Origin of the sequence: Bradyrhizobium viridifuturi (genome assembly GCF_001238275.1) — a bacterium.
Lineage (GTDB): Bacteria > Pseudomonadota > Alphaproteobacteria > Rhizobiales > Xanthobacteraceae > Bradyrhizobium > Bradyrhizobium viridifuturi.
The window spans coordinates 1-57,671 of the sequence record NZ_LGTB01000036.1 but is presented as its reverse complement, the minus strand read 5'-3'; the positions used below and the strand labels follow the sequence as shown (position 1 = coordinate 57,671).

Genomic DNA, 57,671 nt, shown 5'->3' with positions numbered 1-57,671 from the left:
CACTTCCGTCGAGGTGATCGACGCCGAAGGCAAGCCGGCCGGCGTCGTCAAGAATGGGCAGCCACTTCGCATTCGGGTGTCGTGGTCGGGCTCCTCGGAGCACAAGCAGATCTTCGCAAGTCTGCGGATCGACACTGCGCGCCTTCAGGCGGTCACCGGAATTGACGGGTCCGACGGTGGCCTGTTTCTTGATGGGGACGATGGTCTGCCGGAGCGCGGAAGCGTCATCTACGAGGTGCCCGAACTCGCTCTTGGCGAAGGGCTATACTACGTTTCCGCCGCGATGTGCCGGCACATGCTGCCCAAGGGGGCGGAATCCATTCTGCACTACGTGGAGAAGGCGGCGCAGTTCTCGGTGTCGCGCAACTCTCTATGGCATTACAACTATCTCTATGATCCGAAATTCACCTGCACAATCGAGCGAAGCTGATGGCAACGATGACGGACGGTGATTGGCAGGAGAGGCTTGAGGCGTTCTTCGAGCTTCGTGCGCGGCAGATATCGGAGGAGCCAACGCTGGACGACCTCTGTTACGTCGCCGGCAGAAATCCGTTTCTCTGGACCGACCCGAGCCTGCTCGACGATCTCAAGTCGCACCTCCTCGATCTGATGCGACTTGATCAGAACTCTGCGGTGCTGGAAGTCGGATGCGCAGCGGGCCTGTTGGCGTCTCTCGTTGCGCCGAACGTGCGGAAATACACCGGGGTCGATCTTGCGGAGGCTCCTTTGCGGGTCGCGCAGCGGCTGAAGCTCGGTAACGCCGAGTTCCGCAAGGGAGACGGGCAGAAGCTGGAATTCGGCAACGGCGAGTTCGATGCCGCTTTTTGCTACGATGTGTTCTCCAATTTTCCGAAGTTCGAGACAGGTGAGAAGATCATTCGGGACATGCTGCGCACCGTGCGAAGCGGCGGCCGCGTGCTGATTGGCTCTGTCCCGGATCGAAATGAAATTGAGCGAACCCAGCAGATCGCAACGCGCCTGGCGGCCGGGTTCGGGGCCCAGACAAACCGTCCGCCCATCGAAACCATGGTCAAGGCCGGGAAAGCGGGTCCTCTGTCGAAATTCTCGCGCTATCTGGGATTGAGCGCCAAGAACGCCGTGCGCGAGATCAAGCCGGAGATCGTGTCGCACTGGTTCTCCAGGGACGACTTCATTCAGCTCGGCAGGCGCCTTCGGGTCGAAACTCAAATTACCGACATTCACGCCAACAATCCGTATGTCGGCACGCGCTTCAACGCCATATTCATTGCGAAATGAAGATCGTCGGATTCCACGAGCTTGGGCCCGATCGCTGGAACCCGTTGGCGGCGTCCTCGCCTGAGGCGTGGCTGACCCACGATGCGGCATGGGTTGGGATCGAAGAGCGCTTCTTCGCGGCTACCAACCTGTCGTTCGGGCTCGTTGAAAACGGTGACGTTGTCGGAATCCAGCCGCTGTACTTGAACGAGAGCGGCGTATTCGGTGAGCGGTTGCTGCATTCGGGCATTCATCGCCATACGGGCCTCGCTATTCCTGAAGGGATCGATCGAAGCACGATGCGGGCTGTCCGTTCGGCGGCCATGAAGCAGATATTTGCGCTTGGTGAATTGTACGACGTCGATCGGATCCAGCTGAACAGCCACAATCTCGCGCCGGCAAATCGCTCGGCCTCGCGCGAGGAAATTCCCTTCTGGGTGAGAGACTTTGGATTCCACCTCGGGATCGCCTTCGGTCCGCATGGAATGACACCCTTTCCGGGCCTTTCGACCGTCAATGCCGATCAGTTGATCGACCTTGATCGGTCGGAGGACGAACTGTTCGCGAATTTGGATGACGGGTGTCGCCGGGCGGTTCGAAAGGCGATCAAGGCGGGCCTCGAATTCGAGCTTGCGACGGATCGATCGGCGCTGGACAGCTACCTGGAAATAGCCAGGGAATCGGCAGCACGGACGGGCGAGGTGCTGCCACCCGCCGACTACTACCAAGCCGTGCTGGAGAGTTTCTTTTCGCAGGGCCGCGCGCATCTGCTGTTTGCGCGAGCCCAGGAGATCCGCCTTGCAGGCCTGTTCCTGTTGAGTGACAAGGGCGCCGTGCATTTCATGGCCGGAGTTTCGCGACCCGACGAACTGAACTTCAGGCCGAACGACTTTCTCCATTGGAGTGCGATGCTGTGGGCGAAGCGCGCCGGCTTCCAGACTTACCGCCTGGGCCCATGGTTTCCTGAAGTGCCGCGGGACTGGCCGATATCCAAGGTATCGTATTTCAAGACCAAGTTCGGATCCAAGGCCAGACCGATCATCCAGGGCAGCATGTTCCGGCGCCCGGAAAAGTACATCCGGGAGCTTCCCGCGATACGGGATAGTTTCGAGTGCATCGGGCATCGCACGGCGCCGTCGTCTCTAACTGCACAAACCGGCAGCGAATTCGTCGCGCACCTGCTCCGGGTGTTTGGGCTTGCGCAGGCCTCGGCATCGTCCGATGGCACTCCCGTCGTGCTGTACCGTCCTCAGGGGACGGATGTGGACATGGCGCGCGCGGTCCTCGCGAGCGGCCGCGCGGTCGCGGCAGTGCTGCCGGCGGTCGAGTTTGCCGAAGCATTTGCCGTTGCGGCAGAGGCAAGAACCATCGGCTCCGCCCAAGCGCTGCGGGCCGAGACGGCAGGGACGAGGCCATGGAAGCGGCTGCGGACGCTGCATTCCTACATGCGCTTTGTCGCCCCGGACGGAGTGCCGATCGTATCCGACGATGAGGGGCGCGCAGCCTGGCTCTGCTTGAGCAATGCTGCGGGCGGCCCGATCATGTTCATCGGGACCGATTTCGTTTCCGACATTGTTCGCTATCGCCAGGGGGATCCCGCGGCGGCCGCGAAGCGTCCCGCGGAGGCAATGTGGGGCTTTGCCGGTGAGCGGCCGAACTATCTTTTCGAGGGCCAGCTTGCCGGAGAAAGTCTGCGTGAGCGGCCCGCCGACTGGTGGTGCGAGGCTCTGGCCGATGCATTGGCGCGGTATTGCGGGGTAAGCCGGTTGCCGATGCTGCCGAATGGGGCGGTGGGCGCTATCGTCGTGACGGGTGATGACGACCAGGCGGCGCTGAGTTGCTATGCGCAGCAGCGCGAGGCGCTCGGATCGACACCGGTCACCTACTTTCTTCATCCCCTCACAAAGCACACCGCGAGCACGCTCAAGCAGCTTAAATCGGGCAGGAAGGTCGAACTGGGCCTTCATCCCGATGCGCTCGAGCATCCCGATCGATACGCCGAACTGTTTGCCGATCAGGCAAAATGGTTCGAGCAATTGACCGGAGAAGGTGCGCGCACCGTACGCAATCACGGCTTTCTGAATGACGGCTATTGGAGGCACGCGACGGCCTGGAATGCTCACGGCGTGAAGGGCAGTTCCAATCTGCCGGGGCTCGACGGCTGCATCCTCAATGGTTCGCTGTTGCCGGCCAAGCTCTTGCTGGACGACAGGCTGACGGAACATTGGAGTGTCCTGACTGCGATCGGTGACGGGATCGTATTCGTGCATGGTTGGGATGACCAGCAGTCGGCCGACTGTATCCTTGGACTGGCCGAGCGAATTCGCAACGATGGCGTTCCCGGCGTGATCGTCGTCAATCTTCATCCCGAGAATATTGGCAAGACACAGGGGATGCACCAGGCTGTCCGCAAGCTTGTCGAGGACGGGTTTGTTCCGTGGACGATGAGCGAATGTTTTGAGTGGTTCGAACGGAGGCCCAGTCAAAGCGGGTCCGCGGCGCGTAGACGCTTCGCGCTGCCGTGGTCCTGAGATTGGCAAACAACTGATCATCTCGGCATGCGTCTCGGTATCCTGTCTGATGCCCACGGTAACGTGGAGGCTTTCGAGCTGGCGCTCCAGATCCTGACGGACGCGGGCGCCGACGAGATTTACTTTCTGGGCGACGCCGTCGGATATATCCCGGACAAGGGCGTCGTCAGCGCACTCATGGGCCGCAGCATTCGTTCCGTTCGCGGAAATCACGATGACATGCTGCTGCGACAGAGCGCGAATGACGCCAAGGATCTCGTTTATCGTCACCGGGAAACATTCGCGGCGCTCAGTCACGATGAGCGAGAGTTCATCAGCGGGTGGCCATCGCAATTGCGCTTGAACGGCGAGCACGGAACGATGCTGTTCGTCCATGGCAGTCCAAAGGATCCGCTCGCGGGATATGTCTATCCGGACAGCAGCCTGGCCGATCTCTCGGCTGTGAGCGCCGATGTCGTTTTCATGGGCCACACCCATCATCCGTTCGTGCGCGAGCACGGCGGAAAGCTGTTTGTCAACGTGGGCAGCTGTGGCCTTCCACGCGGTGACGACCTTCGTGGCGCGGTCTGCATATATGATCTTCGCGAACGTTCAGCGACGATCATCAGGTTCGATATCTCGGGCTGCTGCCGCCGAATCCTTTCGCGCCATTCGCTTTCGCCCACTGTGACATCCCTGCTGGAACGATGCTCAAACTACGAAGTGAGGAACGATCGTGAAGCGTAGGCGCGTCAAGGTGCTGCTGACCGGGATCGGCGGAGGCGGGCATGGCGAGCAAATCCTCAAGGCTCTTCGGCTGGGAGAACTCGAATACGACATCGTCGGCACCGACATGTCTGATGCCTGCGCGAACCGGCACCTGGTCGATAAGTTCGTGAGGTTGCCGCGGGCGACTGATCCTGCATATCTGGATGAGCTCCGGTCTCTGGCCCAATCAGAGAAGTGCGTCGCCATCTTTCATGGGTCGGAGCCCGAGATGGCCGTGATGAGCCGATCCAGAGCTGCGCTTGAGGCGGATGGCTTTTACGTTCCTGTCAATCCACCGTCGGTTCTGGATATCTGCCAGGACAAGACGAAAACCATGGCGCACCTGGCGTCGTGCGGCTTCGCGACGCCGAAGTTCAGGGAAGTCCGCGCGCTGTCGGATCTTGATGATTGGGCAGTCTTGCCGGCCATTCTGAAGCCTGCAGTAGGGGGTGGCGGATCGGCCAACGTGTTCATCGTTCAGTCGACCGAGGAACTCCTGACTTTCTCGCGCTATCTCCTCGGAGTTTGTCCGTCGTTTACGATCCAGGAGTACATCGGCAGTTCTGAAGACGAGTACACCGTCGGCGTGCTTTTCGGGGCGGACGGCGTCCTGATCAATTCGATTGCGATCAAGCGTGTCATCAACAACGCGCTAACGATCCGCACGCAGGTTCCAAACCGGACGGGGCGGCCGGAGTTCGGTGCGCGGCTCGTTGTGTCGACGGGCATCTCGCAAGGCCACGTCGCCGACTGGCCCTCGGTGCGGAGCGCGTGCGAGAAGATTGCCGAGTCACTGTCGCCAAAAGCGCCCGTGAACGTGCAGTGCCGCGTGGCGGATGGGGTCGTCATTCCATTTGAGATCAACCCGCGCTTTTCGGGAACGACCTCCTTGAGGGCAATGGCCGGATACAATGAGCCCGACGTTCTCATTCGGCGCGATGTTTTCGGGGAAACGATTCCGGAGCGATTCCCGTACAAGGAAATGATGATCTTGCGAGGCTTGGAAGAGCATCTCGTCGGCTAAGAAGCGACGTTCCACGATCAACAGAGAGCGACCACGATGAAAAAACAGTGCCCGGTGTGCGAGTCCGATCGTCTGCAGGACATCTATCCCTCGTTTTCAGGAACGTGCATCACCTCCGATATGATGGTCCTGCGTGACGCGTCGTTGGACAATCGGCTTTGTTCGCATTGCGGCCTCATATTCAATGCCGGCGGGACCAGGGGATGGAGCGAAGCCTTCTATAAGGAAAGCTACAGCCTGATGATGAAGAGTCAGGATGCGGCAATTCAGAGCTTCTCGGGTCCGGCGCCGATCTCCCAGGCGGAGCGCACGCACCAGATTCTGAGGGAGATGACCAGCCTGCCGGCTGATGGATCCATTCTGGAGATCGGTGCGGGAAAAGGCGATTTTCTCGGACATTTTCTCGAGGAATCCCGCGACTGGCGCGCGGCGGCCTTCGAACCGAGCTCGGCATTCGATGTGCTGCAGAAGAAGTTTCCTTCCGCCCGGCTTAGTCGCTGCGACTACAAGGAGTTCGAGGCCGAGGCGGGCAGCTTCGATCTGATCGTGGCGCTGGGCGTGCTCGAGCACGTCGACAACCCGCTCGACATGTTGAAATGGGCGCATCAACGCCTCAAGACGTCGGGCCTCTTCTACATTCGCGTCCCCAACTTCGCGAAGAATCCGAACGACCTGTTTTGCGCGGATCACCTGTCGAAGCTGACCCTGCATTCATTGGAATCGCTGGCTCACGCCGCAGGATTCGAGGTGGTGGCTTCCAAGGAAGCGGGCGTCCCGATCTTTATTCTGCTGAGGAAGGTCGATGGTCCGAAGCCGAAAGCGGCGAATGTCGTGGAGCTCAATCAGCGCATCGTTGATCAGAACGCGATGGTGGCCAAGAGCGCGATGGACGCGATCGACCGGTGCCGCAAGGCAGCCGATGCCGCCGGGGAGCCCTTTGCCATCTTTGGCCTGGGGTCGTCGGGCTTGTTTGCGCCGTTCTACCTCGGCTTCGACGTTGCGAAGATCGCGGCTTATCTCGACGAGAATCGTTCCACGTGGGGAAGCGGCCTGCACGGACGTTCGGTGGGCGGCCTCGACAAGATCAAGGAACTGGGGATCCGGCACGTCGCGCTGGCGATCAGCCCGGTCTATTTCGATCAGGTGAAAGCGAAGCTCGCGCCTTACGGCGTGGAGATCTATTCGGCTTAGGGCTGGGTCAAGGGCGCTCCCTGAATTTCGCGGTCGGATTTCGAAGCAGTTCGTTCTCGACGGAAGTTTCAGGAGCCTCGGGCATTGAAAGCATCGACCAAATGAACATCACAGAACCGAGTTTCGACGAAGCTGAAATTGCGTTGCTGCGGGAGTGCCTCGACTCGAAATGGGTTACGCAGGGGCCTTTCACGGAGCGCTTCGAGCGGCTGATTGCCGAGAAACATGGCGTCAAGCATGCCCTTGCGTGCACGTCCTGCACCGCCGCGCTGCATTTGGCGACCCTGGCCCTGAAACTTGGGCCGGGCGACGAGGTGATCGTCCCGGCCTTCACCTGGGTGACAAGCGCGCACTCCGCCGAATATGTCGGTGCGAAGCCCGTCTTCGCCGACATCGATCTGTCGACCTTCAATATCGATCCGGAACGGCTGGAGGCCGCGATCACGCCGCGCACGAAGGCGATCGTTGCGGTCCATCTGTTTGGTCTCGCCGCCCCGATGGACGAGATCAAGGCGATTGCAGAACCTCGAGGCATCGCCGTGATCGAGGACGCCGCGTGCGCGATCGGCACGACCTACAAGGGCAAGCCGATTGGCGCGATCGGCGACATCGGTTGCTTCTCGTTCCATCCGCGCAAGGCGGTCACGACTGGAGAGGGCGGCGCCGTAACCACCAACCGCGATGATCTTGCGGAACGCGTGCGATCGCAGCGCAACCATGGCTCCACCGGCGCTCCGGATGCATCGATCGAGCCTCACGGTCCCTGGACGATGGCGACGTTTGACAATCTCGGCTTCAACTTGCGCCTGTCCGACATTCAGGCAGCCGTCGGCGTGGCGCAAATGGGCAAGCTCGACCGGCTGCTCGCGGAGCGCAGGCGTCTCGGCCATCGCTATTCCGAATTGCTGGCAGGAAACAATTCAATCGTGCGACCGCTCGGCGGAGACGTCGACGGGCATGCGTTTCAGTCCTACGTTATTCGTTTCGTTGACGGAGATCGCGCCCGCCGCAACGCGGTGATGGCGACGCTGGCCGCCGCGGCAATTCAAACTCGGCCAGGCACGCATGCAGTGCACCGGCTCGGCTACTACAAGAATAAGTATGGCCTGCGGCCCGAGCAGTTTCCGAACGCGGCGCTCGCGGAGGACACGACGATCACGCTGCCGATCTTCCCGAACATGACGGAGGAGGATCAGCGCCGCGTGGTCGATTGCATCAACCGGGCCAGCGCCTGAGACGATTGCGGAACGGCATCGGTGTCTTCGAATCTCTTTCGGTCGGCGCGCAATCTGTTTGAGGGTACGCGTTTTCCCAACCTCGCGCGGTTCGCCCGAAAGAACCAGAAGTTCGAAGCGGCTGTTTCCGCACTTTCTCCTGCGCGTGGGAGAGGCCGCGTAGAACAGGCGATTGTTGGAAATGCGAACCGGGTTGCTGCCGAGGGGGACTACGCGCTGCTCACCACTCTGCTGGATGCGCTGCGGCCATTCCTCAATCCCGACCGATCTCGTGATGCGCGCGACTTCTGGGATGCTCTCATCGCCGATTGTCGCGTGATCACTGAGGATCGCTTGCGGAGCGGAGAGATGAATTCGCTCTGGGGGGTCACGCCGATCGTAAATCTGACTTCGGGCGTCGCCGCAGACCGTGCCTTGGGCGTCAATGCGCGCTCGCTGGTGTTTACGACGTACCATACGTCTTCGAATTTCGATTTCGTGTGCTCTGAAATTCAAGCGCGCCTCGTGGCTGAGCGGGGCGAGGACTGGTTCCTGTTTCGATGGCTCATGCTGATCTGGGCGATCGCCAACTTCGATTTTTTTCATCTGTACAACGATCGCGGCATCATCGAGCCGGCAGGTGGCTACGGCAGTCCCCGCTTCGGAATTGCGGTGCGCGAGATGGAAATCTATCGGCAGGCCGGGAAGCGGCTCTATACCTACGCATATGGCGCAGACCATAGAACGCGCGAAAAAAACATGGCGCTGGGAAAATGGAATTTCTGCTCGGAATGTCCTGATCCGGGCGTCTATTGTGTCTGCGACGATGCAGGCGGCGCTGCCATGCTGCAAGTTATCAGGGAGTACTCAACCGCTGTGGTTGCGCATGGGCTCGCCATGAAGCTCATTCCCGGCGCTCGAAATGTGCCGTACTTGACGGTCGATGTTGACAAGGTATCTCCCGGGCCACCCCGGAGTCGAAGGAACGGCAAGCTGGTCGTGGGTCACTTTCCGAACCACGGCTATTTCAAGGGGACGAAGTATCTGCAAGGCGCAATCGAGTCCCTGCAGGCTGAAGGTCATGAAGTCGAGCTTCTGCAACTGAGCGGAAGGCCGCACGATGAGATTCTGGCGGCGATGCAGACGATCGACGTTCTTGTCGACCAGCTTATCAGCGGGTCGTTCGGCTTGACGGCCGTTGAGGCAATGGCATCGGGCTGTCCCGTCATCTGCTATCTGCACGATGGGGTCGCGGTGGCCGAGCGGGAGGCCTGTCCGGTCATCGAGGCAAATCCGGACACGATAAAGCAGGTCCTGCATCAGCTGATCCTGGACCGCGCGCGGCTTTCCGACGCCGGCGCTGCCGGCCCTCACTATGTCCGTAGAAACTACTCGGTGGAGGCGCTGGGCAAGCATTTGGCAGATCTTTATCTGGCGACTGCGGATTTGCCGATGCCGCTGAAGGCAAGAGTTGGCGAAAGCGCCAGGCTGCTGAATTCGTGATGCCGTCAAAGCGATCCATGCCCGAAAATCCGAACTGGCTTTGCCGGCGCGTCGCTCATGCGCGGAGCGCCTGAACCAATGTCAGTTTCCTACGTCGAAGCGCGGCTCGAGAGCCCCTTGAGCCCAACCGACGCGACACGCGCGATCGAGGCTGAAAACGAACGCGCATTGCGTCTGGTCGACGACTTCCAGCGAAGAATGGGGCGACCGCTTCGGGTTCTTCACATCGGCAACATCGCCAACAATGCCTACAACAATGCCCGGATTCAGCGGCAGCTCGGCATCCAGGCGGACGTGCTCTGCTACAATTATTACCACATCATGGGCTGTCCCGAGTGGGAGGACGGTGCGCTGCAGGAAGGATCCTCGGCGCTGGGGCAGGATCATTTCAAGCCGGATTGGTGGGCGACCAGCTTGAAGGGATGGAAGCGGCCTCGCTGGTTTGTTCAAGGTCCATCCGCGCTTTGCATTGAATACCTTCGCGCCAAGAATGCAGGTTGGCAAACGACGGCATATCTGAAATGGCTGGAGCTGGAGTTGACGGCTCTTCAGGACGCCCGTTCCGGCGACGATGCGGGTTTCCTTGCCAAGTATGTTCCCCAGCATCTGAGATTCCTGCTCTGGCTCAGCGGACCCGGTCGGTCGTCGCAAGGGACCAGGCAGCCGCTTAGCCTGTACAGAATATGGCTGGGCACGTTCGTGGCAAACGGCGTGCTCGGACGCGAGGGCAAGACGGGCGAATTCGAAGCGAGCTGGCTGGACAAAATCTCGGCTGCCGCTTGGTTGTGGATTGCGCGCCGAGGTCCGCAGGCCGATGCGGAGGCTCGAGCCGCACTCGGGGCCCTGCGGGAAGATGTTCGCTGGCTGCGCACCGGCGGATTGCGGGAGCGATCGTCTTCGCTCGCCCGTTCGCTGACCCACAGCTTCCTGGCGCTGCTCGAGCGGGTCATGCTCAAGTTCGTCCCGGTCTCGGAATCCGGCTGCGTGGCGCGATCGATGTCCGAACCGGTGACGCGGGCGAAGGAAATCGAAACGCTGCTCGATGAAATCAGGAGGGATCCCGCCGAACTTGACGGTCAGTCACTTCGTTATCGCGAAGAGTATGTAACGATACATCCAAAGCCGTTCGAAGATGTCCTGCTGCACTATGACATCATCCAGGGATATGCGATCGACGGACTGATACCGATGATGAACGGCGTCAAGAACTTCAGCTGCTACGAGCACGGAACGCTGCGCGAAATCCCGTTCGAGAACAATCTGACCGGCTTGATCTGCCGGATCTCGTTTCAGCGCGCGCCCGCAGTCTTTGTAACCAATTCAGATGTCCTGCCGTCGGTCGAACGCCTGGGGCTGGCGAAGGACAAGGTCGTCTACCTTCCGCACGCGTTCGACAATCACAAGTTGCGCGCATTCCGCGAAGCGCACCCGGAGCTAAAGCCCCCGACGACCGGGCCGGTGATCTTCTTTAGTCCGTCCCGCCACCATTGGAAGCTGGGGAATTCATCCTGGCAGAAGGGCAATGATGTCATCATCCGGGCCGCGGCTGAAGTTGCGCGGGAGACGAGAAACTTCAAGCTCGTGTTCGTCGAATGGGGCCAGGAGGTCGCGGACAGCAAGGCGTTGATCGACGAACTGGGCCTGTCCGAGCTGGTTGAATGGGTTCCGACCATGTCGAAGCGGGAGCTGTGGCAGCGCTACTGCGTATCGCATGCGGTGGTTGATCAATTCGTCGTTCCGGCGCTCGGCGGCGTCGGGTTCGAGACGATGGCGTTGGGTGTCCGGCTTATCTCGGCCATCGACCGGCAACAGACCGCGTTGTTCTTCGGTCAGGAGCCGCCGCTGCTCGCGGCCGGCAACGTCGCCGACTGTGCCGGCCGGATGCGGGAAGTCATCCAGGATCCTCTCGATTCCCAGGGCCGGGGTGCAGCCGCTTCGCAATGGATGTCGACCTACCATTCCGCGGAAAGAATCGTTGCTCTCCAGTGCAAGGCGTACAGCAATTTGCTCGCGGGGCAGTGGTGATGGCGTTTCCCGCGACTCCGATGCTGATTTCCTAGAGTTGCCACAGAATGATGCTCAAGCAGATCTCATCTTTCATCAAGCAGTATCCTCCGCTTTTCCGCGCGCTGCGGCCTGTATTCTATTTCGGCTTTGGCCGGTGGAATGCGTTGGTCTCACAGCTCGTGGTCCGCCGCGCGCAGTTCATGCAGGCGCGAATCCCGAAGATGTCCGATGCGGCCGACGCGATATCGCGAAACAGACAGATCGGCAGATCTGCCTCTGGTCGCGAGGTGGTGATGCTCGTCGTCTCCGACCTGCGTGTGGATCCCCGGGTTGAAAGAGAAGCCCGCGCGCTCGGCGCCGCCGGATATGACGTCACGGTGATCTGTCCCGAGCCCACGAAGGGGGCAGGGGCGACCTTCAATCTTGATTGGGGACCGCGCGTCCATATTCGGCACGCCGATTGGACGGCAGCGACGTTCATGAGCGAGCAGCCGGGGTACATTGCGGAACAGCTCTACCTGGAAGCGGTGAAGAGGAAGCCATTTGCGTTCCATGCGCATGATCTCTCCACCGCCTATGCCGCGATGGCGGCCGCAAAGTACCGCGGCGCGCACCTCGTCGTCGACTTTCATGAGTGGTTTTCGGAGAATGTTCATTGGAGCACGAAGCAGTCCGCCTGGGCGCCGTATCCGCCGGAGTGGAAGCGGGCGCTTCAGGAGCTGGAAGTTCGTTGTCTCAACGAGGCGTCGGCCACCATCACGGTGTGTGACTCGATCGCGGATGCGATGAAGGCCGAACTCGGCGGCAGCCGTCCCGTCGTGGTCCGTAACATTCCGGATATCGCGGTCACGCCGTCGCGCGAGTATCCGCCGCTGAAGCAGCAACTGGGGCTGCCGGAATCGACCTTCGTGCTGCTATGGCAGGGAGGGACTGGCCCGACGCGCCTGATCGAACCGATCATTGAATCCCTTTCCTATGCACCCGAGTGTGTTTTCGTCATCCGGGGTCCTTCTCTGGATCTGTTCGGGCCCGATTATCTGGCATTGGCTCAGCGCGTCGGCGTGGAAGGCAGGGTGGTGCTTGCTCCGCCGGTGCCGTCGAAGGACGTTGTCGCGGCCGCCCGCGGGGCCGATGCCGGCATTTGGACATTGCCGGCGCTGTGCCGCAACTTCACCTTTGCGCTCCCCAACAAGATTTTCGAATACCTGGCCGCCGATCTTCCTGTCCTCGTTGCGCAATATGCGGAGGCGAAGCGTCTTGTCGAGGAGAACGCGGTTGGATTGACGTTCGATCCCTACAATCCCCGTTCCATCGCGGAATCGATCAACCGCATGGTCCAGGATAAGCAGCTCCGGGCCGCCTTCAGGGCGAGCACGCGGACGACCCTCGCAAAGCTCGATGCAAGGTCGGAGTGGCAGAAGGTCGTTTCGCTCTACGACAGCCTGTCTCCAAAAAAGCCGCCGCAACGCGGATCCGCGCAATGAAGGATCGACTAAGATCGCTCGCGCGGCGCGTGTTGCCGCGGAGCGTTCGAGTCTGGATGCTCACGACCTGGTCGATCGCGAGATCGCCGGGCCGGGGAGCCATGGTGCGCCGCAAATTGCAGGCGTTGCCGCTGAAGCTGCTCAGGCTGCTCGCCGCTGCAATTTCGATCGTCATTCTAAAGCTTGCGATCTACGCCGCTCCCATAGCCGGAGTCGCACGGCTGTGGCGCGGACGACCCAGGACCTTGTGGGGCGTGACGCCGATCCTGACCCTGGAGCTCAAAGCCAGGGCAGATCAGATGCTCGGCTTTCGATCGACCTCGCTCGTCTACGTAACCTACGTCATCACGTCGCGCTTCGATCTGGATCTACATCGCCCGTACAGTCTGGCATTTAGGTATGGTTTCGGATCCGCATTCCAGCGCGTGGTGCTCGCGTGGGCCCTGATGCGATATGACGTGTTTCACTTCTTCGCTGACCGCGGGCTGCTGGATTCGACGGAGCGTCTGCAGATCAGTTTTGAGGAGCTTGCCGCGCTGCGACGGGCTCGCAAGCGGGTCTATATCTATGCGTATGGCGCCGATGTTCGCACCCGGCAGGCGACCCTGGCGCTCGGCAAATGGAATTTCTGCGTCGATTGTACGGAACCGCCGAAATACTGCACGTGTCACGACGCAGAGGCTCGGCGCTACATTTCCGAAGTGGCCAGGAACGTGACGGCCCTGGTCTCTCTGGGTGACATGCTTACCTACATGCCGACGGCAAAGCATATCAACTATTGGCCGCTCGATCTGGATCGGTTGAATGCGGTTCTCCCGAACGTGCCATCCGGTCCGCTTCGCATCGCGCACGCGCCAAATCACACGCACTTCAAGGGCTCGAAATACCTGGAGCGAACGATCGACCGGCTGAAGCTGCAGGGATACGATATCGAATATTGCAAGATCCAGGGGGTGCCGAACAGCCAGGTGATCGAGCTTTTTGCGCAATCCGACATCGTGGCGGATCAGTTCATCGGCGGCGCCTACGGCTACACCGCGCTCGAAGCGATGGCGCTTGGCAAGCCGGTCCTGAGCTTCGTCAGAAGTCCGGATCTGGTCGAGGCACCGGAGGAATGCCCGATCATCAACGCAACCCCGGACGAGCTCGAGCAGGCATTGCTGTGGATCCTTCGCAATCGAGAGCGCCTTCGTAGGATCGGCGAGCAGGGACGGCGCTATGTCGAGCGGTGGCACGGCATCTCCGCCATCGCTGCACGACTTGGTCAGCTCTATCGAGAGACTGCGGACTTCCCTCCGATCGTGGTTGCCCGTATTCGGGTCGCCCAGGATCAGGAAGAAGCTCGCCGCAACGCCATTCCTGTCGCCGGGAATTGGGAACATCCGTTCCAGGTCACGAGGCAGTCTGCTCCGGACGATCTCGGCGCGCTGGCGAGGACGATTCCCTGATGACCGAACCGCAAGGGCGCTTCCGGTGACGTCGGTGGACGCCTCCGCCGCAATGATGTCTTCGCTACCGCCGCAGCCGCAAGGCGTCGATTGGCATCGGCGTTTTCAGCAAGAGCACGGGCGGGCTTTGCGCGTGCTGCACCTCGGCAACATTGCGAACAATGCGTTCAACAATGCCAGGATCCAACGCCAGCACGGCATCGATGCCTATGTCATCGCCTACGAAAATTATCACATCATGGCTTGCCCTGAATGGGAGGAGGCGGCATTCGAGGGGGACCTCGGAGATCCGTTCTTTCCTGAGTGGACCAAGGTCAATCTCGGGGGCTACCAGCGGCCGCGGTGGTTTGCCTCCGGGCCTCTGAAGCTGTGTTGCTCGATGATTGCCGCCGAGGTTGGCGGGCAGTCGGACCTGGCCGATGAAATTCGAAGCGCACTGGATCGCGCCCGGGAGTCCGTGAGCGGGCAGACGGTGGCCGCCCGCGCGACCCGTCTTGGCCAGAAGATAGCACGGCGGATTCGCAGGTCGCCTGCGATGGCCCGCGATCTCTTCCTGCGGCGCGTGTTGGCAAAGGATGATCCGGAGCAGATGCGGCTTGCGGCTGTGTGGCGGCAAGGCAGCGCGCCGGCTTCGCCGCCGAGCGCTGCCGATTTCGCCAGCTATCGGGCGCGGCTCGCGCCGCTCATCGGCCTGCTGGGTCAGTTTGACGTCGTCCAGGCCTACGCAACCGATGGTGCCTGGCCGCTGCTCGCCCGGCGCCCTTACTTTGGATATGAGCATGGAACGTTGCGGGCGCTTCCGTTTCAGGACGATAGCCTCGGGCGGCTGACCGCCACCGTGTTCCTCGGAGCCGACCACGTCTTCGTCACCAACATCGATTGCGTGCCTGCCGCGCGACGGCTTGGCGTGCCGCCGGATCGGATCACGCCGCTTCCGCATGCCTTCGACGATACGAAGCTGATTGAATTCGGGAAACAGAATAGCGCGATACGCCCTCCCGACGATGCTGTCGTTGTGTTTCACCCGACCCGCCATGATTGGCGCGACGCGGACCCCAGCCTGGTGAAGGGCAATGACCGGTTGATCCGCGCCTTTGCGAGCGTGGCGCAGCAGGCGCCGGCGCTGCAACTTGCGATGATCGCCTGGGGACGCGACCTCGACGCCTCACGGGAGCTGATACGGAGCCTGGATCTGGACAACAGGGTGGAGTGGCTTGCGCCGATGCGCAAACCGGAGCTTTGGAGAACATATCTTCGCAGCCACGCCGTGCTGGATCAGTTCGTCCTCCCGTCATTCGGTGGAATCACCTTCGAAGCGCTGGCGCTCGGAAGGCGCGTTATCACGAATGTGGATTCGGGCATGGCCAGGGATTTCTTCTCCGAAGCTCCGCCCATCCTTTCGGCATCGACGGAGAGTGAGATAGCGACGCGCTTCGCAGGATCGTGACCGATCGGGACGACCGGCATGGGATCGGCGCTGCCAGTGCAGAGTGGATCCGGCAGTATCACTCCGCGGCGAGAATCGTCGAGTTGCAATTGACTGCATATCAACGGCAGATCGAAGCCGCTGGTGGGCACCATGGTGATCGCCGAAGCTAACGGCGCAGCTCGGCATATTTGCGTAACAAGATGAAAATCCTTCACGGTCCCTTCAATATCGGCAATCAGCCCTGGTCACTCTCGCGTGCCGAGCGCAGGCGTGGAAACAGCAGCGACCTGGTCGTTCGCAGCGGGACCTGGTTTCGCTATCCGGCCGACAGGGTGCTGTATGACGACACCGCAACCGAATTTCAGAAAATGGCCAGAAGCGCGTGGTTCGGATTGTCCGCGCTGCTTCGCTACGACGTGCTCCACTACTATTTTGGAACGACGTTCCTGTATCCGGGCTACGCGTTCGAGGGCGTGGGCCGGATGGGGCCGCTGCTGAATCGGCTCGTGACGATCGATCTCCAGCTGGCCAGGGGGTTGGGCAAGAAGAGGTTCATGACCCTGCAGGGATGCGACGCACGGCTCGCGGGGGAGGGCAATCGACGAAATCGATGGACCATGTGCGCGAGCGGGCGTTGCTCAGCCTATGAAACCTGCGTCGCGTCGCTGGATGCGCGCCGGTCCCGCCTGATCGATCGTGTGCTGCCGCTGTTCGACCGCGTGTTCTATCTCAATCCGGAACTGGGGCACGTCGTTCCGGGCGGGCAGTTTCTCCCTTACGCCAATGTGGAGATCGGTCATTTCTCGCCCGAGTATCCCCGCGCCGAAGGCAGACCAAGGATCGTCCACGCGCCGAGTGATGCGAGTATCAAGGGCACCCAGATGATACTCGACGCACTGGAACGTCTGAAATCGCGGTTCGACTTTGAGCTGATCCTGGTCGAAAAGAAGACCCATGAAGAGGCGATGGCGATCTACAGGTCAGCCGATCTTGCCATTGACCAGGTGCTTGCGGGTTGGTACGGCGGCTTTGCCGTCGAGATGATGGCGATGGGAAAGCCGGTGGTTTGCTACGTCAGGGAAAGCGACCTGCAATTCATCCCGCCGGCCATGCGCGATGATCTTGCGATCCTGAACGTCGATCCCGCGCGGCTCACGGAAGATCTTGCGGCCATTCTTGAGCGCCGGGCCGAGTGGACCGAGCTGGGAAAGCGGTCTCGCCGTTATGTCGAGCGATGGCACGATCCTGACCACATTGCCGGGGCAATGATCGAGGCCTATCGCAGCCCCGACAGTACGTTTGTGCTGGCGCCGGCGGGCGTCGAGGTCGGGTAGATTCAGATGTGTGGCATTTCAGGCATCCTGCATTTTGGCTCTTGCCCGGACGCGGACGGTCGCATCCGCCGCATGACGGCCAGCATCGTGCACCGCGGTCCGGATGATGATGGCTACTATGCCTCGCCGGACGTCGTGTTGGGTTTCCGCCGGCTATCGATCGTCGACCTTGTCTCGGGCCATCAGCCGATGAGCAACGAGGACGGCACCGTATGGGTTGTCTTCAATGGCGAGATTTACAATCATCGCGAGCTCAGAAAGGAGCTCGAGGCGGCCGGCCATGTCTTTGCGACGGATCACTCGGACACCGAAGTTCTGGTCCACGGCTGGGAGCAGTGGAAGGACGGGTTGTTCAACAGGCTGAACGGCATGTTCGCCTGTGCCATCTGGGACGAACGGCAGCGCGAGCTGGTCATCGCCCGTGACCGATACGGCATCAAGCCGGTCTACGTTGCCGAGCTGCCCGGCAAAGGTCTCGTGTTCGGCTCGGAGGTGCGTGCGCTCTACGCCAGCGGATTGATCGACAAGCAGTTCGATGCGTCCGCAACCCTGGAGTACTTCACGCTGATGAACAATTGGGGCGGCCGCACGCCATTCCGCGGCATTCGTCTCCTCAAGCCGGGTAGCTTCGAACGATTTGCGGCGAGTGGAAGTTCGGGCAGTACCTATTGGTCGCCCTCCTATCATCGCAAATACGCGCCCGGCTTGGCCCAGGCCTCGGGCGAGTTCGGCGAGATATTGCAAGCCGCACTGCGCAGGCAGTTGGCTGCGGACGTTCCTGTCATGGCGTATCTGTCGGGCGGTATCGACAGTTCGGCGATCACGGCGGGTGCACATCAGATCGACCCGGTCGTTCGCGCTTATTCGTGCATCTTCGATCTCGATAATGTTGGTGTCGATAAGTTCGTCGACGAGCGCGAGTTCTCCAGGGAGGTCGCCAAGCAGCTCAACATCGAACGTGTCGAGCTGATGGTGCCGCAGGATGCGCTGGTCCGCCACCTCGACGCGACGGTCGGCGCGATAGAATATCCTCGCATGGGAATGGCCTATGTGAACTATCTGATCGCCCAACGGGTCGCCCAGGACGCAAAGGTCGTGCTATCGGGAACCGGCGGTGACGAAGTCACTGGAGGATATGTCGGCCGATATGCCATTGTGCCGCGGGCTGCGCCAGCATCCCTGATGCAGCGCGTGATACAGCGCCTTCGTGCCGGCGTCACAGATCAGGCAGCCTCACGTGATGCCTTTGCCCTCTACCGGGCAAGCCTCAACGTCCCGATCTCGGCGGATAGGATCAAGGATGCCTTTACGCCGGAGTTCTTGCGCGCCGCTGGAGGATTCGATCCGCTCGCTGCGATCGGCGACGCGATCGGCTCGGTTCCGTCGCGGGATCCCTGGGACGTCATCATGCACGTCGACATGACCACCTATCTTCCGGGTCTGCTGTCGCTGGAGGACAAGCTTTCGATGGCGCATTCTCTTGAGACCAGGGTGCCGCTGCTCGACAACGAGCTGGTCGACTATCTGCTCGGCGTGGACTGGGGCCTGCTGTCCGACGGCTCCACCGGCAAGATCCTGTTCCGCGAAGCCGTCCGGCCGCTGGTGCCCGATACGATCTACCGGAAGCCCAAGATGGGGTTTGGTCCTCCGGACGCATCTTGGTACAGAGGGATTCTGCGTTCATGGATCGAGGAGCAACTCTCGGAATCCCGTATCAAACAGCGAGGCGTGCTCCAGCACGACTTCGTACGTCGGATTCTGAATGAGCATTTCGAGGAGAAGGCGAACCATGTCGCGCTGATCTGGTGTTTGCTCAGCTTCGAGTCCTGGTGCAAGCAACACAGCGCCTATGGCGGTGCCCTCCATTAGTTGCAGTTGTAGGAGCTAGATTTATGCGAACCGTTGCGTCTTCACGTCTCCGTCCGAACGGAATGGAGCTTCAGCTCGAGGCTTTCACGCAACAGGACGGCCAGGTCATCGAAGGCGTCCTGCGGACACCCGATGCATCGCTGTGGTATCCGGTCCTGCAGGGAGTTCCGTGCTTCCTGAGTGGCCCGATGCAGCCTGACTTGAGCGATTTCTGCGCACGCTACGGCCTTCCGAAGCCGGCGACCGCGCAGAGCCGGCCGGAAGCCCATGAGCAGGCCAAGACGAACCAGACCTTCTCGGACAAGTGGCGCCGCTTCAAGCAATATGGGCTGCAACCCGAGCACAAGGAATTCCTGTTTGGTTGGTATTGCAAGAAGCTCGGGCTGCCCGATCTTGACGCCTTGAAGGCGTTCTACCGGTCCAAGCAGCGCGTGCTCGAAGTCGGTCCAGGGTCGGGCTTCAACACGAGGTTCATCGCCGAGAACTGCCCGGGCGAGGTGTTTGCGCTCGACGTCTCCGACGCGGCATTGACGACGTTCGAGAACACACGCGATCTTGAGAACTGCTCGGTCGTTCAGGCCGACCTGATGGAGGCGCCTTTCCCCGATGATACGTTCGACTTCATCATCGCGGACGGGGTGCTGCATCACACGCCGAACACCAGGGCGGCGGTAGAGGCCCTGTATCGAAAGGTCAGGCCCGGCGGACAGTTCTTCTTCTATGTCTATCGCAAGATGGGCGCCGTGCGTGTCTTCGCCGACGATCATGTCCGCCAGAATTTCATGCCGCTCTCCGCGGAGGAATGCTATGCGGCGTGCGAGGGGATCACGGAGCTGGGCCGGGAGCTGTCGCGGTTGAACGCCACGATCACGCTTGAGAAGCCGATTCCGGTGCTTGGAATTCCGGCCGGAACGCACAACGTCCAGCGATTGCTGTACTACAATTTCCTGAAATGCTTCTGGAACGAGGCATTCGACTATGAAACGAACAACATGGTCAACTTCGATTGGTATCATCCGCACAACGCCTGGCAGCATAGCGATGACGAGGTCGCGGGCTGGATGAAGGAGCTCGGGGTCAAGGACTATGCCTTCAATGACTCCAACCCGAACGGAATCTCCGTTCTGCTGACGAAGCCAACGGTCTGACACGCGCATGCGGATCTTATTGACGGGCTGCAGCGGTTTCGTGGGCTCTGCCCTCGGCCCCCGGCTGGTGGGCGAGGGGCACGAGCTCTTCTGCGTGTGCCGGCCGGAAACGTCGATCGCCTTCGGAACGAAGGTGGCTTGGGATGGAACGACACCGATCGAACAGGCCAGTTTCCCAAGGACGATCGACATTGTCGTTCATGCCGCTCAATCGCGCCGCTACCGCAGTTTTCCGGCTGACTCGCGCGAGATGTTCGACGTCAATGTGAACATGACGATGCGGCTGCTGGATTGGGCGGCTCAGGCCGCGGTCAAGCACTTCTGCCTGCTTTCGTCGGGAGCGGTTTACGAGCCGTTCACGGCAGTCCTGAGAGAGGATGCCGCCTTGGCGCCTTCCGGGTTCCTTGGCGCAAGCAAGCTTGCTTCCGAGATAGTCGCGAAGCCGTTCTCCAGCGTTTTTTCCTTGAGCATTCTGAGGTTGTTCTTCCCCTACGGTCCGGGGCAGTACGACCGGCTCATTCCGCAGCTGATACGCAGGATCCAGGACGGCGAGGCAATCCAGCTCTCCGGCGGCACGGAAGGGATTCGCCTCGCTCCGACCTTCATCGACGACATCGTCGAGGTCATTCGTGCAAGCATTGCTTCGTCCTGGACGGACACGCTGAACGTAGCAGCCCCGGAGATGCTATCGATCCGCCAGATCGCGAACGCGATCGGTCAGCAACTCGGCGTCGAACCGAAGTTCGAGCTTGTGAACACGAACACGCCTTCCGTCGACATCGCCCCTGATCTGAGCCGTCTTGCATCTCGTTTGGACTTGCAGCGCTTCGTGCAGTTCAAGGACGGGCTCCAAAGGACGATATCCGCAAATCCCCACGATGCGCCGGATCATCGTCCGGCCGAATCCCGACACCGTTCGTGAAGCCATGCCGCTGAAGATATTGACCATCGTTGGTGCCCGGCCGCAGTTCATCAAGGCCGCGGCCGTCAGCCGCGCGATCCGCGAGACCGACGGGCTCTCGGAAGTGATGGTGCACACCGGCCAGCATTTCGATCCGAACATGTCCGACGTCTTCTTCGAAGAGCTGGACATTCCGCGACCTCGGCATCATCTCGATATCCATGGCGGCGGCCATGGCGACATGACGGGACGCATGCTGATGGCGATCGAGCCGATCATGCTCGCCGAGAAGCCCGACTGGGTCGTGGTCTACGGCGACACCAATTCGACGCTGGCCGGCTCGCTCGCGGCGTCGAAGCTGCACATTCCGGTCGCGCATGTCGAGGCGGGGCTTCGATCATTCAACCGCCGCATGCCGGAGGAGATCAACCGGCTGGTAACGGACCATCTGTCCGCTCTGCATCTCTGTCCGACGGCAACTGCCGTCGCCAATCTTGCCGCCGAAGGCGTGACCGCCGGCGTCCATCACGTCGGTGACGTCATGTATGACGCGACCTTGTTCGTGACCGGCAAGGCAGAGAAGAGCTCGACGATATTGACCAGTCTTGGGCTCGCCCCGAAGGCCTATGCACTCGCGACGATCCATCGTGCCGAGAACACGGCTGATCGGCAGCAGCTTCTTGCGGTCGTGCAATTCCTGCAGGAGCGGGCGCGAAAATTTCCCGTCGTCCTCCCGCTGCACCCACGCACGCGACAGGCTGCCTCCGCTTTGGGGGTTGAGCTGGACGGCTTGAAGGTCATCGACCCGGTCGGTTACCTCGATATGGCGAAGCTTCTGCACAACGCCGTTGAAGTCTATACGGACTCGGGAGGGGTGCAGAAAGAGGCCTATTTCCATCGCGTCCCGTGCATCACATTGCGTGACGAGACCGAGTGGACGGAGACGGTCACGCACGGATGGAACCGGCTATGGAAGCAGCCGGGCAATGCCGTTCAGCGCGATATCGACGAGTACGGGACTGGTCGTGCCGCCTATGACGTCACGCGCTTGTTGAGCGCCGGCAGCGCACGGTAGCCCTGCCGACCGACGCTGCGTTGGAGCACCGCAAATAGCAAATGACAGTCCTGCCTGGCTTGGCCACGGCGCCCGGTGAGGCCTTCAGGATGGCTTCCGGGGTTGTGGCTTTGCAACTATGGCGCTATCAGAGGCCGAATTGGATGCTTTTCAGGCCGGTTATCCGTAACAACCCCGTACGAGTGATAAAATGAATTCCGAATTGATCGCGAAGCTCAACGAGAGAACGGCCAAGATCGGCATCGTCGGCTTGGGCTATGTCGGCCTTCCCTTGATGCTTCGCTATTGCGAAGTCGGCTACAAGGTGATCGGCTTTGATATCGACCAGACCAAGGTCGACGCGCTTCGCGCAGGCCGTTCGTACATTGAGCATATTACGAGCGCCAGCATTCGCAATGCCACGGAGCTCGGCTTCGAACCGACGACCGACTTCTCGCGGGCGCGCGAGGTCGATGCGCTCATTCTCTGCGTGCCGACGCCGCTCAACAAGTACCGCGAGCCCGATCTCAGCTTCGTGCTGGACACGACGGAGTCGCTGGTGCCGTACCTGCATCAGGGCATGGTGCTGTCGCTCGAGAGCACGACCTATCCCGGCACGACCGAGGAGGAATTGAAACCGCGTATCGAGAAGCGCGGCTTCACCGTCGGCGAGGATGTGTTTCTAGTGTTTTCGCCGGAACGCGAAGATCCCGGCAACCAGAATTTCTCGACCCGGTCGATCCCGAAGGTGTGCGGCGGCTGCACGCCGGCGTGTCTCGAGGCGGGCATCGCGCTGTATCGCCAGGTCATCGACAAGGTCGTTCCGGTGAGCTCGACACAGGCCGCCGAGCTGACCAAGCTGCTGGAGAACATCCATCGTTCGGTGAATATCGGTCTCGTCAACGAGATGAAGATGGTCGCCGACAAGATGGGGATCGACATTCACGAGGTGATCCGCGCAGCGGCCACCAAGCCGTTCGGATTTGTTCCGTACTATCCGGGTCCTGGCATCGGCGGGCACTGCATTCCGATCGACCCGTTCTATCTGACCTGGAAGGCGCGGGAATACGGCATGCATACGCGCTTTATCGAGCTCGCCGGCGAGATCAACTCCTCGATGCCGGACTACGTCGTGTCGAAGATCTCGCTCGCCCTCAATCAGCGGCACAAGTCGATCAGCGGCAGCTCGGTCCTGGTGCTCGGCATTGCCTACAAGAAGAATGTCGACGACGTTCGCGAGTCGCCTTCGGTGCTCTTGATGGAGAAGCTGCGCGACCTCGGTGCCAAGGTCGCCTACAGCGATCCGCACGTTCCCGCGTTCCCGAAGATGCGCGCGCATTCGTTCGACCTGTCGAGTGTCACGCTCACTGAGGACAATCTGCGCGGCTTCGATTGCGTCCTGCTTGCGACCGACCACGACAAGTTCGACTATCAGTTGCTCGGCAAGCATGCCCCGCTGCTGGTCGACTGCCGTGGCAAGTTTCCTCAGCCGGCCGACAACATCATTCGCGCGTAGACGATCTCGCAAGCGCTCCGGTGATCCCTTCCGCCTGGCCACCCCTGGCAACGGTGGCCGCTGGGGTTCGCAGCGCGCGTTAGCTGGTGCTTGTCGCCTGTGGGCTTTCGCTCACGGCGGCCTTCGGCGCCTGGTCGAAGGCTGACCGCGGGGTAATGTACCAGAGCAGGAACAGCAGCCCGGCGCCGTTCGTCAGCAATGCCGTCGAAAGCGGTACGTTGAGCAGCACCTGGGGTAGCAGTCCTGCGGATAGCAGCACAAATTGCGACGGCAAGCCGGCCGACAGGCGGTTGCCGAGAGCAATGATTAGCCCGCAGCCCAGCGCGGAGAGCGGCGCCAGCACGAGGCCGACCGAAGCGATCCCTTCGGTCGCGAACAGCGAAGCGTTGAAGGAGCCGAGATCATAGGACCTCGCCATGACGGCCCATATCGGCTCGCTGTAGGCGCATGGAATCACGAGCTTCAGCACGTTGATCTGGCAGAAGTGGGTCAGCGGGTGTGCTGAGAAGTAGTTGTTGTAGATTTCAAGGGCGAGCGATGGGATCGCAACCATCCTGGTGTTGACGGTGCCGAAATAGACCAGTCCGGGCGTGAGCGGAAACAGCTCGGCCTTGACGAGAACGAACAAGATGACGCCGATCAGGACAGGCAGGAAGAACGACAGGATCGTCGCGACCCTGGCCTCGACCACCAGCCTGCAGACGAGGGCGAGAAACAGCAGCCAGACCGGGGCAAACAGCGCCATCTTGGTCAGCATGATCGGGTAGAACAGCAGCATCAGGAGCAGTGCGATCCCTGCCTGCCAATTCCGCTTGCTGGTGACGAAGCAAGCGAAGGCAAGCGGCAGCAGGGCGTTCGAGACGATCCAGATGGCGTATTGCAGCAAGCCGGGCAGCGCCACCTCCGCGCGATACTTGTACATCTCGGAGAGATTGACCAGCTTGAGGTTGTAGAGCGAGCCGATACCGATGATCACGGCTGCGCCAACCAGGATGACGGAAGGCATCATGTAAAACGCGCGGGCCGGCATCACGACGGCCTGCCGCACTGGGCCGGTGATAAACAGCGCCGGGGCGAGGAATCCGAGGGCCGAGAGCACGATCGAGGCAAGCGCCAGGCGGTGATCGTAATCGAGCACCGAAAATTCGATGAGCCAGAGATATCCCAGCACCATCACGTAGAAGTAGAAGCCGACCAGATAGCCAAGGCTGAAACGTCCGAATGCGAACAGGATCACGACCGGGCTGAATGCGACGACGTTCAGGATTGCAGCCGCCAGGTGCGACTTGTCGAAACCGATGACACCCGGGAAGGAATTGGTGATCGTGATGCAGTACAGCGAAGCCGCGCAAACCACGATGTGCGCATAGGCGAGCAGGGCAAGTCTCGCCTGGCGCCAACCGAGACCGGGCTCCAGCTGCATAACGCGATCGTTCATTCTCATTTACCGCCGTGTCGGACTGTGCGTTTGGACCGTCTCGTGGTGGTTAACGTATTCGGCAGACTAAGCCCACGCGATTGCCAACCGATGTCGCCTTTTCGACCCAGGGACATGGCACGGCGCTGAGAGGACGACAAGAATGATGCCAAAATGGCATTCTATTGTTCCTGCCCAATAGCACAAGTTTCGCGTGGAGCGGCGGCGCGTCGAGCGTGGTCACCGAGCGAGGCTCAATTTCAGTGGTGTGGTCTCTCTGCCCGGATGCGATGGTTTCGGATGGTCCTGCTGCGGGTCCGGCGGCCGATTGGGGATCTGAACCCGAAGCTCCGCGGTCGTCATGACATAGCGAGGTGCGCGTCCCGGGCACGGGCGACCCCAATCCGTCAATCCTCGCCCGATCGCATGGCCTTGCGTTATCCCGAGTTTTCTGGGTAATGGAACGCTATCGTGCGGCTCGCAAGGCCGCTTGTTCCCTCGGCTGTTCGGCTGGCTGCAATGGTCGGCCGCGAGACAAGACAGGGCCTGTTGCATGATCAGATTTGGCCTGCTCGGGTGCGGGCGTATCGCCAAGCGTCATTCCGATCTCCTGGGTGGCAATCACATCGAGGGAGCAAGCCTGGTCGCGGTCTGCGATCCGATCCGCACGCGGGCGGATGCGATTGCCGGGAAGTTTGGCGTTCCGGCCCATTACGACATGGACGAATTCCTGGCGCGCAAGGATATCGACGCGGTTGCGGTGCTGACGCCGAGTGGGCTGCATCCCGCCCATGTGATTGCCTGCGCGAAGGCCGGCAAGCACATCGTGGTCGAGAAGCCGATGGCGCTGCGGTTGCAGGACGCCGACGACATGATCCGGGCCTGCGACCAGGCCGGCGTGAAGATGTTCATCGTCAAGCAGAACCGCTTCAACGTGCCGGTGGTCAAGGCGCGCGAGGCGCTCGACGCCGGTCGCTTCGGCAAGCTCATCCTGGGCACGGTCCGGGTACGCTGGTGCCGTGACCAGGCCTATTACGACCAGGACGATTGGCGCGGCACCTGGGCCTATGACGGCGGCGTGCTGACCAATCAGGCGAGCCACCATGTCGATATGCTGGAGTGGTTCTTCGGCGACGTGGTGAGCGTGCACGCGCGGGCGACGACGGCGCTGGCCAGGATCGAAACCGAGGACACCGCCGTCGCGACGCTCAAGTTCCGCAACGGCGCGCTCGGGATCATCGAGGCGACCACCGCGGCACGCCCGACCGATCTCGAGGGCTCGCTGTCGATCCTCGGCGAAAAGGGCACCGTCGAGATCTCCGGTTTCGCCGTCAACCAGATCCGGCACTGGCGCTTTGTCGACGAGCTGCCGTCGGACAAGGACGTCGTGGAGAAGTTTTCGGTCAACCCGCCCAACGTGTACGGCTTCGGCCACCAGGCTTACTATCATCACGTGGTCGACTGCCTGGAGAACCAGCGCGCCGCGCTGGTCGACGGACTCGAGGGCCGCAAGAGCCTGGAGCTGATCTCGGCGCTCTACGAGTCGATCGAGACCGGCGAGGAGGTCGCGCTGCGCTTCACGCCGCGGTTGAGCCGGCTGGGTGTCGTTTCGTGAATCGACCGGACGTGCATCAGGCCAGCGTTCGCGATGTCGCGTTCGGCGAGCGCGTCAAGATCGTCGAGCCCTGCAATCTCTACGGCTGTACGCTCGGCGACGACTGCTTCGTCGGGCCCTTCACCGAAATCCAGAAGGGCGTGGTGGTCGGGGCGCGCACCCGCGTACAGTCGCACGCGTTCATCTGCGAGCTTGTCACGATCGGCGAGGACTGTTTCGTCGGGCACGGCGTGATGTTCGTCAACGACACCTTCTCCACCGGCGGTCCGGCGCGCGGGCGCAAGGAGCTGTGGCGCGAGACAGTGATCGGCAACCGGGTGTCGATCGGCTCCAACGCGACGATCATGCCCGTCAGGATCGTCGACGACGTCGTCATCGGCGCTGGATCCGTGGTGACCAAGGACATCACGACACCAGGTACGTATGCCGGCAATCCGGCGCGCCGGCTGCTGGCGAGCCAATAGGGCAATAGGGGAATGTCGATGGCTGTGCCGTATGCCGACCTGCAACTGCAGTACCAGTCCATCAAAGGCGAGATCGATGCGGCAATCGCCGGCGTGATCCGCGACAACGCCTTCATCCGCGGCAGCTACGTCGACGCCTTCGAGCGCGAATTCGCCGCGGCCGCCGAGGTCGCGCACTGCGTCTCCTGCGCCAACGGCACCGATGCGCTTTACCTCGCGATGCGGGCGCTGAAAGTGAAGCCGGGTGACGAGGTGATCACCACGGCGCATTCCTGGATCTCGACCGCGGCGATGATCACGCATTCCGGCGCCACGGTCGTGTTCTGCGATACCGACGACGCGACGTTCACGATCGATCCGGCGGCGATCGAGGCCGCGATCACGCCGCGCACGGTCGGCATCATCCCGGTGCATCTTTACGGCCAGCCTGCCGACATGGATGCGATCATGGCGATCGCGCAGAAGCACAAGCTCTGGGTGATCGAGGATTGCGCCCAGGCTCATCTCGCGCGCTACAAGGGCCGCATGGTCGGCACGTTCGGCGAAGCCGCGACCTATTCGTTCTATCCCGGCAAGAATCTCGGCGCGATGGGCGACGCCGGCGCGGTCGTCACCAACGACAAGGCGCTCGCCGAGCAGATGGCCATGCTGGCGCGCCATGGCGGGCTGGTGAAGCACCAGCACCATATCGAGGGCATCAACAGCCGGCTCGACGGCATGCAGGCGGCGATCCTTTCAGCGAAGCTGCCGCATCTCGAAGCATGGACCGAGGCCCGTCAGGCTGCGGCCGAGGTCTATGATGCCGGCCTCAACCAGATCGAGGACGTCGTGGTCCCCGAGGTCGCGCCGGCGCGCAGCCATGTCTATCACCTCTACACGATCCGGCATCCGCGCCGCGACGCGCTCGCCGCGCATCTGAACGCCAATGGCGTGCAGACCGCGATCAACTACCCCACGGCGCTGCCGTTCCTGCCGGCCTACGCCCGGTTTGGTCACCGGCCGGAGCAGTTTCCCAACGCCCATCGCGATCAGGGCCGGATTCTCTCATTGCCGATGTTTGCCGAGATCACACGCGAGCAGCAGGACGAGGTGATCGACCTGGTCCGGAAATTCTGATCGCGATCGTGGCCTCGCGCCGTTGCGTGGGCTCAGCCTCGCTGCAGCAGGGGCTTTAGGAACAGCTCCAGATTGGGACCCGCGAACAGGTAGCCCTGCAGGCCCGCCGCGCGCGCGGCCTCCAGATCGGTCGGCTGGTCACCGACCAGAAAGCTTCGTTCGACATCGACGGGAAAACGTTCCAGCAGATCAGTGATCATGCCTGGCGAGGGTTTGCGGCGAGGGCTGACCTGCCGATACCGCTCCACCGTCCCTTCAGGATGAAACGGGCAGTATTCGAAGGCGTCGATATGGGCGCCGATCTTGCCGAGCTCGGCGGCCATCCAGTCGTGCAGCTGCTGCACGTGCGCCTCCTCATAGAGGCCCCGCGCAACGCCTGACTGATTGCTCACGACGAACGCAAAGTAGCCTATGTCGTTGACCGCCTTCACCGCCTCGCGCGCGCCGTCGGTCCAGATCAGCCTGTGGCTCTCGAACAGGAAGCCGATGTCCCGGTTCAGGACGCCGTCCCGATCGAAGAAAACCGCCGGCCTTCTCGGCTGATTTCCGGAAGCGCTGCTCATGAGGTGATAATCCCGTTGCGACGACGCATGAGCCAGCTCAATAGTTCACAATGCCGCGCGCGGCAAATGTGGGCTCGCGATATGGTCAGCGGGATACCCGGGCTCTCAAGGCTACCGTTCGTCCGCGATCACCTTGCCGTCGTTCGGCAGCGAGCCTGTGCCGACGAGCTCGACGGCGCCGCCGAGTTTTGTCACCGCGCGCAGCGTCGCCGCGACTTCGTCCAGCAAGGCATCGGCCGCTGAGGCACATTCCGCCCGCAGCGTCATCGCATCGGCCTCGCCGGCGCGCGTGACCACGAGGCGCAGCCGTCCGAGCTCGGGATGGCGCTTGCCGATTTCCGCGACCTGCTCAGGACGCACGAACATGCCCTTGACCTTGGTGGTCTGGTCGGCGCGGCCCATCCAGCCCTTGATGCGCATGTTGGTGCGACCGCACGGACTCACGCCGGGCAGGGCGGCGGTCAGGTCGCCGAGCGCGAGGCGAATCCAGGGATGATGCGGATCGAGCGAGGTCACCACGATCTCGCCGACCTCGCCCGGCGCAACGGGATCGCCGGTGCCGGGCCTGACGATCTCCAGGATCAGGTCCTCGTTGACTGTCATCCCGTCGCGCGCCGGGGTTTCGAATGCGATCAGGCCGAGATCGGCGGTTCCGAACGCCTGGTAGGCCTCGACGCCGCGCGACTTCATCTCCTCCTGCAACGATTTCGGAAATGCCGCGCCCGACACCAGCGCGCGCTTGATCGAAGATACGTCGCGGCCGGTGCTGGCTGCGGCGTCGAGCAGGATCTTCAGGAAGTCCGGGGTGCCGCTATAGCCGACCGGGCGATAGGCCTCGATCAGCTCGAATTGCTGCTCGGTATTGCCGGGGCCGGCCGGAATCACGGCACAGCCGAGCGCCCGCGCGGAGGCATCGAAGATGAAGCCGCCGGGGGTGAGGTGATAGCTGAAGGTGTTCAGCACCACGTCCCCCTCGCGGAAGCCCGCCGCGAACAGCGCCCGCGCCCCGCGCCAGGGGTCCGCCTGGCGGCCTTCGGGCTCGAAGATCGGTCCGGGCGAGGTGAACAGCCGGGCAAAGGAGCCGGGCTTGTCCGCCACGAAGCCGCCGAACGGTGGGGCGGCCTTGTGCAGGGCCGGGAGTTCCGATTTGCGCAGCACCGGCAGCTCCGCCAATGCCTCCCGGCTGGTGATGGACGTGGAATCAGTGCCCCGCAGCAAATTGGCGTAGGCAGGTGCCGCCATCGCCTTGCGCAGCACCTCCGGCAGCCGGGCGAACAGGGCGGTCTCGCGGGCGGCCGGATCGCGCGTTTCAAGGGCGTCGTAATGGTCGGTCATGGCGGGTCCTTGAGCGAGGATTTGCGCAGGTGGCGTGCCGGTCTGCCCGTGCTATCAGACGGTGAGCGCTGATATTGGGACGGTTCCAGGACGTACGATGGCTGAGGTAGAGAACGTGGCGGCGGACGGGGCCGCCGACGTCGTCGCGAGGTTGAAGCGCCGCATCATCGACCACGCCTTGCCGCTGTGGTCGACTGTGGGGTGGGACGGCACGGCCGGCGGTTTCGTGGACCGGCTGCATCAGGACGGCAGTCCCGATCGCGCTGCCCCGCGCCGGACCATGGTGCAGGCGCGCCAGATCTATTGCTACGCCAAGGCGGCGCAGATGGGCTGGTATCCGGAAGGGCGCGCGATCGCGCTGAAGGCGCTGGATTACGTGCTCGCCAAGGCCAAGGCGCCGGATGGCCGGCCGGGCTTCGTCTTCAGCCTGACGCCGGAAGGCGCCGTGCACGATCCGCTGCGCGACACTTACGGCCATGCCTTCGTGCTGCTCGCGCTGGCGACCGTCTATAGCCTCGACCAGGACGCCCAGGTTCGCGCCGAGATCGACGCGCTGCTCGCGTTCCTCGACACCGAGCTGCGTTCGCCGCATGGCGGTTTTCATGAGGGCCTGCCGCCGTCGATGCCGCGCCGGCAGAATCCGCAGATGCATCTGTTCGAGGCGATGATCGCCTGCTTCGACGCGACGCATGATCTGTCGTTCCAGAACCGCGCCGGCGATTTCTTCGCGCTGTTCCTGGCCAACCTCTACGACAAGCAGACGCGGACGCTCAGCGAATATTTCGAGGAGGACTGGTCGAGGATCCCGCCGGTCAGCGTCGAGCCCGGGCACCTCGCGGAATGGGTCTGGCTGCTGAAGGGTTTTGAGCGGATCACGGGCTGCCCAACGGGGCGTCCGCGCGGCGAGCTCTTGGCCTCTGCGTTGCGCTATCGCGACGCCACCGGCTGCCTGATCGACGAGGGCGACGCCGAGGGCAACATCCGCCGCCACACCAGGCGGCTGTGGCCGCAGAGCGAACTGGCGAAGGCCTGGATCGCGCAGGCCGAGTCGGGCGAAGCCGGTGCTGCGGACGAAGCGCGCGCGGCGCTGCTGCTGCTGGAGCGGCACTATCTCAGCCATCCCGTGGCGGGCGGCTGGTACGACCAGTTCGACCGCGACGGCAATTCGCTGATCGCCGCGATCCCGGCGTCGTCGTTCTACCATGTGCTCTGCGCGGTCACCGAAGCGGAGCAGGTGCTCAGCTAGGGCCGCCTTCCTGGTCTGACGCGCTTTCTGCACACGCAACTCCGCCGGAAAACGCTCGATATCCTCAGAGCCAGCGCTTGCGCCGCTTGAAGCTCTTCAAATTCTTGAAGCTCTTGCGCTGGTCGCCGGCGCCGCCGAGGTAGAATTCCTTGACGTCCTCGTTGTCGCGCAGCTCGTCGGCGGAGCCGTCGAGCACCACCTTGCCCTGTTCCATGATGTAGCCATGGCTCGCGACCGAGAGCGCGGCGCGCGCATTTTGCTCGACCAAGAGGATCGTGACGCCGAGATCGCGGTTGATCTCCTTGATGATCGCGAACACTTCCTTGACGAGCAGGGGTGACAGCCCCATCGACGGCTCGTCCATCAGGATCATCTTCGGGCGCGCCATCAGCGCGCGGCCGATCGCGAGCATCTGCTGCTCGCCGCCGGAGAGATAGCCGGCAAGGCCGGTGCGCTCCTTCAGGCGCGGGAAATATTTGTACACCATGTCGATGTCGGCCGAGACCTCGCCGTCGCGACGGGTGAAGGCGCCGAGCCGCAAATTCTCCAGCGAGGTCATGTCGGCGACGATGCGGCGGCCCTCCATCACCTGGAAGATGCCGCGGCGGACGATTTTGTCCGGATCGATGCCGTTGATGCGCTGGCCCTCGAACAGGATCTCGCCGCGGGTGACCTCACCGTCCTCGGTCTTTAGCAGGCCAGAGATCGCCTTCAGCGTGGTTGACTTGCCGGCGCCATTGGCACCGAGCAGCGCCACGATCGCGCCCTTCGGCACCTCGAGGCTGAGACCGCGCAGCACCAGGATGACGTCGTCATAGACGACCTCGATATTATTGATGCTGAGTAGCGGCGGCGGCGGGACCGCCGTCGGCCCCGTGCGGGTGGCTTCGAGGGTTTCGTTCATGGCTCTGGTTCACCCCTCGATGTCATTGCCGGGCTTGGCCCGGCAACCCATCGATCGGAAGACGTTTTGTCGTGATGGATGCGCGGGTCGAGCCCGCGCATGACGATTTGTGCGTGCGGTCGGATTGCGACCTCACCAGCCGAACCATTCCGGCTTGCGCGGCAGTTCGACGGTCTTCACCTTCTCGAGCTTGATCGTGCCCTTGGCCATCAGGTCGTTGATGTCGCCATCGGTCGCGCCGGAAACTTTGGCGCGATAGAGGTCGACCTTGGTCGTCGGGCGATGATCCTTCTCGGTCCAGTTGGAGGGATTGCAGACGCCGTCCATCCCGGCCGGCACCCAGTCCTTCTTCTGGTAGAAGCCCTTGGCGACGTTCTCGCCGGTAGCGCCGCCGTTCTTGGCGGCCCAATCCAGCGCTTCCTTCATGTAGAGCGCGCTGCACACCGCGGCGATGTAGTGCACCGGGCGATAGACCTTGCCCGACGGATCGGACATCTTCGAGATTTCCATCACCGTCTTCATGCCCGGCGCGTTGCCGCCCCAGCCGACCGCCGTGCGCAGCGGGAAGATCACGCCGTCGGCGGCATCGCCCGCGGTCTTGGCGGCGTTCTCATCCATGCCCCAGACGTTGCTGAGGAACTGGACGTCGACGCCGGCGGTCTTGCAGGCCTTCATGACCGAGATGTTGGAGGCCGCGGTATTGCCGAGATAGGCGTAGTTGGCGCCTGAGCTCTTCAGGCTGAGGCACTGCGCCGAGTAGTCGCCGGGCGACAGCGCGAACACCAGCGGCGGCAGCACTTCGAAGCCGAGCTCGGTCGCGAGCGCTTCGCCGGCAGCCTTTGGCGCGTTCGGATAGGGGTGGTTGGCACCCATGTGGACGAATTTGGGCTTGCCCGGCTTGCCCTTGGCCTTCCAGTCCTCGGCCGCCCAGGTCAGCTCGGCGCGCAGCGCGTCCGAGTAGCTCGGGCCGTAGAAGAAGTTGTAGGGCGCCGGCTTGGCCTTGCCGCTGGTGCCTTCGGGATCGGTCAGCGCGGCGGCATAGGAGCCCGACAGATCGGGGATCTTGTCCTGCGCGAGGAAGCCGGTCAGCGCCTCGGTGTCAGCCGTGCCCCAGCCCATGATCGCTGCGACCTTGCCATCCGGCGCCGACCACTTCTTGTACAGCGCGATCGCGCGCGGCACCTGGTAGCCGTAGTCGTTGCTGTCGACATTGAGCTGCTTGCCGCCGACGCCGCCGTTCTTGTTGACCCAGGCGAACGTGTCGGCGACGCCCTGGCCGTAGGGCGTACCGACGTCGGAGGTGCCGCCCGAGAGGTCCTGCAGATGGCCGATGGCGATCTGCGCCTGCGCGGTGCTGGCGGCGCTGCCGATCAGCAGCGCAAGGGAGACCGAGCTCAAAAGGGATCTAATCGTCATTCTTGTTTCCTCCTGCTTATTCGTTGAACCGAATTTGAATTTGCTCGATGCGTCAGTGCGAGAACGGGTAAAGCTTCCAGTAGGCCTTGATCTGCCGCCAGCGGTGCGCGAGGCCATCAGGCTCGAACATCAAAAAGCCGATGATGATCAGGCCGATCGCGATCTCGCGCAGGAAGGTGATGTTGTTGTTGAGCTGCAGCGCCTTGTCGACGGCGCCGCCCTTCAGCCAGGCGCTCAGCCATTCCATCGATTCCGGCAGCAGCACCACGAAGGCCGTGCCCATCAGGGTGCCCATCACCGAGCCGGTGCCGCCGATGATGACCATCGCGAGGAACAGCACCGAGCGTTCGATGCCGAAGCCTTCCTGGGAGACCACCAGCTGATAATGCGCGTAGAGCGCGCCGGCGATGCCGGCGAAGAAGGCGGCCAGCCCGAACGACAACGTCCGGTATTTGGTCAGGTTGATGCCCATGATCTCGGCGGAGAGATAGTGATCGCGGATCGCGACCAGCGCACGGCCGTCGCGGGTGCGCATCAAATTTGTAACCAGCAGATAGCTGATCACCATGTAGGCGAGCACGACGTAGAAATACTGCCGGTCGCCACGCAGCGTATAGCCGAAGATCGAGAACGGATTGGCGCTGGCCGGCACCGAGCCGCCCGAGAACCATTCGGCGCGCGAGAAGAAGTCGAGCAGGATGTACTGCGCGGCGAGCGTGGCGATGACGAGATAGAGCCCCTTCAGCCGCGCCGCCGGCACGCCGAAGATCAGGCCGACCAGCGCCGTGACCACGCCGGCCAGCGGAATCGCGAAGAATACCGGAATCGGCAGGTTGTTCGAGATGTAGGCCGAGGTGAAGGCGCCGAACAGGAAGAACGCGGCGTGGCCGATCGAGATCTGGCCGGTGAAGCCGACCAGGACGTTGAGGCCAAGGGCCGCGATCGCGAAGATGCCGATCTGGATCGCGATCGAGAGCAGGTAGTTGGACAGCAGCATCGGCGCAAAGCAGGCGAGAGCGATGCCGGCGATCGCGAAGTTGCGGCTGGTCGCGGTCGGGAAGATCGTGGTGTCGGCCGCGTAGCTGGTGCGGAAATCGCCTGACGGGATGAGTGTGCTTGTCGCCATTGATCAGACCCGCTCGATGTCCTTGGTGCCGAACAGCCCGTACGGCTTGATCATCAGGATGATGATCAGGACGTAGAACGGCGCGATCTCGTACAGATTGCCCCAGTGCAGATACTCGCTGTCGACATACTGGGCGACGTTTTCCAGGAGCCCGATGATGATGCCGCCGAGCACGGCGCCGCCGACCGAGTCGAGCCCGCCGAGGATCGCGGCCGGAAACACCTTGATGCCATAGGCGGAGAGACCGGACGACACGCCGTTGACGACCGCAACCACGACGCCGGCGACCGCCGAGACGGTGGCCGAGATCGCCCAGGCCATCGCGAACACGCTCTTCACGGAGATGCCGAGCGACTGCGCGACCTGCTGGTTGAAGGCGGTGGCGCGCATCGCAAGGCCGTATTTGGAGGCGCGGAAGAACCAGGCCATGCCGACCATCATGGCGAGCGAGACCACGAGGCTCATCACATAGACGGTCTGGATCTGCAGCCCGAACAGGCTGATCGACTGGCTCTGGAATATCTGCGGGAACGGCTGCGGGTTGACGCCGAAGATCCACTTCAGGGCGGCCTGGAACACGGTCGACAGGCCGATCGTCACCATGATCACGGAGATGATCGGCTCGCCGATCATCGGACGCAGGATCACGACCTGGATCGCGATGCCGAAGATGAACATGAACACCAGCGTGATCGGCATGCCGATCCAGAACGGCAATTGATACTTGGTCAGCAGTGCCCAGCACACCCAGGCGCCGACCAGCAGCAATTCGCCCTGCGCGAAATTCACGACCTGGGTCGCCTTGTAGATCAGCACGAACGACATCGCGACCACGCCATAGAGCGTGCCGACCACGAGGCCGTTGACGATCAGCTGGATCAGGAACTGCGTGTTCATGGGGTGTGGTCGCTCCGAACGGCGCCAGCACCCTCTCCCCCTGTGGGAGAGGGTGGCTTCGCAAAGCGAAGCCGGGTGAGGGGTTGTCTCCGCATTGCGATCGTGGAGAGAGGACCCCTCACCCAAGCGGGTCTTTGTCGACTGGCGGTGTTGCCCTCTCCCACAAGGGGAGAGGGCGCATTCATTGGCACCGCGCTCCGTTCTCGCAGCCCGCTCATTCCGCGGCCTCCGCGATCGCGGCGCGGCCGAGATCGACGACTTGCAACGTGGTGCGCACCCGCTGCGTCGTGCCGTCCTGGAAGCGGATCACGGTGTCGACCGGGATGCTGGCCTTGCCGCGGTAGATCGCCTCGATGATATCGGCATATTTCTCGTTGATCACGCCGCGACGGACCTTCCGGGTCCGGGTCAGTTCGCCGTCGTCGGCATCGAGCTCCTTGTACAGCAGCAGGAACCGCGAGATGCGCTGCGCGGGCGGCAAGGTGGCGTTGACGGTCTCGACCTCCTTCCTCAACAGCGCATAGACCTCGGGCCGCGACGAGAGGTCGGTATAGGTCGTGAACGAGAGGCGGTTCTTCTCCGCCCATTTCGAGATGATCGAGTAGCGGATGCAGATCATCGCCGCGAGCGTGTCGCGGCCGGCGCCGAGCACGACCGCCTCGGCGACATAGGGCGAGAATTTCAGCTTGTTCTCGATGTATTGCGGCGAGAAGCGTTCGCCGCGCGAGGTCTCGGCGAGGTCCTTGATGCGGTCGATCACCACGAGCTGCCGGTTGTCGTTGTAGTAGCCGGCGTCGCCTGAATGCATCCAGCCGTCCTTGATGTCGGCGACCGAGGCTTCGGGGTTTTTGTAGTAACCGTGGAACATGTTCGGGTGCCGCACCAAGATCTCGCCGACGCCGTTGACGTCGGCGTTGTCGATGCGGATCTCGATGTTGTCGGCCATCGGCACGCCTGTCGTGTCGGGATCGACCTTGCCTTCCGGATGCAGCGTGTAGGCGCCGAGCAGCTCGGTCTGGCCGTACAGCGTGCGCAGCGGCACGCCCATCGCCTGGAAGAACTTGAATGTATCCGGCCCGAGCGCCGCGCCGCCGGTCGCCGCCGATCGCAGCCGGGTAAAGCCGAGGCGGTCGCGCAGCGCGCGGAACAGGATCTGGTCGGCGAAGACAGAGTGCTTGCCCTCGGCGAGCGCTGCAAGGCCCGTCCTCATGCCTAGATCGTAGAGCCGCTGCTTGAACGGCGAGGCGTCCATGACGCCGGCGCGGACGTCGGCCGCGATCGATTCCCAGACCCGCGGTGCGAACAGCACGAAGGTCGGCGCGATCTCGCGGAAATCGTGCATCATGGTGTCCGGCTCTTCGACGAAGTTGATCTTCATCCGGGAGAGCAGCGCTTTGCCCAGCGCGTAGATCTGTTCCATGATCCAGGGCAGCGGCAGCACCGAGACGTACTCGTCGTCCGGTCCCTTCGGATCAAAGGCGAGATAGGTCGCGCAATGCCGCAGCACCCGCCCGGCCGACAGCATCGCGAGCTTCGGGTTGGCCGTCGTGCCCGAGGTCGTGCAGAGGATCGCGATGTCTTCGCCCTTGGTTTGGTCGACCAGCCGCTCATACAAGGTGGGCTCGCGCGCGGCGCGGTCGCGCCCCAACGCAACGAGCTTGCTCACCTCCATCAGGCGCGGATCGTCGTATTTGCGCATGCCGCGCGGATCGGAATAGACGATATGCTTGAGATTGGGCACCCGATCGGCAAGGCCAAGCAGCTTGTCGACCTGCTCCTCGTCCTCGGCGAAGACCAGCTTGGCCTCGCCATAGGTCAGGAGATAGGCGGCTTCCTCATCCAGCACGTCGCGGTAGAGGCCGAGGCTCATCGCGCCGATCGCGTGGGCCGCGATCTCGGCGGCGACCCAGTCCGGCCGGTTGTCGCCGATGATGCCGATGACGTCGCCGCGTCCAAGGCCGAGCTCGACCATGCCGATCGCGAAATCATGGGTGCGCCTCTGGTAGTCGTCCCAGGTGAATTCGCGCCACAGCCCGAGATCTTTCTCGCGCAGCGCAATCTCGCCGCCGTGCTCTCTGGCGTTCAGGCGCAGCATCTTGGGGAATGTGTCCGCCTGCGCGGCGCGACCGGCATAGTCCATCATGCCGCGCTCTCCCGCACCGCCGGCTTGTCGTCGGGATCGACCAGCACCTCGTCCTCTTCGCCGAGATAGGCGCGCTTGACGTGGGGATCGGCGAGCACCGTTGCCGGGTCGCCCTCGGCGATCTTGCGGCCGAAGTCGAGCACCATGACGCGGTGGGAGATGTCCATCACGACACCCATGTCGTGCTCGATCATCATCACCGTCATGCCGAACTCTTCGTTGAGATCGACGATGTAGCGCGCCATGTCCTCCTTCTCTTCGAAGTTCATGCCGGCCATCGGCTCGTCGAGCAGGATCAGCTGCGGCTCGAGCGCCATCGCACGGGCGAGCTCGACGCGCTTGCGCAGGCCATAGGGCAGGGTGCCGGCGGTTGCCTTGCGCACCGATTGCAGATCGAGGAAGTCGATGATCTCCTCGACCTTGCGCCGGTGCTCCAGCTCCTCGCGGCGCGCACCGGTGAGCCAGTACAGCGACCCCGTGATGAAGTTGTTCTTCAGCAGGTGATGGCGGCCGACCATGATGTTGTCGAGCACGCTCATATGGTGGAACAGCGCGAGGTTCTGGAAAGTCCGGCCGATGCCGAGGCGGGGCCGCGCGTTCGGGGTGAGGCCGGTGATGTCCTGGCCGCGATAGAACAGCTGGCCTTCGGTCGGCCGGTAGCGGCCGGAGATGCAGTTGACGATCGAGGTCTTGCCGGCGCCGTTCGGGCCGATGATCGAGAACAGCTCTCCCTCGTTGACGCTGAAGCTCACATCGGTCAGCGCGCGGACGCCGCCAAAGCGCAATGAGACTCCGCGCACCTCGAGACTGTTGGCCACCCTGTTCCCTCCAGATACGGGCGCTTTGGCGCGCTCTTTATCTTTCGTTTCGAGCTCGGTTCGATCTTACATGGGCCGCCGACGGAAACCACCCGACTAATGATGCCGGCGTCCGGGAGCATCGCTCGCCCCGATCGCCTGCGTCATGCGCGGTAACGCCGCACCCGCCTGCAAGCCCGCTCGCGCGTCGTCCGCCTTCAGCGATCCATCAAGGCGCTGCGCGCGGCGTTACGCGAGGTGGCTCTGAATACGAGAAAGCGATAGGTTGAATTGTCATGTGCCCGACATTTGGTCAGGAATTTTCGCTGGCATTCCAGGCCTCGGGTGACCTGGCTTTGCGCACGGCGTTGCTGCGGTGCAATATCTTGGATGGGATGCCGTCGCTAGAATGATTGCTGCTGATTACCTGAAGCGCATCGCGGCCTGGTCGCGCGAATTGAGCGAGCAAGAAATCGAAATCGCGCGCGCCGGCATTTCCGAGAAGTCCTACCGCGCTAACGAATTCATCTTCATGCGCGGCGACAATTTTCAGTACTGGACCGGCATCGTGACCGGGCTGGCGCGGATGGGCATCGTCTCGCGCGGCGGCAAGGCCGCGAGCTTTGCGGGCCTCACCGCCGGAGCCTGGTTCGGCGAGGGGACCGTGCTCAAGAACGAACTGCGACGCTACGACGTCGTCGCGCTGCGCGACACGCGCCTCGCGATGATGGACCGTCGGACCTTCGTCTGGCTGTTCGAGAACAGCGTCGGCTTCAACCGCTTCCTGGTGGGGTCGCTCAACGAACGGCTCGGCCAGTTCATCGCATTGCTCGAATATGGCCGGACGCTGGACGCGACGGCGCGGCTGGCGCGCTCGATCGCCTCGCTGTTCAACCCGATCCTCTATCCCGACCTCACCTTGCATCTGGAGATCACCCAGGAGGAGATCGGGGCGCTGTCCGGCATCTCCCGGCAGAATGCCAACCAGTGCCTGAAGCGGCTCGAGCGCGAGGGGCTGCTGCGGCTCGAATATGGCGGGGTGACCATCATCAACCTCGACCGGCTGCGCCACTACGGCGAATGAGCGGGCCCCAGACCGCATCGAACCGGGTTTTCAAGGCTTTAAGGCCCTGATTCCAAACGATTATGCCATTAGACTTGGAGGTGGCCGGATGCTACAGACCGGCCTCGTCGGGATCGCGCGGTCTCGCGCTCTCTGGAGATGATATGACGGCTCAGGACTCAAAGCGGCGCGTTGCGCTGATCACCGGCGTCACCGGGCAGGACGGCGCGTATCTCGCCGAATATCTGCTCGGGCTCGGCTACACCGTGCACGGGATCAAGCGCCGCTCGTCCTCGTTCAACACCGCGCGCGTCGATCATCTCTATCAGGACCCGCATGCCGGCAACGTGCCGTTCCTGATGCACTACGGCGACATGACCGATTCGACCAATCTGATCCGGCTGATGCAGCAGATCCGGCCGACCGAGATCTACAACCTCGCCGCCCAGAGCCACGTCCAGGTCAGTTTCGAAAGCCCGGAATACACCGCCAACGCCGACGCCATCGGCGTGCTGCGCCTGCTGGAGGCGATCCGCATCCTCGGCATGGAAAAGGAGACCCGGTTCTACCAGGCCTCGACCTCGGAGCTGTACGGGCTGGTGCAGGAGGTGCCGCAGAAGGAGACGACGCCGTTCTATCCGCGCTCGCCCTATGGCGTCGCCAAGCTCTACGGCTACTGGATCACGGTGAACTACCGCGAGGCCTACGGCATGTTCGCCAGCAACGGCATCCTGTTCAACCATGAGAGCCCGATCCGCGGCGAGACCTTCGTGACGCGCAAGATCACCCGCGCCGTCGCCCGCATCGAAGTCGGCCTCGAGAACAAGCTCTATCTCGGCAATCTCGATGCCAAGCGCGACTGGGGTCACGCCCGCGACTATGTCGAGGGCATGCACAAGATCCTGCAGGCGGATGAGCCCGGCGACTTCGTGCTCGCGACCGGCGAGACGCGCTCGGTGCGCGAGTTCGTCGAACTGGCGTTTGCCGAGGTCGGCCGCAGCATCGAATGGCGCGGCAAGGGCGTCGAGGAGATCGGCGTCGACAAGGCGTCCGGCACCACGCTGGTGCAGATCGACCCGGCCTATTTCCGCCCGACCGAGGTCGATCTTCTGATCGGCGACGCCAGCAAGGCGCGCGCCCAGCTCGGCTGGGCGCCGAAGACACCGTTCGCGCAGCTGGTGAAGGAAATGGTCGCCAGCGATCTCGTCGAGGCGAGGCAGGATGCGGCCCATGGCAAGCACGGCGTTTGAACTGAAGGGCAAGACGGTTTTCGTCGCCGGCCATCGCGGCATGGTCGGCTCGGCGCTGGTGCGCCGGCTGGCGCGCGAACAGGTCGATCTCCTGACCGTGTCGCGCGGCGAGGTCGATCTGCGCGACCAAGGGGCGGTCAACGCCTGGTTTGCCGCGAAGCGGCCGCAGGCGGTGTTCCTTGCCGCCGCCAAGGTCGGCGGCATCGTCGCCAACAACACGCTGCGGGCGGAATTCCTCTACGACAATCTGGCGATCTCGACCAATGTGATCCAGGCGGCGCATGCCAATGGCTGCGAGAAGCTGATGTTCTTCGGCTCGTCCTGCATCTATCCGCGCCTCGCGCCGCAGCCGCTGCGCGAGGACTCGATGCTGACCGGCCCGCTGGAGCCGACCAACGAGCCTTATGCCATCGCCAAGATCGCCGGCATCAAGATGACCGAGGCCTATCGAAGCCAATATGGCGCCGATTTCATCAGCGTGATGCCGACCAACCTCTACGGTCCCGGCGACAATTATCATCCCGAATACAGCCACGTCGTCGCGGCGCTGATCCGCCGCTTCCATGAGGCCGAGGTCGCAGGCGCCGCCGATGTCGTGGTGTGGGGCACGGGCACGCCGCGCCGTGAATTCCTCTATGTCGACGATCTCGCCGACGCCTGCATTTATTTGATGAAGACCTACTCCTCGTCGGAGCTGGTCAATATCGGCACCGGCGAGGACATCACGATCGCCGAATTCGCCCGCATCGTTGCCGCCGCCGTCGGCTACCGCGGTGAGATCAGCTTCGACACCTCACGTCCCGACGGCACGCCGCGCAAGCTGCTCGACGTCAACAGGCTCGCCAAGCTCGGCTGGCGCGCCACCACCTCGCTCGAGGATGGCATCAAGCTCGCGTACCAGGCCTATCTGAACGAGGCGAAGCAGGCGGCGCTGTAGCGCCGAAATGCTACGTCGCCGTTGCGCGCGGCGGCGCCTTCGCCAGTGCTGTCGCCATCGCCGAGATCAGCGGCTTCATGAAGAACGCGTCGTTGGCCGGATAGATGTCCGTGCGCAAGCCGTAAGTCTTCAGTTCATCCGACACCACGGGCCCGACGGAGGCGATCGGCGTGCGCTCGAGGCCCTCGCGCAATTGCGCCTCGCACTTGTGCGCCTGTGCCACCTCGAGCAAGCGGCGGACCTGGCCGGAACTCGTCAGCGCGATCGCGTCAATTCGGCCCCGCGCCATCTCCTCGATCGCAGTGACGATGTTGGCGTCGGCTGCCTGCGCATCATAGACATAGGGCAGCACCGTATCGACCTCGGCGCCCTGCGCCTTGATCGCGCCGATCAGGGTGGCGTGGTCCTTGTCCGGATAGAGCTGCAGGCCGAGGCGGTGGCCGCTTAGGTCGAGCTTCGACAGCATCTCGGCGACGCCTTCCGACGTCGGCTTCTCCGTCGTCATCTGCGGCTCGAGCCCGATCTCGCGTAGCGCCCGGCCAGGCTTCGGCCCGCGGGCGAATTTGCGCGCCTTGGCGAGGCTGCCCACAAACTCTGTCTCGACCCCAATCCGCCGTACGACCTTCATCAACCGGCGCAGGCCTTCACCGGTCATCAGCACGAGTTCGTCGAGTGGGCGGGCGATCGCGCGTCGGATCCAGGCCTCGATCGGCGCCGGATCCGGCGCGTCGTGGATGGTGAACATCGGGCATTGCAGCACCTCGGCGCCCTGCTCGGCGAGCAGGCGGGAAAACTGCGCCTCCTCGCGCGTCTCGAGGATCAGGATACGGTAGCCGTTCAGCCGGTCAGCCATGATGGTCCTTAACAAACATTGTCGTCATTTGTTCGATTTGACCCCCGCGCCGGGATTGGCGCAAGGCCGCCTGCGGTGATAGACGGGGGCCGAAAATGATCGTTCCACATACCTGCTCAAGCTTTGGTCAATTGGCATGCCCGACCATCAATTCGTTCTGACCCTGTCCTGTCCGGATCGACCGGGGATCGTCTCCGCGGTCTCGACCTTCCTCGCGCATAACGGCCAGAACATCCTGGACGCCCAGCAATTCAACGATGTCGAGACCGGCAAGTTCTTCATGCGCGTGGTGTTCACCGCAGCCGACCTCGCGGTCGGGCTGCCGGCGCTGCAGACCGGTTTTGCCGCGATCGCCGAACGTTTCGGCATGGACTGGCAGATGCGCGACCGCGCCAGCCGCCGCCGGGTGATGCTGCTGGTCTCCAAGTCCGATCACTGCCTGGTCGATATCCTGTATCGCTGGCGCACCGGCGAGCTTGAGATGATCCCGACCGCTGTTGTCTCCAACCATCCGCGCGAAACCTATGGCTCGCTCGATTTCGGCGATATCCCGTTCCACCATCTGCCGGTCACCAAGGAGACCAAGCGGCAGCAGGAGGACGCGGTATGGAAGCTGGCGCAGGACACCCAGACCGATCTCGTGGTGCTGGCCCGCTACATGCAGATCCTGTCCGACGAGATGTCGGCGCGGCTGTCGGGCCGCTGCATCAACATCCATCATTCCTTCCTGCCGGGCTTCAAGGGCGCCAAGCCCTACCACCAGGCCCATGAGCGCGGCGTCAAGCTGATCGGCGCCACGGCGCACTACGTCACCAGCGATCTCGACGAGGGGCCGATCATCGACCAGGACGTCGAGCGCATCAGCCATCGCGACACGCCCGAGGATCTGGTGCGCAAGGGCCGCGACATCGAGCGCCGCGTGCTGGCGCGCGCGATCCGCTACCATCTCGCCGACCGCGTCATCCTCAATGGCCGCAAGACGGTGGTGTTCGTGGACTGATCTGCGCCTTCACCCATTGTCGCGCTTTGACCGTTGTGGCGTCGCCCTTGCATCGAGGTGCTGCATGAAGCTCATCCACATGAGCGATATCCATCTGACGACGCCGGGGAAGACGATCTTCGGTCGTGATCCGCTGCAGAATTTCGAGCGCGCGCTGGAGCACGTGCTTGCCGATCATCGCGACGCCGAACTGATGGTCATCTCGGGCGATCTTTCCGATATCGGCGACCTCGCGGACTATCAATTGCTGCGCCAACGCCTGAGCGGCTTTCCGATCCCGGTGCGGCTCTGTATCGGCAACCACGACCATCGCGAGACGTTTCTCGGCGTGTTTCCCGAAGGCGCAGACGCAGACGGCTTCGCGCAGGGCGCTCACGACACGTCGGTCGGACGCGTCTTGCTGCTCGACACCTACGAGCCGCAGACGGCCGCCGGCAGCTTTTGCGAGACGCGGCGGGCCTGGCTGGAACGGCAGCTATCGGAGCATGACGGACCGTTCTTTCTGTTCATGCATCACAATCCATTCCCGACCCATATCGGCCCGGTGGACAGGATCGGCCTGCTTGACGGTGCCGCGTTCCGCTCGATCATCGCAAGGCACCGGAGCAAGATCCGCCATATTTTCTTCGGCCACTGCCACATGGTGCTGAGCGGCTCGGTCGCCGGCGTTCCCACAACCTCGCTGCGCGGAACGAACCACGCCAGCTATCCGGTGTTCGCCGAGGTGCTGACGGTTGCCGATCTGCCGGAGTCCTACGGTGTGGCGTTCATCGGCGACGGCTACGTCACCGTGCACATGGTGGAGTTCGGCTACCGCGGCGAAATCATCAGCGAGGATGCCCTCGACTAGGCCGCACGCTCAGTGGGCAGCGCTCTGCGTCGCCGCCGGCTTGGCGTCGTCGCCGCGCTCGGCCGCCGGCATCAGGCGCTTGCGCTCCCGTTCCTGCATGAACTTGTCATACTCGGGGGTGCCCGGCCGCGGTGGCGCATCGGCGGGCAGGCCGCCGGCCCAGGCCGGAATGTAGTCGGCCATGCCGGCCGAGACCTTTTGGTTCATTGAACTGCATCCCCCGAGCGCACAGGCCGCGAGCGCGAGGGCGATCAGGACAGGGATGTGACGTGTGAAGATCGGCATTGGCAGCAGCATACGGCCCTGGTCTTTATGGATCATGATCTTGGGCGTGACCGTTCGGCTGCAATTGTGCTTGTTTGTTGACATTGGCGATTGATTTGTACGATCGTACAAACAATGGGAAGGTTAAGGCTTTGGATGCGCCAGATCGGTTCTCTTTGGGGGCGTTGAGTTTCGGAGAATAATTCTGGTATCCTGATACTTATCGTCGTGGTTCGGCCCGATCGTGCCGCGCGCGACACACGTCCATCGTCCGATTGACAACAGGGCGCATCGAGACGCCTTGTCGCGTAGCGGCCCGGCCGCGACGTGCTTGGGTTAAGGTTGAGGCAAGGGCCGGGCACTCGGCTCGAGGCAGAACAATGGAAGGGGGAGGGATGTCGATGTTCAATCGTCGCAACATGTTGCTGTGGGGCGCTGCTTCGGTCGTGCTTTGCGGGGTATGCGCCGGCGTGCCGGCGCGGGCGGACGACGCCGTCAAGATTGGTTTGATCCTGCCGATGACCGGCGGCCAGGCCTCGACCGGCAAGCAGATTGACAATGCCATCAAGCTTTACATGCAGCAGAAGGGCGACACCGTCGCCGGCAAGAAGATCGAGATCATCCTGAAGGATGACGCCGCGGTGCCCGACAATACCAAGCGGCTCGCACAGGAACTGATCGTCAACGACAAGGTCAATTTCATCGCAGGCTTCGGTGTGACGCCTGCGGCGCTGGCCGCCGCGCCGCTCGCGACGCAGGCCAAGATCCCGGAAGTCGTGATGGCGGCCGGCACCTCGATCATCACCGAGCGCTCGCCCTACATCGTGCGCACCAGCTTCACGCTGGCGCAGTCCTCCACCATCATCGGCGACTGGGCGGTCAAGAACGGCATCAAGAAGGTCGCGACGCTGACCTCCGACTACGCGCCGGGCAACGACGCGCTGACCTTCTTCAAGCAGCACTTCACCGCCGGCGGTGGCGAGATCGTGGAAGAGGTCAAGGTCCCGCTCGCCAATCCCGACTTCGCGCCGTTCCTGCAGCGCATGAAGGATTCCAAGCCCGACGCGATGTTCGTGTTCGTGCCGGCCGGGCAGGGCGGCAACTTCATGAAGCAATATGCCGAGCGCGGGCTCGACAAGAGCGGCATCAAGGTGATCGGCCCCGGCGACGTCATGGACGACGACCTGCTCAACAACATGGGCGATGCCGCGCTCGGCGCGGTGACCGCGCATCTCTATTCGGCGGCGCATCCGTCCCAGATGAACAAGGACTTCGTCGCCGCCTACAAGAAGGCGTTCGGCAACCGGCCGGGCTTCATGGCGGTGAGCGGCTATGACGGCATCCATCTGATCTACGAGGCGCTGAAGAAGACCAATGGCGCGACCGACGGCGACAAGCTGATCGAGGCGATGAAGGGCATGAAGTGGGAGAGCCCGCGCGGCCCGATCTCGATCGATCCGGAAACCCGCGACATCGTGCAGAACATCTACATTCGCAAGGTCGAGAAGGTCGACGGTGAGCTGTACAATGTCGAGTTCGCGACCTTCGAGGCCGTCAAGGATTCCGGCAAGACCAAGAAGTGACGCGCGAAGCTCCGCCTTCCTCCACGTCATGGCCGGGACTGCCGGCCATGACGTTCCACTTGACGTGGTGCCCATTGTGTCGTCTCGGCTGAGCTGACTTCATGGCCTCTATCCTCACCAACCTGTTCGACGGCGTCGCCTACGGCATGCTGCTGTTCGTGCTCGCCTGCGGGCTGGCGGTGACGCTCGGGCTGATGAATTTCGTCAACCTGGCGCATGGCGCCTTCGCGATGGCCGGCGGCTATATCTGCGCCGTGCTGGTGAACAATTCCGGTTGGCCGTTCTTCGCAGCTCTGCCGCTCGCTTTTGTGGGCAGCGCCGTCATTGGTATCGCGCTGGAGCGCACGCTGTACCGTCATCTTTATAGCCGCAGCCATCTCGATCAGGTGCTGTTCTCGATCGGTCTGGTGTTCATGTCGGTTGCGGCGGTCGATTACATCATGGGATCGTCGCGGGTCTTCATCAAATTGCCGGCGGCGCTGGAGGGGCAGATCGATCTGTTCGGCGTCGGCATCGGTCGTTACCGGCTGATGATCGTCGTGATCTGCGGCCTGCTCACGCTGGCGCTGCAACTGATCCTCGCCAAGACGCGGTTCGGCAGCCGTCTGCGTGCCGCGGTCGACGATCCGCGCGCCGCGATCGGGCTCGGCATCAACGTGCCGCAGGTGTTCGCGTTCACCTTCGCCTTCGGCTGCGGCCTCGCTGGGCTCGGCGGTGCGCTGAGCGCGGAGATCCTCGGGCTCGATCCGTATTTTCCGCTGAAATTCATGATCTACTTCCTGATCGTGGTGACGGTCGGCGGTTCGTCCTCGATCACCGGCCCGTTCCTCGCATCCCTGCTGCTCGGCATCGCCGACGTCGCCGGCAAATATTACGTGCCCAAGGTCGGTCCCTTCGTGATCTACACCGTCATGATCGTGATCCTTCTCTGGCGCCCCAACGGCCTGTTCGGCCGCACCGCGGCGCGGTGAGGCCGTCATGACCGCGCTGTCCGACGTCTCCACCCATGCGATGGCCAGCGCGCGCTGGCGGATCAGCGAGGTCGCTTTCTGGGTGCTCGCGCTCGCCTGCGCGTTCCTGTTCCCTTCGCGCTATCTGATCATGACCGACATCGTGCGGCTCGGCCTGTTCGCGCTGTCGCTCGACCTGATCCTCGGCTACGCCGGCATCGTCTCGCTCGGCCATGCAGCGTTCTTCGGCGTCGGCGCCTATTCGGCCGGCTTGCTGGCGCTGCACGGCATCATCAACGAGCCCGTCATCGCCCTGGTCGCCGCCGGCCTCGTCGCGGCGGTGCTCGGGTTCCTGACCAGCTTCCTCGTCATCCGCGGCGCCGACCTGACCCGGCTGATGGTGACGCTCGGCATCGCGCTGCTGCTGGAAGCGCTCGCCGAGCGCTTCTCGGACATCACCGGCGGCACCGATGGCCTGCAGGGCATCGAGATGCAGCCGATCCTTGGGCTGTTCGCCTTCGACATGTTCGGCAAGACCGGGTTCCTCTACTCACTGATCGTGCTGTTCGTCCTGTTCCTGCTCGCGCGACGCGTGGTGCATTCGCCGTTCGGCCTGTCGCTGCGGGCGATCAGGAACAATCCGCTGCGCGCGGCCGCGATCGGCGTGCCGGTCAATCGCCGCCTGATCGCGGTCTACACGCTGGCCGCCTTCTATGCCGGAATCGCCGGCGCGCTGTTCACCCAGACCACGGCGCTCGCCTCGCTCGACGTGTTCGCCTTCGAGCGCTCGGCCGACCTGATGCTGGTGCTCGTGATCGGCGGTACCGGCTATCTCTATGGCGGCCTGATCGGCGCCGTCGTGTTCAAGATGCTGCAGGAGCTGTTTCAGAGCATCACCCCGCAATACTGGCTGTTCTGGATCGGCCTCGTGCTGGTCGTGATCGTGATGGTCGGCCGCGCACGCATCCACCGCTTGGTGCTGTTCGTGCCGAACCTGATCATCCGTCAGTTCGCCGGCCGCAAGGCCGCCGTTGCCGTGCCGGAGAGCGAGGCGTCATGACGATCGCGCTCGAAACCCGCAATCTCGAAAAGTCGTTTGGCGGCCTTCGTGTCACCCGCGATCTCTCGCTGAAGGTAATGCAGGGCGCCCGCCACGCGCTGATCGGGCCGAACGGCGCCGGCAAGACCACCGTCATCAATCAGCTCACCGGCGTGCTGACGCCGAACAGCGGGAGCATCCTGCTCGAAGGTGCCGACATCACCGGCCTCTCCGTGCACAGACGGGTGCTGCGCGGGCTGTCGCGCACCTTCCAGATCAACCAGCTCTATCCCGACCTGACCCCGCTCGAGACCATCGGCCTTGCAGTCTCCGAACGGATGGGCCGCGGTGGTGACTGGTGGCGGCGGATGGGCACGCGCAGCGACGTCAATGCCGAGATCGCCGAGATATTGTCGCGCTTCCATCTGCTCGACGTCATGACCGAGCTCACCTCGACATTGCCCTACGGCAAACAGCGCCTGCTCGAGATCGCGGTCGCGATCGCCGCCAGGCCGCGAGTGCTGCTGCTCGACGAGCCCGCGGCCGGTGTCCCCGAAAGCGAGCGCCACGATATCCTGGCAGCGGTCGCAGCATTGCCGCGCGACGTCACCGTGCTCTTGATCGAGCACGACATGGACCTCGTGTTCTCGTTCGCAGATCGCATCTCCGTCTTGGTCAACGGCGGCCTGCTCACCGAGGGCGCGCCCGACGAGGTCGCGCGCGATCCGCAGGTGAGGGCGGTCTACCTCGGCGAGGCTGCCGATGCCTGACCTGCTCTCCATCCAGGGCCTGCGTGCCGGATACGGCGAGGCCGTGGTGCTGCCGGACATGTCGCTGGCGCTCGCCGACGGCCAGGTGCTTGCGCTGCTCGGCCGCAACGGCACCGGCAAGACCACGCTGATCAATTCGATCGTCGGCATCACCCGCCGCTTCGGCGGCAGCGTTGCGCTCGCGGGCAGCGACATCACGGCACTGCGGCCCGACCAGCGCGCCCGCGCCGGGATCGGCTGGGTGCCGCAGGAGCGCAACATCTTCCGCTCGCTGACGGTGGAGGAGAACATGACCGCGGTGGCGCAGCCCGGGCCGTGGACGGTTGAGCGGGTGTACGAGATGTTTCCGCGGCTGAAGGAGCGGCGCGGAAATTTCGGCAACCAGCTGTCGGGCGGCGAGCAGCAGATGCTGGCGATCGGCCGCGCGCTGACCTTGAACCCGAAGGTGCTGCTGCTGGACGAGCCGACCGAGGGCCTCGCGCCGATCATCGTTGAGGAATTGTTAAAGGCGATCGGAACCATCACGCGCTCGGGCGGCATCTGCTCGATCATCGTCGAGCAGAACGCGCAAAAGATTCTGGGGCTCGCCGACCGCGTTGTGATATTGGAACGCGGCATGATCGTGCACGATGCCGCAAGCAGTGCGTTGAAGGCCGATCCCTCCGTCCTCGAGCGCCATCTCGGCGTCGCCGGGACCAAGAAACACTGACGACCTCAGGGAGTTCACCATGCAGCGAACCAAGCCTCCGTTCCGCGCCGACGAGGTCGCAGCCTGTTGCGGCCGCCGAAGATCAAGGAAGCCCGCGCCAAATTGGAGAAGGGCGAGATCTCGGCCGACGAGCTGCGCAAGGTCGAGGACATGGAGATCGAGAAGGTCGTGCACAAGCAGGCCTCGGTGGGCCTGAAGCTTGCGACCGACGGCGAGTTCCGCCGCTCCTGGTGGCACTTCGATTTCCTCAGCCATCTGACCGGTTGCGAGCTGTTCCACCCCGACATGGGCATCCAGTTTGCCGGCGTGCAGACCCGCCACGACGCCATCAGGGTGATCGGCAAGCTCGACTTCTCCGATCAGCATCCGATGCTCGATCACTTCAGGTTCCTGAAGAAGTACGCCGACCAGGCGCATGTTGTGCCGAAGATGACGATCCCGTCGCCCGCGGTGCTGCACTTCCGCGGTGGCCGCAAGCTGATCTCGAAGGAGGTCTATCCCGATCTCGAGGAGTTCTATCAGGACCTTGGCAAGACCTATCGCAAGGCGGTGAAGGCGTTCTACGACGCCGGTTGCCGCTACCTGCAATTCGACGACACGGTGTGGGCCTATCTGTGCTCGCCGGAGGAATTGCAGAAGTCGCGCGACCGTGGCGACAATCCGGATGGACTGCAGGAGATCTACGCGCGCGTCATCAACTACGCGATCGCCGATCGCCCGTCCGACATGGTGATCACGACCCATGTCTGCCGCGGCAATTTCCGCTCGACCTGGATCTCCTCCGGCGGCTACGAGCCGGTCGCCGAGACCATGCTGGCCGGCACCAATTACGACGGCTATTTCCTCGAGTATGATTCCGATCGTGCCGGTGGCTTCGAGCCGCTGCGCTTCCTGCCCAAGGGCAACAAGGTCGTGGTGGTCGGCGTCATCACCTCGAAGTTCGGCCAGCTCGAGAAGAAGGACGACATCAAGCGGCGGCTGGAGGAGGCATCCAAATTCGCCCCGATCGAGCAGCTCGCGGTGTCGCCGCAATGCGGCTTCGCCTCGACCGAGGAGGGCAACATCCTCTCCGAGGAAGAGCAATGGGCCAAGCTGCGATTGGCTGTCGAAGTCGCCAACGAGGTGTGGGGCAAGTGACGCGTACGCGCCGTCACTGCTCCGCCAGATAGACCTCGCCGAGCAGCGACGAGTTCGACCACGGCACCTGCTTGCCCTTGGTCGCGGCGACGACCTCGGCCCGGACCCGCGTCAGCATCTGCTGCACTTCGAGGCCGGGCGTGCCGACATGGCGCGACAGCGCCGCCGAGAACGGGCTGTTGGCGCCTTCGCCGTCGAGCGCGACTTGGCCCGGCGCGGTCGCGAACGCGATCAGCGTGCCGGCGCCGAGCGTCGAGCCTGATCCGAGCGTAGCGGGCGCGGCGAGGCCGGAGCCGGCCTCGATGCCGCGGCTGGGGCCTGTGGACGCCACCTGCGGCGCCATCGGATTGTTGCGGCAGGCATCGAGGATCAGGATGTTGGTGCGGATCTGATCGTCGAGGCCGGCCATGATCGTATCCATGTCGACCATCGCGTCGGTCATGCGCCCGCCGGCCTTGAACTCGATATCGACCGGCACGAGGTAGTTGCGGCCGTCGACCTGCACGCCATGGCCGGCATAGTAGACCACGGCGATTTGCGACCGCGTCGCCTCGCGCAGGAAATCGTGGATCGTCCTCTGCATCGCGTCGCGATCGAGATCGAGACCCTCCGAGACGGTGAAGCCGATGTCGCGCAGGCTCTTGGCGATGGCGCGTGCATCGTTGGGTGGATTGGGCAGCGCCTTCACATGCGCATAGGCGCCGTTGCCGATCACCAGCGCGACGCGCCGGCCGGTTGCTGCGGCCTGCACGCGTGCGGCCGGCGCGGCCGGATTGGCTGCCGCGGGCACCGGCGGCGCGGGAGCAGGACTGCTTTCGGCGGCGGGCACTGCTGCGGTCTTGCGCGGTGCTGCATCAGCTTCCTTCAGCAGCGCGAGCCGCACCTTGGCGGTGGCCTGGTTGGCTTTGCTGCCGGCGTCGGAGGCGACGCCCTCGAGCACCGCGGCGTAATCTTCCTTGGCGTGCGCAGCATCGCCCTTTGCTTCATAGGAGAGGCCGCGCTGAGTGTAGGCCGAGATCAGCACGCTACCGGGCGGCGTCATGATGTTGACGGGCGCCTTCGCCTTCGCGAGCCGGATCGCTTCCGTCGTGTCTGCGATCGCGCGCGCGATGTCGCCCTTCGCGCGCCAGATCACGGCGCGGCGGATTAGGGGCTCCGGCAGTGACGGATCGATCCTGACGGCCTCGTTGATGTCGGCGAGCGCGCCGTCGAGATCGCCGAGCGCCTGTTTCGAGGCACCGCGGTTCTGATAGGAGAACGCCGACCTCGGATCGGCCTTGATCGCGGCGTCGTAGTCGGCGATCGCCTTGACGTAGTCACCCTTGCCGCGATAGGCGTTGCCGCGGTTGTGATAGATGATGCCGCTCGGTGGCCCCATCCGCAGCGCGTCGTTGAAGTCGGCGATCGCGATGTCGTACTCGCCCTTGTCGTAATAGGCCGAGCCGCGCAGATTGTAGACGGCGGTGCTCGGCTTGAGGCGCAGCGCCTCGGTCGTGTCCGCAATCACCTGCGGATAGTTGCCCTTCTTGTTCCAGCCGACTGCGCGCCAGAAATAGACGGTCGCGAGCTTCTCGCCGGAAAACACCTTTAGCGCGATGATCTTGGTGCAGGCGTCGATCATCTGGTCAGCCGGCGTGGTGTCGGTCGTGCAGAGCGGGCCGAGCTGGGCGCGCGTCTGGGCGAGGCAGGGCGCCGACCACAGCATGGCGGCAAGCAGGCAGGGGATCAGGAGCAGGCGGCGCATCGGTCATCCAGCGGGTAGGCCGTCATCGTGATCGGCGACGGCATGGCGATCCAGGGAACGATCCAAGGGGCTATCCATGACTGTTTGGTGATCGGGCCGCAGAGGGGGTTCAACTGGTGGGAAAATGGTGGTAAGACGCCGCTGCACACTATCTCTGCCCACTTTTGTCCCACTCACCGCTGCCCACAACTGCCGCCCTTGGCACCATGAAGAACGACGAAATCCTCAGCCAGATCACGGATTTCTGCCGACGCTCCGACATGGCGGAGACGACGTTCGGCCGCCGTGCCGTCAACGACGGCAAGCTGGTGCATCGGCTGCGCGAGGGCAAGCGCATCACCATCGATACGCTCGATCGCATCAACGGCTTCATCGCCACCTCGACCCCGGGCGGCGTGGCACCGCCGCGCGGCCTCGTGGTGCCGCCGGAAAAGCGCGATCCAAGGGGTAATTTCCGCTTCTTCGAGAACCGCCAGCGCTACCTGCTGTTCGTACACACCTGCAGCGAGAAGCGGGTGATCGCCGACCGGGTATCGCTGGAACTGGCGGCGATCCACCCCCGGCCGCCGGCGCTGCGGGTGTTCGACGCCGGAATGGGCGATGGCACGGTGCTGGCGCGCGTCCTGCGTGCCATGCATGGCCGCTTCCCACATATGCCGTTCTATGTCGCTGGCAAGGAACTGAGCCTGGAGGACGTCCGCCTCACGCTCGATAAGGTGCCGGACCGTCTGTTCGAGCACCCGGCCAGCGTCTTCGTGTTCACCAACATGTATTACGCCGAGGCGCCCTGCTGACGCCCAAGAACTCCGCGGCGGCCGCCAGCATGATCTGGCACGAGGTGGCCCTGCGCGGCGCCTCCTCTGGTGAGTTCGAGGCCCAGATCGCCGAGCTCGGCCCGTTCCTGGAACAGAATTGGCGGGCCAATCTCAGCCCCGGCAATGCGATGCCGATCTATGAGCGGCCGGTGGCGCTGGTGCTGTACCGGGACGATCATCGCTTCCTGCTCGATTCCATCATTCCGCGGGCCGGCCGCACCGAGGCCAATTTCGATCTCGTGATCGCCTCGCAGCCCTACCGCGCCAAATCCTCGGTGAATTTCCGCGCCAAGCGGATCATCGCGCCGCTGGCCCGCGCACTGCGCGGCGGCGGGCGGCTGATAGGAATCCACTCCCACGGAGGCGATCCCGGGCTTGAAATGATTCAAGCCGTCTGGCCCGGAGAAAATCCTTTCGCCGTCAGCCGTCATGAGATACTGCGCGCGGTGAAATACGAGTTGGGTTCGGCGGGCCGCGAGCTGAACTTCAATGCCTACGCCGATAATCGTTCGATCTTCCGATATGATATGGAAGCGCTGCCAAATGAGGTGACCGGCTCGATCGGAACCTCGACAGCCTTTGCTGCGTGGAATGCCGCGGTGTATGTCGCGCAGATCGAAGATGAGCGGTTGACCGAAACGACCGAAAACGGACGAGCTCTCGAGGCCACACGCGAAGTTCTCCGCAAACACAACGGGCTGTGGTTCTACGACGAATCCTACGTCATCTCACGGCGACGAGACTGACATGCCGGGGACATATTCACCAACCAACGTCGGACATCGACGAAACAAGGGGTTTGCTTGATGCGCGCGTCTTATCTCTTCACCAGCGAGTCGGTCTCGGAAGGCCATCCGGACAAGGTCTGCGATCGTATCTCGGATGAGATCGTCGACCTGTTCTACCGCGAGGGACCGAAAGCGGGCATCGACCCGTGGCAGATCCGCGCGGCGTGCGAAACGCTCGCGACCACCAACAAGGTGGTGATCGCCGGCGAAACGCGCGGCCCGAGCTCGGTCACCAACGAGCAGATCGAGGGCGTCGTGCGCGGCGCGATCAAGGACATCGGCTACGAGCAGGATGGCTTCCACTGGAAGACCTGCGACATCGAGATCCTGCTGCATCCGCAGTCGGCCGATATCGCGCAGGGCGTCGACGCGCTGCAGCCGGGTGAGGTCAAGGAAGAGGGGGCCGGCGACCAGGGCATCATGTTCGGTTACGCCACCAACGAGACGCCGGACCTGATGCCGGCGCCGATCTTCTACGCCCACAAGATCCTGCGGCTGATCTCGGAAGCGCGCCACTCCGGCAAGGAGAAGGTGCTGGGTCCGGACTCCAAGAGCCAGGTCACCGTGCAGTACGAGAACGGCAAGCCGGTCGGCGTCCGCGAGATCGTCGTCTCGCATCAGCATCTGGTCGAGGATCTCACCTCCAACCAGATCCGCGACATCGTCGAGCCGTATGTGCGCGAGGCGCTGCCGAAGGAGTGGATCAACGGCAAGACGATCTGGCACATCAATCCGACCGGCAAGTTCTTCATCGGCGGTCCCGACGGCGACTCCGGCCTGACCGGCCGCAAGATCATCGTCGACACCTACGGCGGCGCGGCTCCGCATGGCGGCGGCGCGTTCTCCGGCAAGGATCCGACCAAGGTCGACCGTTCGGCTGCTTACGCTGCGCGCTATGTCGCCAAGAACATCGTTGCGGCCGGTCTTGCCGACCGCTGCACGCTGCAGCTCGCCTACGCGATCGGCGTGGCGCGCCCGCTGTCGATCTACATCGACACCCACGGCACCGGTAAGGTGTCGGAGGACGAGCTCGAGAAGGCGGCAGCAAAGGCGATGGATCTGACTCCGCGCGGCATCCGCACCCATCTCGACCTCAACCGCCCGATCTACGCGCGCACCTCGGCCTACGGTCATTTCGGCCGCACGCCGGACAATGAGGGCGGCTTCTCCTGGGAGAAGACCGATCTCGTCGAGCCGCTGAAGCGCGCGCTCTGACATCAGCGTCATTCCGGGACGCTCGCGAGCGCGAGCGATCCCGGAATCCTTACTCATCATCTCAAGATTCCGGGTTCGCCGCTGCGCGGCGCCCGGAATGACCAGTTCAACAACAGGACGCTCTCATGAACGCCCCCACGAAGCCCGGCTTCACCGACTACATCGTCAAGGACATTGCGCTCGCCGATTTCGGCCGCAAGGAGATCTCGTTAGCCGAGACCGAAATGCCCGGCCTGATGGCCACCCGGGAGGAGTTTGGCCCCAAGCAGCCGCTGAAGGGCGCGCGCATCGCCGGCTCGCTGCACATGACGATCCAGACTGCCGTGCTGATCGAGACGCTGGCCGCGCTCGGCGCCGACATCCGCTGGGTCTCCTGCAACATCTATTCGACCCAGGATCACGCTGCGGCCGCGATCGCCGCCGCCGGCATTCCGGTGTTCGCCGTGAAGGGCGAGACGCTGACCGAGTACTGGGACTACACCGCCAAGCTGTTCGACTGGCACGGCGGCGGTACGCCGAACATGATCCTCGATGACGGCGGCGATGCCACCATGCTGGTGCATGCCGGCTACCGCGCCGAGCAGGGCGACACCGCGTTCCTCGACAAGCCGACCTCCGAGGAAGAGGAGATCTTCTACGCGCTGGTCAAGCGTCTCTTGAAGGAGAAGCCGAAGGGCTACTTCGCCGAGATCGCCAAGAACATCAAGGGCGTCTCGGAAGAGACCACCACGGGCGTGCATCGTCTCTACGAGATGGCCAACAAGGGCACGCTGCTGTTCCCGGCGATCAACGTCAACGACAGCGTCACCAAGTCGAAGTTCGACAACCTCTATGGTTGCCGCGAGTCGCTGGTCGACGGCATCCGCCGCGGCACCGACGTGATGCTGTCGGGCAAGGTCGCGATGGTCGCGGGCTTCGGCGACGTCGGCAAGGGCTCGGCCGCCTCGCTGCGCCAGGCCGGCTGCCGCGTCATGGTGTCCGAAGTCGATCCGATCTGCGCGCTGCAGGCGGCGATGGAAGGCTATGAGGTCGTGACGATGGAAGACGCCGCGCCGCGCGCCGACATCTTCGTCACCGCCACCGGCAACAAGGACATCATCACCATCGAGCACATGCGCGCGATGAAGGATCGCGCCATCGTCTGCAACATCGGCCACTTCGACAACGAGATCCAGATCGCGAGCCTTCGCAATCTGAAGTGGACCAACATCAAGCCGCAGGTCGACGAGATCGAATTCCCCGACAAGCACCGCATCATCATGCTGTCGGAAGGCCGTCTCGTGAACCTCGGCAATGCGATGGGCCACCCGTCCTTCGTTATGTCGGCCTCGTTCACCAACCAGACGCTGGCGCAGATCGAGCTCTGGGCCAACAACAAGGACGACAAGTACGCCAAGAAGGTCTACGTGCTGCCGAAGACGCTCGACGAGAAGGTCGCTCGTCTGCACCTCGCCAAAATCGGCGTCAAGCTGACCGAGCTGCGCAAGGACCAGGCCGACTACATCGGCGTCAAGCAGGAAGGTCCGTACAAGTCGGACCACTACCGCTACTGATCCGCGCTGACTGCGATCGATGAAGTGAAGAGCCCCGGCATCGTCCGGGGCTTTTTGCTGGGCTGTTTTGCGCGTGGACGGCACCCGGCATGACGCCGATCCACCGATGTCGTCCCTGCGAAAGCAGGGACCCATACTCCGCGGCGGCTGTTGTGAAGGGGAGCTCGTCCTTCCAGCAGCGCGCAAATCGTCAGCGTCGGTGGTTATGGGTCCCTGCTTTTGTAGGGACGAAAGTGAGTTTGTTGTACGGTCCGGGAGTCATACGTCGCGCATTGGCGCGACATGGTCTACCCGAGCTTGGCCTATCGTTCCGCCCTCAGGAACAGAGGGCGCCGTAATCCCCCTCACCCCGACTTCTGCGCCGAGCCGTGCCCAAGCTGCCGCGAGATCTCGCCCGCACAATCACGCAGCGCGGTCGCGATCGGGCTGTCCCAGCCGGCGTCGAAGGTGCCTTCCGGGCCCATCGCAGTGATCAC

46 protein-coding genes and 3 pseudogenes (1 of these 49 running past the window's edge) are annotated in these 57,671 nt (G+C 63.0%); 36 read left to right on the top strand and 13 right to left on the bottom strand.

Features of this window, described 5'->3' with window-relative positions:
• The 18 genes from ALC15_RS28915 to ALC15_RS28830 form a co-directional block, all read left to right on the top strand.
• Nucleotides 1–430, top strand: partial view of an ABC transporter ATP-binding protein gene (locus ALC15_RS28915; RefSeq protein ID WP_094194174.1) — the final stretch only. The gene continues 890 nt to the left of window position 1, outside the view; 430 of the gene's 1,320 nt are visible here — the last part of the coding sequence; its start codon lies off the left edge, out of view; it ends in the stop codon at nt 428–430.
• Nucleotides 430–1,257, top strand: coding sequence for a class I SAM-dependent methyltransferase (locus ALC15_RS28910; protein ID WP_050630226.1), 828 nt, complete (start codon nt 430–432; stop codon nt 1,255–1,257). Before ALC15_RS28915 ends, ALC15_RS28910 begins: the two co-directional genes overlap by 1 nt.
• Nucleotides 1,254–3,767 carry a lipid II:glycine glycyltransferase FemX gene (locus tag ALC15_RS28905; protein WP_050630225.1) on the top strand — a complete coding sequence of 838 codons (2,514 nt, stop codon included), beginning with the start codon at nt 1,254–1,256 and terminating at the stop codon, nt 3,765–3,767. The genes ALC15_RS28910 and ALC15_RS28905 overlap by 4 nt, the downstream gene beginning before the upstream one ends.
• A 27-nt stretch (nt 3,768–3,794) precedes the next feature.
• Nucleotides 3,795–4,493: a metallophosphoesterase family protein gene (locus tag ALC15_RS28900; protein ID WP_094194173.1), complete on the top strand. Its 699-nt coding sequence runs from the start codon at nt 3,795–3,797 to the stop codon at nt 4,491–4,493.
• Nucleotides 4,483–5,538 carry an ATP-grasp domain-containing protein gene (locus tag ALC15_RS28895; protein WP_050630223.1) on the top strand — a complete coding sequence of 352 codons (1,056 nt, stop codon included), beginning with the start codon at nt 4,483–4,485 and terminating at the stop codon, nt 5,536–5,538. The genes ALC15_RS28900 and ALC15_RS28895 overlap by 11 nt, the downstream gene beginning before the upstream one ends.
• 36 nt (nt 5,539–5,574) lie before the next feature.
• Nucleotides 5,575–6,729: a class I SAM-dependent methyltransferase gene (locus ALC15_RS46600; protein WP_094194172.1), complete on the top strand. Its 1,155-nt coding sequence runs from the start codon at nt 5,575–5,577 to the stop codon at nt 6,727–6,729.
• A gap of 101 nt (nt 6,730–6,830) precedes the next feature.
• Complete coding sequence (locus ALC15_RS28885; protein ID WP_050630221.1) at nt 6,831–7,964, top strand: DegT/DnrJ/EryC1/StrS family aminotransferase; 1,134 nt, start codon at nt 6,831–6,833, stop codon at nt 7,962–7,964.
• 21 nt (nt 7,965–7,985) lie between these two features.
• Nucleotides 7,986–9,446, top strand: a complete 1,461-nt coding sequence (locus ALC15_RS28880) for a glycosyltransferase (RefSeq protein ID WP_128089621.1) — start codon at nt 7,986–7,988, stop codon at nt 9,444–9,446.
• Between the two features lie 78 nt (nt 9,447–9,524).
• Entirely contained in the window at nt 9,525–11,471 is a 1,947-nt protein-coding gene (locus tag ALC15_RS28875) for a glycosyltransferase (RefSeq protein ID WP_050630219.1), read from the top strand.
• A 50-nt stretch (nt 11,472–11,521) separates the two neighbouring features.
• The gene (locus tag ALC15_RS28870) at nt 11,522–12,937 is read left to right on the top strand and encodes a glycosyltransferase family 4 protein (RefSeq protein ID WP_210168607.1); all 1,416 of its coding nucleotides are present in this window, start codon (nt 11,522–11,524) and stop codon (nt 12,935–12,937) included.
• Entirely contained in the window at nt 12,934–14,385 is a 1,452-nt protein-coding gene (locus ALC15_RS28865; RefSeq protein ID WP_094194171.1) for a glycosyltransferase, read from the top strand. The genes ALC15_RS28870 and ALC15_RS28865 overlap by 4 nt, the downstream gene beginning before the upstream one ends.
• 25 nt (nt 14,386–14,410) lie before the next feature.
• The gene (locus ALC15_RS28860) at nt 14,411–15,832 is read left to right on the top strand and encodes a glycosyltransferase (protein ID WP_128089618.1); all 1,422 of its coding nucleotides are present in this window, start codon (nt 14,411–14,413) and stop codon (nt 15,830–15,832) included.
• A gap of 182 nt (nt 15,833–16,014) precedes the next feature.
• Entirely contained in the window at nt 16,015–17,148 is a 1,134-nt protein-coding gene (locus ALC15_RS28855; protein ID WP_050630215.1) for a glycosyltransferase, read from the top strand.
• Nucleotides 17,149–17,154: 6 nt separating this feature from the next.
• Nucleotides 17,155–19,017, top strand: coding sequence for an asparagine synthase (glutamine-hydrolyzing) (gene asnB / locus ALC15_RS28850; protein ID WP_094194170.1), 1,863 nt, complete (start codon nt 17,155–17,157; stop codon nt 19,015–19,017).
• A gap of 62 nt (nt 19,018–19,079) precedes the next feature.
• Complete coding sequence (locus ALC15_RS28845) at nt 19,080–20,165, top strand: class I SAM-dependent methyltransferase (RefSeq protein WP_050630213.1); 1,086 nt, start codon at nt 19,080–19,082, stop codon at nt 20,163–20,165.
• A gap of 7 nt (nt 20,166–20,172) precedes the next feature.
• Nucleotides 20,173–21,087, top strand: coding sequence for an NAD-dependent epimerase/dehydratase family protein (locus ALC15_RS28840; RefSeq protein ID WP_050630212.1), 915 nt, complete (start codon nt 20,173–20,175; stop codon nt 21,085–21,087).
• A complete protein-coding gene (wecB, locus tag ALC15_RS28835; protein WP_283806304.1) occupies nt 21,044–22,141 on the top strand; it encodes a non-hydrolyzing UDP-N-acetylglucosamine 2-epimerase in 1,098 nt (365 codons plus the stop codon). The genes ALC15_RS28840 and wecB overlap by 44 nt, the downstream gene beginning before the upstream one ends.
• Before the next feature lie 190 nt (nt 22,142–22,331).
• Nucleotides 22,332–23,636, top strand: coding sequence for a nucleotide sugar dehydrogenase (locus tag ALC15_RS28830; RefSeq protein WP_050630211.1), 1,305 nt, complete (start codon nt 22,332–22,334; stop codon nt 23,634–23,636).
• Between the two features lie 79 nt (nt 23,637–23,715).
• Here ALC15_RS28830 and ALC15_RS28825 read toward each other — a convergent pair whose 3' ends face one another.
• A complete protein-coding gene (locus tag ALC15_RS28825; protein WP_128089617.1) occupies nt 23,716–25,074 on the bottom strand; it encodes a hypothetical protein in 1,359 nt (452 codons plus the stop codon).
• Nucleotides 25,075–25,606: 532 nt separating this feature from the next.
• Between ALC15_RS28825 and ALC15_RS28820 the strand changes: the two genes are divergently transcribed.
• From ALC15_RS28820 to ALC15_RS28810, 3 genes are read left to right on the top strand one after another with little or no spacing between them, the layout of a single operon-like run.
• Complete coding sequence (locus ALC15_RS28820) at nt 25,607–26,668, top strand: Gfo/Idh/MocA family protein (RefSeq protein WP_050630209.1); 1,062 nt, start codon at nt 25,607–25,609, stop codon at nt 26,666–26,668.
• Nucleotides 26,665–27,132 (top strand): acyltransferase, encoded by a 468-nt coding sequence (locus ALC15_RS28815; protein ID WP_050630208.1) that lies wholly within the window; start codon nt 26,665–26,667, stop codon nt 27,130–27,132. The genes ALC15_RS28820 and ALC15_RS28815 overlap by 4 nt, the downstream gene beginning before the upstream one ends.
• A gap of 18 nt (nt 27,133–27,150) precedes the next feature.
• A complete protein-coding gene (locus ALC15_RS28810; RefSeq protein WP_050630207.1) occupies nt 27,151–28,248 on the top strand; it encodes a DegT/DnrJ/EryC1/StrS family aminotransferase in 1,098 nt (365 codons plus the stop codon).
• Between the two features lie 32 nt (nt 28,249–28,280).
• Here the strand turns inward: ALC15_RS28810 and ALC15_RS28805 are convergent, their stop codons facing one another.
• Nucleotides 28,281–28,811 carry an HAD family hydrolase gene (locus ALC15_RS28805; RefSeq protein ID WP_050630206.1) on the bottom strand — a complete coding sequence of 177 codons (531 nt, stop codon included), beginning with the start codon at nt 28,809–28,811 and terminating at the stop codon, nt 28,281–28,283.
• Nucleotides 28,812–28,922: 111 nt separating this feature from the next.
• The gene (locus tag ALC15_RS28800) at nt 28,923–30,146 is read right to left on the bottom strand and encodes a phenylacetate--CoA ligase family protein (protein WP_050630205.1); all 1,224 of its coding nucleotides are present in this window, start codon (nt 30,144–30,146) and stop codon (nt 28,923–28,925) included.
• 97 nt (nt 30,147–30,243) lie between these two features.
• Here ALC15_RS28800 and ALC15_RS28795 point away from each other — a divergent pair, with 97 nt between their 5' ends.
• Nucleotides 30,244–31,392: an AGE family epimerase/isomerase gene (locus ALC15_RS28795; protein WP_050630204.1), complete on the top strand. Its 1,149-nt coding sequence runs from the start codon at nt 30,244–30,246 to the stop codon at nt 31,390–31,392.
• A gap of 64 nt (nt 31,393–31,456) precedes the next feature.
• Here the strand turns inward: ALC15_RS28795 and ALC15_RS28790 are convergent, their stop codons facing one another.
• From ALC15_RS28790 to ALC15_RS28765, 6 genes are all read right to left on the bottom strand, one after another.
• On the bottom strand, nt 31,457–32,296 hold the full coding sequence (locus ALC15_RS28790) for an ABC transporter ATP-binding protein (protein WP_050630203.1): 840 nt from the start codon (nt 32,294–32,296) through the stop codon (nt 31,457–31,459).
• A 132-nt stretch (nt 32,297–32,428) separates the two neighbouring features.
• Nucleotides 32,429–33,712 carry an ABC transporter substrate-binding protein gene (locus ALC15_RS28785; RefSeq protein WP_050630202.1) on the bottom strand — a complete coding sequence of 428 codons (1,284 nt, stop codon included), beginning with the start codon at nt 33,710–33,712 and terminating at the stop codon, nt 32,429–32,431.
• A gap of 52 nt (nt 33,713–33,764) precedes the next feature.
• The gene (locus ALC15_RS28780) at nt 33,765–34,838 is read right to left on the bottom strand and encodes a branched-chain amino acid ABC transporter permease (protein WP_050630201.1); all 1,074 of its coding nucleotides are present in this window, start codon (nt 34,836–34,838) and stop codon (nt 33,765–33,767) included.
• 3 nt (nt 34,839–34,841) lie between these two features.
• On the bottom strand, nt 34,842–35,735 hold the full coding sequence (locus tag ALC15_RS28775; protein WP_024585024.1) for a branched-chain amino acid ABC transporter permease: 894 nt from the start codon (nt 35,733–35,735) through the stop codon (nt 34,842–34,844).
• A 214-nt stretch (nt 35,736–35,949) separates the two neighbouring features.
• Nucleotides 35,950–37,878 carry a long-chain fatty acid--CoA ligase gene (locus ALC15_RS28770; RefSeq protein WP_050630200.1) on the bottom strand — a complete coding sequence of 643 codons (1,929 nt, stop codon included), beginning with the start codon at nt 37,876–37,878 and terminating at the stop codon, nt 35,950–35,952.
• A complete protein-coding gene (locus ALC15_RS28765; RefSeq protein WP_021080506.1) occupies nt 37,875–38,696 on the bottom strand; it encodes an ABC transporter ATP-binding protein in 822 nt (273 codons plus the stop codon). Before ALC15_RS28765 ends, ALC15_RS28770 begins: the two co-directional genes overlap by 4 nt.
• A gap of 388 nt (nt 38,697–39,084) precedes the next feature.
• Between ALC15_RS28765 and ALC15_RS28760 the strand changes: the two genes are divergently transcribed.
• From ALC15_RS28760 to fcl, 3 genes are all read left to right on the top strand, one after another.
• Nucleotides 39,085–39,759: a Crp/Fnr family transcriptional regulator gene (locus ALC15_RS28760; protein ID WP_024585027.1), complete on the top strand. Its 675-nt coding sequence runs from the start codon at nt 39,085–39,087 to the stop codon at nt 39,757–39,759.
• Nucleotides 39,760–39,902: 143 nt separating this feature from the next.
• Nucleotides 39,903–40,988 carry a GDP-mannose 4,6-dehydratase gene (gene gmd, locus ALC15_RS28755; RefSeq protein WP_050630199.1) on the top strand — a complete coding sequence of 362 codons (1,086 nt, stop codon included), beginning with the start codon at nt 39,903–39,905 and terminating at the stop codon, nt 40,986–40,988.
• Nucleotides 40,969–41,925 (top strand): GDP-L-fucose synthase, encoded by a 957-nt coding sequence (gene fcl / locus ALC15_RS28750; protein ID WP_050630198.1) that lies wholly within the window; start codon nt 40,969–40,971, stop codon nt 41,923–41,925. Before gmd ends, fcl begins: the two co-directional genes overlap by 20 nt.
• Before the next feature lie 10 nt (nt 41,926–41,935).
• On the opposite strand, the gene ALC15_RS28745 is transcribed toward fcl, so the two are convergent.
• The gene (locus tag ALC15_RS28745; RefSeq protein WP_050630197.1) at nt 41,936–42,778 is read right to left on the bottom strand and encodes a uroporphyrinogen-III synthase; all 843 of its coding nucleotides are present in this window, start codon (nt 42,776–42,778) and stop codon (nt 41,936–41,938) included.
• 136 nt (nt 42,779–42,914) lie between these two features.
• On the opposite strand from ALC15_RS28745, the gene purU reads away from it, so the two are divergent.
• Both purU and ALC15_RS28735 read left to right on the top strand, forming a co-directional pair.
• Entirely contained in the window at nt 42,915–43,778 is an 864-nt protein-coding gene (gene purU, locus ALC15_RS28740) for a formyltetrahydrofolate deformylase (RefSeq protein ID WP_050630196.1), read from the top strand.
• Nucleotides 43,779–43,842: 64 nt separating this feature from the next.
• A complete protein-coding gene (locus ALC15_RS28735; RefSeq protein ID WP_050630195.1) occupies nt 43,843–44,628 on the top strand; it encodes a phosphodiesterase in 786 nt (261 codons plus the stop codon).
• A 9-nt stretch (nt 44,629–44,637) separates the two neighbouring features.
• Here the strand turns inward: ALC15_RS28735 and ALC15_RS28730 are convergent, their stop codons facing one another.
• Nucleotides 44,638–44,835 carry a hypothetical protein gene (locus ALC15_RS28730; protein WP_347336324.1) on the bottom strand — a complete coding sequence of 66 codons (198 nt, stop codon included), beginning with the start codon at nt 44,833–44,835 and terminating at the stop codon, nt 44,638–44,640.
• Nucleotides 44,836–45,293: 458 nt separating this feature from the next.
• Between ALC15_RS28730 and ALC15_RS28725 the strand changes: the two genes are divergently transcribed.
• The 6 genes and pseudogenes from ALC15_RS28725 (at nt 45,294) to ALC15_RS28700 (ending at nt 51,080) form a co-directional block, all read left to right on the top strand.
• On the top strand, nt 45,294–46,475 hold the full coding sequence (locus tag ALC15_RS28725; protein ID WP_050630265.1) for an ABC transporter substrate-binding protein: 1,182 nt from the start codon (nt 45,294–45,296) through the stop codon (nt 46,473–46,475).
• Between the two features lie 101 nt (nt 46,476–46,576).
• Complete coding sequence (locus tag ALC15_RS28720) at nt 46,577–47,446, top strand: branched-chain amino acid ABC transporter permease (RefSeq protein ID WP_050630194.1); 870 nt, start codon at nt 46,577–46,579, stop codon at nt 47,444–47,446.
• Nucleotides 47,447–47,453: 7 nt separating this feature from the next.
• Entirely contained in the window at nt 47,454–48,485 is a 1,032-nt protein-coding gene (locus ALC15_RS28715; RefSeq protein ID WP_050630193.1) for a branched-chain amino acid ABC transporter permease, read from the top strand.
• Complete coding sequence (locus ALC15_RS28710) at nt 48,482–49,234, top strand: ABC transporter ATP-binding protein (RefSeq protein ID WP_050630192.1); 753 nt, start codon at nt 48,482–48,484, stop codon at nt 49,232–49,234. Before ALC15_RS28715 ends, ALC15_RS28710 begins: the two co-directional genes overlap by 4 nt.
• Complete coding sequence (locus ALC15_RS28705; protein ID WP_050630191.1) at nt 49,227–49,943, top strand: ABC transporter ATP-binding protein; 717 nt, start codon at nt 49,227–49,229, stop codon at nt 49,941–49,943. The genes ALC15_RS28710 and ALC15_RS28705 overlap by 8 nt, the downstream gene beginning before the upstream one ends.
• A gap of 19 nt (nt 49,944–49,962) precedes the next feature.
• A pseudogene (locus ALC15_RS28700) lies at nt 49,963–51,080 on the top strand (cobalamin-independent methionine synthase II family protein).
• 13 nt (nt 51,081–51,093) lie between these two features.
• On the opposite strand, the gene ALC15_RS28695 reads toward ALC15_RS28700, so the two are convergent.
• Nucleotides 51,094–52,824 (bottom strand): caspase family protein, encoded by a 1,731-nt coding sequence (locus ALC15_RS28695; protein WP_050630190.1) that lies wholly within the window; start codon nt 52,822–52,824, stop codon nt 51,094–51,096.
• A 206-nt stretch (nt 52,825–53,030) separates the two neighbouring features.
• On the opposite strand from ALC15_RS28695, the pseudogene ALC15_RS28690 reads away from it, so the two are divergent.
• The 3 genes and pseudogenes from ALC15_RS28690 (at nt 53,031) to ahcY (ending at nt 57,195) form a co-directional block, all read left to right on the top strand.
• Nucleotides 53,031–54,385, top strand: a pseudogene (locus ALC15_RS28690) (hypothetical protein).
• 60 nt (nt 54,386–54,445) lie between these two features.
• Nucleotides 54,446–55,642 carry a methionine adenosyltransferase gene (gene metK, locus ALC15_RS28685; RefSeq protein WP_050630189.1) on the top strand — a complete coding sequence of 399 codons (1,197 nt, stop codon included), beginning with the start codon at nt 54,446–54,448 and terminating at the stop codon, nt 55,640–55,642.
• A gap of 125 nt (nt 55,643–55,767) precedes the next feature.
• Nucleotides 55,768–57,195, top strand: coding sequence for an adenosylhomocysteinase (gene ahcY / locus ALC15_RS28680; RefSeq protein ID WP_050630188.1), 1,428 nt, complete (start codon nt 55,768–55,770; stop codon nt 57,193–57,195).
• Nucleotides 57,196–57,539: 344 nt separating this feature from the next.
• On the opposite strand, the pseudogene ALC15_RS46595 reads toward ahcY, so the two are convergent.
• Nucleotides 57,540–57,671, bottom strand: a pseudogene (locus tag ALC15_RS46595) (IclR family transcriptional regulator); the annotation flags it as partial.

Bases quoted from the DNA above. Each gene is read 5' to 3' on its own strand.
- asnB (WP_094194170.1), top strand. From the start codon at position 17,155: ATGTGTGGCATTTCAGGCATCCTGCATTTTGGCTCTTGCCCGGACGCG.
- ALC15_RS28760 (WP_024585027.1), top strand. From the start codon at position 39,085: ATGATTGCTGCTGATTACCTGAAGCGCATCGCGGCCTGGTCGCGCGAA.
- ALC15_RS28845 (WP_050630213.1), top strand. From the start codon at position 19,080: ATGGAGCTTCAGCTCGAGGCTTTCACGCAACAGGACGGCCAGGTCATC.
- ALC15_RS28840 (WP_050630212.1), top strand. From the start codon at position 20,173: ATGCGGATCTTATTGACGGGCTGCAGCGGTTTCGTGGGCTCTGCCCTC.
- ALC15_RS28870 (WP_210168607.1), top strand. From the start codon at position 11,522: ATGCTCAAGCAGATCTCATCTTTCATCAAGCAGTATCCTCCGCTTTTC.
- ALC15_RS28785 (WP_050630202.1), bottom strand. From the start codon at position 33,712: ATGACGATTAGATCCCTTTTGAGCTCGGTCTCCCTTGCGCTGCTGATC.
- ALC15_RS28710 (WP_050630192.1), top strand. From the start codon at position 48,482: ATGACGATCGCGCTCGAAACCCGCAATCTCGAAAAGTCGTTTGGCGGC.
- ALC15_RS28695 (WP_050630190.1), bottom strand. From the start codon at position 52,824: ATGCGCCGCCTGCTCCTGATCCCCTGCCTGCTTGCCGCCATGCTGTGG.
- ALC15_RS28810 (WP_050630207.1), top strand. From the start codon at position 27,151: ATGGCTGTGCCGTATGCCGACCTGCAACTGCAGTACCAGTCCATCAAA.
- fcl (WP_050630198.1), top strand. From the start codon at position 40,969: ATGGCAAGCACGGCGTTTGAACTGAAGGGCAAGACGGTTTTCGTCGCC.
- ALC15_RS28705 (WP_050630191.1), top strand. From the start codon at position 49,227: ATGCCTGACCTGCTCTCCATCCAGGGCCTGCGTGCCGGATACGGCGAG.
- ALC15_RS28900 (WP_094194173.1), top strand. From the start codon at position 3,795: ATGCGTCTCGGTATCCTGTCTGATGCCCACGGTAACGTGGAGGCTTTC.
- ALC15_RS28735 (WP_050630195.1), top strand. From the start codon at position 43,843: ATGAAGCTCATCCACATGAGCGATATCCATCTGACGACGCCGGGGAAG.
- ALC15_RS28830 (WP_050630211.1), top strand. From the start codon at position 22,332: ATGAATTCCGAATTGATCGCGAAGCTCAACGAGAGAACGGCCAAGATC.
- ALC15_RS46600 (WP_094194172.1), top strand. From the start codon at position 5,575: ATGAAAAAACAGTGCCCGGTGTGCGAGTCCGATCGTCTGCAGGACATC.
- ALC15_RS28800 (WP_050630205.1), bottom strand. From the start codon at position 30,146: ATGACCGACCATTACGACGCCCTTGAAACGCGCGATCCGGCCGCCCGC.
- ALC15_RS28730 (WP_347336324.1), bottom strand. From the start codon at position 44,835: ATGAACCAAAAGGTCTCGGCCGGCATGGCCGACTACATTCCGGCCTGG.
- ALC15_RS28745 (WP_050630197.1), bottom strand. From the start codon at position 42,778: ATGGCTGACCGGCTGAACGGCTACCGTATCCTGATCCTCGAGACGCGC.
- ALC15_RS28910 (WP_050630226.1), top strand. From the start codon at position 430: ATGGCAACGATGACGGACGGTGATTGGCAGGAGAGGCTTGAGGCGTTC.
- ALC15_RS28725 (WP_050630265.1), top strand. From the start codon at position 45,294: ATGTTCAATCGTCGCAACATGTTGCTGTGGGGCGCTGCTTCGGTCGTG.
- ALC15_RS28770 (WP_050630200.1), bottom strand. From the start codon at position 37,878: ATGATGGACTATGCCGGTCGCGCCGCGCAGGCGGACACATTCCCCAAG.
- ALC15_RS28875 (WP_050630219.1), top strand. From the start codon at position 9,525: ATGTCAGTTTCCTACGTCGAAGCGCGGCTCGAGAGCCCCTTGAGCCCA.
- ALC15_RS28820 (WP_050630209.1), top strand. From the start codon at position 25,607: ATGATCAGATTTGGCCTGCTCGGGTGCGGGCGTATCGCCAAGCGTCAT.
- ALC15_RS28855 (WP_050630215.1), top strand. From the start codon at position 16,015: ATGAAAATCCTTCACGGTCCCTTCAATATCGGCAATCAGCCCTGGTCA.
- ALC15_RS28865 (WP_094194171.1), top strand. From the start codon at position 12,934: ATGAAGGATCGACTAAGATCGCTCGCGCGGCGCGTGTTGCCGCGGAGC.
- ALC15_RS28825 (WP_128089617.1), bottom strand. From the start codon at position 25,074: ATGAACGATCGCGTTATGCAGCTGGAGCCCGGTCTCGGTTGGCGCCAG.
- wecB (WP_283806304.1), top strand. From the start codon at position 21,044: ATGCGCCGGATCATCGTCCGGCCGAATCCCGACACCGTTCGTGAAGCC.
- purU (WP_050630196.1), top strand. From the start codon at position 42,915: ATGCCCGACCATCAATTCGTTCTGACCCTGTCCTGTCCGGATCGACCG.
- ALC15_RS28775 (WP_024585024.1), bottom strand. From the start codon at position 35,735: ATGAACACGCAGTTCCTGATCCAGCTGATCGTCAACGGCCTCGTGGTC.
- ALC15_RS28805 (WP_050630206.1), bottom strand. From the start codon at position 28,811: ATGAGCAGCGCTTCCGGAAATCAGCCGAGAAGGCCGGCGGTTTTCTTC.
- gmd (WP_050630199.1), top strand. From the start codon at position 39,903: ATGACGGCTCAGGACTCAAAGCGGCGCGTTGCGCTGATCACCGGCGTC.
- ahcY (WP_050630188.1), top strand. From the start codon at position 55,768: ATGAACGCCCCCACGAAGCCCGGCTTCACCGACTACATCGTCAAGGAC.
- ALC15_RS28905 (WP_050630225.1), top strand. From the start codon at position 1,254: ATGAAGATCGTCGGATTCCACGAGCTTGGGCCCGATCGCTGGAACCCG.
- ALC15_RS28720 (WP_050630194.1), top strand. From the start codon at position 46,577: ATGGCCTCTATCCTCACCAACCTGTTCGACGGCGTCGCCTACGGCATG.
- metK (WP_050630189.1), top strand. From the start codon at position 54,446: ATGCGCGCGTCTTATCTCTTCACCAGCGAGTCGGTCTCGGAAGGCCAT.
- ALC15_RS28885 (WP_050630221.1), top strand. From the start codon at position 6,831: ATGAACATCACAGAACCGAGTTTCGACGAAGCTGAAATTGCGTTGCTG.
- ALC15_RS28790 (WP_050630203.1), bottom strand. From the start codon at position 32,296: ATGAACGAAACCCTCGAAGCCACCCGCACGGGGCCGACGGCGGTCCCG.
- ALC15_RS28780 (WP_050630201.1), bottom strand. From the start codon at position 34,838: ATGGCGACAAGCACACTCATCCCGTCAGGCGATTTCCGCACCAGCTAC.
- ALC15_RS28795 (WP_050630204.1), top strand. From the start codon at position 30,244: ATGGCTGAGGTAGAGAACGTGGCGGCGGACGGGGCCGCCGACGTCGTC.
- ALC15_RS28715 (WP_050630193.1), top strand. From the start codon at position 47,454: ATGACCGCGCTGTCCGACGTCTCCACCCATGCGATGGCCAGCGCGCGC.